The sequence below is a fragment of the Pseudomonas sp. NMS19W genome, from assembly GCF_051554255.1.
GTDB lineage: Bacteria > Pseudomonadota > Gammaproteobacteria > Pseudomonadales > Pseudomonadaceae > Aquipseudomonas > Aquipseudomonas kribbensis.
In genome coordinates this window covers 1,838,731-1,896,401 of record NZ_CP136718.1, presented here as the reverse complement: position 1 = coordinate 1,896,401, position 57,671 = coordinate 1,838,731, and the positions used below count along the sequence as shown (strand labels likewise).

At 61.5% G+C, this 57,671-nt stretch carries 38 protein-coding genes, 1 other RNA gene and 2 pseudogenes (2 of these 41 only partly in view); 18 read left to right on the top strand and 23 right to left on the bottom strand.

Translation table 11 applies throughout. The features are described 5' to 3' along the window. From ffs to R1A29_RS08635, 6 genes are all read right to left on the bottom strand, one after another. An RNA gene (gene ffs / locus R1A29_RS08660) (signal recognition particle sRNA small type) lies at nucleotides 1-31 on the bottom strand; it reaches 66 nt to the left of the window's first position. Nucleotides 32-142: 111 nt separating this feature from the next. Next, complete coding sequence (locus tag R1A29_RS08655) at nucleotides 143-1,309, bottom strand: zinc-binding metallopeptidase family protein (RefSeq protein ID WP_438301165.1); 1,167 nt, start codon at nucleotides 1,307-1,309, stop codon at nucleotides 143-145. Between the two features lie 67 nt (nucleotides 1,310-1,376). After that, the gene (gene ligA, locus R1A29_RS08650; protein WP_438301163.1) at nucleotides 1,377-3,734 is read right to left on the bottom strand and encodes an NAD-dependent DNA ligase LigA; all 2,358 of its coding nucleotides are present in this window, start codon (nucleotides 3,732-3,734) and stop codon (nucleotides 1,377-1,379) included. 87 nt (nucleotides 3,735-3,821) lie between these two features. Then, nucleotides 3,822-4,688, bottom strand: coding sequence for a cell division protein ZipA (zipA, locus tag R1A29_RS08645; RefSeq protein WP_134826014.1), 867 nt, complete (start codon nucleotides 4,686-4,688; stop codon nucleotides 3,822-3,824). A 313-nt stretch (nucleotides 4,689-5,001) separates the two neighbouring features. Continuing rightward, entirely contained in the window at nucleotides 5,002-8,490 is a 3,489-nt protein-coding gene (smc, locus tag R1A29_RS08640; RefSeq protein WP_438301162.1) for a chromosome segregation protein SMC, read from the bottom strand. 2 nt (nucleotides 8,491-8,492) lie between these two features. Beyond that, on the bottom strand, nucleotides 8,493-9,152 hold the full coding sequence (locus tag R1A29_RS08635) for a GntR family transcriptional regulator (protein WP_065259722.1): 660 nt from the start codon (nucleotides 9,150-9,152) through the stop codon (nucleotides 8,493-8,495). Nucleotides 9,153-9,418: 266 nt separating this feature from the next. On the opposite strand from R1A29_RS08635, the gene xdhA reads away from it, so the two are divergent. From xdhA to guaD, 4 genes and pseudogenes are all read left to right on the top strand, one after another. Continuing rightward, nucleotides 9,419-10,873 carry a xanthine dehydrogenase small subunit gene (gene xdhA / locus R1A29_RS08630; protein WP_438301161.1) on the top strand — a complete coding sequence of 485 codons (1,455 nt, stop codon included), beginning with the start codon at nucleotides 9,419-9,421 and terminating at the stop codon, nucleotides 10,871-10,873. Further along, nucleotides 10,866-13,264, top strand: a pseudogene (xdhB, locus tag R1A29_RS08625) (xanthine dehydrogenase molybdopterin binding subunit). The gene xdhA and the pseudogene xdhB overlap by 8 nt, the downstream one beginning before the upstream one ends. 116 nt (nucleotides 13,265-13,380) lie before the next feature. Continuing rightward, nucleotides 13,381-14,238 carry a xanthine dehydrogenase accessory protein XdhC gene (gene xdhC / locus R1A29_RS08620; protein ID WP_134826010.1) on the top strand — a complete coding sequence of 286 codons (858 nt, stop codon included), beginning with the start codon at nucleotides 13,381-13,383 and terminating at the stop codon, nucleotides 14,236-14,238. 13 nt (nucleotides 14,239-14,251) lie between these two features. Further along, nucleotides 14,252-15,556 (top strand): guanine deaminase, encoded by a 1,305-nt coding sequence (guaD, locus tag R1A29_RS08615; RefSeq protein WP_438301160.1) that lies wholly within the window; start codon nucleotides 14,252-14,254, stop codon nucleotides 15,554-15,556. Nucleotides 15,557-15,625: 69 nt separating this feature from the next. Here the strand turns inward: guaD and R1A29_RS08610 are convergent, their stop codons facing one another. Beyond that, nucleotides 15,626-16,390, bottom strand: coding sequence for a GntR family transcriptional regulator (locus R1A29_RS08610; protein ID WP_064378756.1), 765 nt, complete (start codon nucleotides 16,388-16,390; stop codon nucleotides 15,626-15,628). Nucleotides 16,391-16,614: 224 nt separating this feature from the next. Here R1A29_RS08610 and R1A29_RS08605 point away from each other — a divergent pair, with 224 nt between their 5' ends. Continuing rightward, complete coding sequence (locus R1A29_RS08605; protein ID WP_438301159.1) at nucleotides 16,615-17,805, top strand: benzoate/H(+) symporter BenE family transporter; 1,191 nt, start codon at nucleotides 16,615-16,617, stop codon at nucleotides 17,803-17,805. A gap of 58 nt (nucleotides 17,806-17,863) precedes the next feature. On the opposite strand, the gene R1A29_RS08600 is transcribed toward R1A29_RS08605, so the two are convergent. Next, on the bottom strand, nucleotides 17,864-18,208 hold the full coding sequence (locus R1A29_RS08600) for a YggL family protein (RefSeq protein WP_438301158.1): 345 nt from the start codon (nucleotides 18,206-18,208) through the stop codon (nucleotides 17,864-17,866). Between the two features lie 233 nt (nucleotides 18,209-18,441). Between R1A29_RS08600 and dacB the strand changes: the two genes are divergently transcribed. Beyond that, nucleotides 18,442-19,902 (top strand): D-alanyl-D-alanine carboxypeptidase/D-alanyl-D-alanine endopeptidase, encoded by a 1,461-nt coding sequence (dacB, locus tag R1A29_RS08595; protein WP_114882038.1) that lies wholly within the window; start codon nucleotides 18,442-18,444, stop codon nucleotides 19,900-19,902. A 54-nt stretch (nucleotides 19,903-19,956) separates the two neighbouring features. On the opposite strand, the gene R1A29_RS08590 is transcribed toward dacB, so the two are convergent. Both R1A29_RS08590 and rlmKL read right to left on the bottom strand, forming a co-directional pair. Then, nucleotides 19,957-22,341 carry a sensor domain-containing diguanylate cyclase gene (locus tag R1A29_RS08590; RefSeq protein WP_438301157.1) on the bottom strand — a complete coding sequence of 795 codons (2,385 nt, stop codon included), beginning with the start codon at nucleotides 22,339-22,341 and terminating at the stop codon, nucleotides 19,957-19,959. A gap of 144 nt (nucleotides 22,342-22,485) precedes the next feature. Further along, nucleotides 22,486-24,756, bottom strand: coding sequence for a bifunctional 23S rRNA (guanine(2069)-N(7))-methyltransferase RlmK/23S rRNA (guanine(2445)-N(2))-methyltransferase RlmL (gene rlmKL, locus R1A29_RS08585; protein ID WP_438301156.1), 2,271 nt, complete (start codon nucleotides 24,754-24,756; stop codon nucleotides 22,486-22,488). 530 nt (nucleotides 24,757-25,286) lie between these two features. Here rlmKL and rmf point away from each other — a divergent pair. Then, complete coding sequence (gene rmf, locus R1A29_RS08580; RefSeq protein ID WP_003223300.1) at nucleotides 25,287-25,502, top strand: ribosome modulation factor; 216 nt, start codon at nucleotides 25,287-25,289, stop codon at nucleotides 25,500-25,502. A gap of 138 nt (nucleotides 25,503-25,640) precedes the next feature. Here the strand turns inward: rmf and R1A29_RS08575 are convergent, their stop codons facing one another. Beyond that, complete coding sequence (locus R1A29_RS08575) at nucleotides 25,641-26,660, bottom strand: quinone-dependent dihydroorotate dehydrogenase (protein WP_011333259.1); 1,020 nt, start codon at nucleotides 26,658-26,660, stop codon at nucleotides 25,641-25,643. 221 nt (nucleotides 26,661-26,881) lie between these two features. Here R1A29_RS08575 and R1A29_RS08570 point away from each other — a divergent pair, with 221 nt between their 5' ends. The 8 genes from R1A29_RS08570 to cobA all read left to right on the top strand — a co-directional run bounded on the left by R1A29_RS08570 (nucleotide 26,882) and on the right by cobA (nucleotide 38,352). Then, nucleotides 26,882-28,093 (top strand): CmpA/NrtA family ABC transporter substrate-binding protein, encoded by a 1,212-nt coding sequence (locus R1A29_RS08570; protein ID WP_438301155.1) that lies wholly within the window; start codon nucleotides 26,882-26,884, stop codon nucleotides 28,091-28,093. Between the two features lie 15 nt (nucleotides 28,094-28,108). Then, entirely contained in the window at nucleotides 28,109-28,684 is a 576-nt protein-coding gene (locus R1A29_RS08565; RefSeq protein WP_134826004.1) for an ANTAR domain-containing response regulator, read from the top strand. A 220-nt stretch (nucleotides 28,685-28,904) separates the two neighbouring features. Then, nucleotides 28,905-30,116, top strand: coding sequence for a nitrate/nitrite transporter (locus R1A29_RS08560; protein WP_248741051.1), 1,212 nt, complete (start codon nucleotides 28,905-28,907; stop codon nucleotides 30,114-30,116). Nucleotides 30,117-30,123: 7 nt separating this feature from the next. Beyond that, nucleotides 30,124-31,794 (top strand): protein kinase domain-containing protein, encoded by a 1,671-nt coding sequence (locus R1A29_RS08555; RefSeq protein ID WP_438301154.1) that lies wholly within the window; start codon nucleotides 30,124-30,126, stop codon nucleotides 31,792-31,794. A 310-nt stretch (nucleotides 31,795-32,104) separates the two neighbouring features. Beyond that, entirely contained in the window at nucleotides 32,105-34,558 is a 2,454-nt protein-coding gene (nirB, locus tag R1A29_RS08550) for a nitrite reductase large subunit NirB (protein WP_438301153.1), read from the top strand. Further along, nucleotides 34,555-34,872 carry a nitrite reductase small subunit NirD gene (gene nirD / locus R1A29_RS08545; protein ID WP_007951992.1) on the top strand — a complete coding sequence of 106 codons (318 nt, stop codon included), beginning with the start codon at nucleotides 34,555-34,557 and terminating at the stop codon, nucleotides 34,870-34,872. Before nirB ends, nirD begins: the two co-directional genes overlap by 4 nt. Then, the gene (locus R1A29_RS08540; RefSeq protein ID WP_438301152.1) at nucleotides 34,872-37,586 is read left to right on the top strand and encodes a nitrate reductase; all 2,715 of its coding nucleotides are present in this window, start codon (nucleotides 34,872-34,874) and stop codon (nucleotides 37,584-37,586) included. Before nirD ends, R1A29_RS08540 begins: the two co-directional genes overlap by 1 nt. Before the next feature lie 13 nt (nucleotides 37,587-37,599). Next, nucleotides 37,600-38,352 carry a uroporphyrinogen-III C-methyltransferase gene (gene cobA / locus R1A29_RS08535; protein ID WP_438301151.1) on the top strand — a complete coding sequence of 251 codons (753 nt, stop codon included), beginning with the start codon at nucleotides 37,600-37,602 and terminating at the stop codon, nucleotides 38,350-38,352. A gap of 76 nt (nucleotides 38,353-38,428) precedes the next feature. On the opposite strand, the gene R1A29_RS08530 is transcribed toward cobA, so the two are convergent. The 8 genes and pseudogenes from R1A29_RS08530 to ppsA form a co-directional block, all read right to left on the bottom strand. Then, complete coding sequence (locus R1A29_RS08530; RefSeq protein ID WP_085711904.1) at nucleotides 38,429-39,478, bottom strand: OmpA family protein; 1,050 nt, start codon at nucleotides 39,476-39,478, stop codon at nucleotides 38,429-38,431. 107 nt (nucleotides 39,479-39,585) lie between these two features. Further along, nucleotides 39,586-40,176 carry an RNA polymerase sigma factor SigX gene (gene sigX, locus R1A29_RS08525; RefSeq protein WP_011333251.1) on the bottom strand — a complete coding sequence of 197 codons (591 nt, stop codon included), beginning with the start codon at nucleotides 40,174-40,176 and terminating at the stop codon, nucleotides 39,586-39,588. 90 nt (nucleotides 40,177-40,266) lie between these two features. Beyond that, nucleotides 40,267-41,091 (bottom strand): mechanosensitive ion channel family protein, encoded by an 825-nt coding sequence (locus R1A29_RS08520; RefSeq protein WP_065259736.1) that lies wholly within the window; start codon nucleotides 41,089-41,091, stop codon nucleotides 40,267-40,269. A 2-nt stretch (nucleotides 41,092-41,093) separates the two neighbouring features. Beyond that, nucleotides 41,094-41,342 (bottom strand): CrfX protein, encoded by a 249-nt coding sequence (locus tag R1A29_RS08515; protein WP_065259737.1) that lies wholly within the window; start codon nucleotides 41,340-41,342, stop codon nucleotides 41,094-41,096. Between the two features lie 63 nt (nucleotides 41,343-41,405). Beyond that, a complete protein-coding gene (locus tag R1A29_RS08510; RefSeq protein WP_438301150.1) occupies nucleotides 41,406-42,401 on the bottom strand; it encodes a zinc transporter ZntB in 996 nt (331 codons plus the stop codon). Between the two features lie 24 nt (nucleotides 42,402-42,425). After that, a complete protein-coding gene (gene rraA, locus R1A29_RS08505; RefSeq protein ID WP_085711902.1) occupies nucleotides 42,426-42,917 on the bottom strand; it encodes a ribonuclease E activity regulator RraA in 492 nt (163 codons plus the stop codon). 226 nt (nucleotides 42,918-43,143) lie between these two features. Beyond that, nucleotides 43,144-44,133 (bottom strand): alpha/beta fold hydrolase, encoded by a 990-nt coding sequence (locus R1A29_RS08500; RefSeq protein ID WP_438301149.1) that lies wholly within the window; start codon nucleotides 44,131-44,133, stop codon nucleotides 43,144-43,146. Nucleotides 44,134-44,231: 98 nt separating this feature from the next. Then, nucleotides 44,232-46,603 (bottom strand): annotated as a pseudogene (ppsA, locus tag R1A29_RS08495) (phosphoenolpyruvate synthase). A 174-nt stretch (nucleotides 46,604-46,777) separates the two neighbouring features. Between ppsA and ppsR the strand changes: the two are divergent. From ppsR to R1A29_RS08480, 3 genes are all read left to right on the top strand, one after another. Further along, entirely contained in the window at nucleotides 46,778-47,596 is an 819-nt protein-coding gene (gene ppsR, locus R1A29_RS08490; RefSeq protein WP_085711899.1) for a posphoenolpyruvate synthetase regulatory kinase/phosphorylase PpsR, read from the top strand. A gap of 296 nt (nucleotides 47,597-47,892) precedes the next feature. Further along, nucleotides 47,893-49,638, top strand: coding sequence for an ABC transporter permease (locus R1A29_RS08485; protein WP_438301148.1), 1,746 nt, complete (start codon nucleotides 47,893-47,895; stop codon nucleotides 49,636-49,638). Nucleotides 49,639-49,652: 14 nt separating this feature from the next. Then, nucleotides 49,653-50,975 carry an ABC transporter ATP-binding protein gene (locus R1A29_RS08480; protein WP_085711897.1) on the top strand — a complete coding sequence of 441 codons (1,323 nt, stop codon included), beginning with the start codon at nucleotides 49,653-49,655 and terminating at the stop codon, nucleotides 50,973-50,975. Nucleotides 50,976-50,995: 20 nt separating this feature from the next. On the opposite strand, the gene prpD is transcribed toward R1A29_RS08480, so the two are convergent. From prpD to prpC, 4 genes are all read right to left on the bottom strand, one after another. Then, nucleotides 50,996-52,480 carry a 2-methylcitrate dehydratase gene (gene prpD, locus R1A29_RS08475; protein WP_438301147.1) on the bottom strand — a complete coding sequence of 495 codons (1,485 nt, stop codon included), beginning with the start codon at nucleotides 52,478-52,480 and terminating at the stop codon, nucleotides 50,996-50,998. A gap of 322 nt (nucleotides 52,481-52,802) precedes the next feature. After that, nucleotides 52,803-53,993, bottom strand: coding sequence for a 2-methylaconitate cis-trans isomerase PrpF (gene prpF, locus R1A29_RS08470; protein WP_102622613.1), 1,191 nt, complete (start codon nucleotides 53,991-53,993; stop codon nucleotides 52,803-52,805). 54 nt (nucleotides 53,994-54,047) lie between these two features. Then, on the bottom strand, nucleotides 54,048-56,642 hold the full coding sequence (gene acnD, locus R1A29_RS08465; RefSeq protein WP_438301146.1) for a Fe/S-dependent 2-methylisocitrate dehydratase AcnD: 2,595 nt from the start codon (nucleotides 56,640-56,642) through the stop codon (nucleotides 54,048-54,050). Nucleotides 56,643-56,703: 61 nt separating this feature from the next. Then, nucleotides 56,704-57,671: the 3' portion of a bifunctional 2-methylcitrate synthase/citrate synthase gene (prpC, locus tag R1A29_RS08460; RefSeq protein ID WP_438301145.1), read on the bottom strand. Its footprint extends 160 nt past the window's final position; the window shows 968 of its 1,128 coding nt (coding positions 161-1,128); its start codon lies beyond the right edge, outside the window — the gene reads right to left on this strand; it ends in the stop codon at nucleotides 56,704-56,706.

The window sequence follows — 57,671 nt, the reverse complement described above, 5'->3', positions numbered from 1 at the left end:
TTCACGGGTAATCGTTGCGGGGGGACCGATAGGGTCACCATAACGACGCTCACCTGTCGGCGAGCCGCGCCATTGTACCTATCTGAGACGAAGTTACAACCGCTGGTTGCAGATTAAAAATATGAAGGGCTTCAAGCACTTGCTATTGCGCCTGAAGCACCTCGTCCGCGCGGCCGCCCTCTTGCTGGATCACCAGATGAATGAAGTGCAGCTTGGCGATTGCCGCCGGCGGCAGCACGAAGGGATAGAAATCCGGCTGGCCCATGCTGCGCGACAGTTCGTTGAGCATGCCGGCCAGTTCGATCCACGCGTTGACGAACGACAGGAACGCCGCGCCGCCGGGATGTTCGGGGTCGTACAGCGTGCTCGACGGAAACGGCTGGTAGTCGAGGTCCATCTCCCGGGCGCTCATGCCGAAGCCCAGCGCCGTGTCCACCGCATCCATCATGTGCAGGTAATGCGCCCAGGTTTCCGCCCAGTCTTCCCACGGGTGCATGGTGGCGTAGGCGCTGACGTAATGCTGCGACCAGTCGGCCGGCGCGCCCTGTTGATAATGCCGCTCCAGCGCCTCGGCATAACTGGCGCGTTCGTCGCCGAACAGGTTGCGAAATGAACCCAGCCAAGGGCCGTTGGCGATCAACCGATCCCAGTAGTAATGCCCGACCTCATGGCGAAAATGCCCGAGCAATGTGCGATAGGGTTCGTGCATCTGCGCCCGGACCTGTTCGCGGTGGGCGTCGTCGGCTTCTGCAATATCGAGGGTGATCAAGCCATTGGCGTGGCCGGTCATGGGAGCATTGCCCTCCAGATCGACGCCGATGAAATCGAACGCCAGGCCGGTGTCTTCATCGACGGTTTTCGGGATGACCGGCAGCCCGAGGCTGATCAGTTGCGCCACCAGTCGGCGCTTGGCGATTTCCACCTTTCGCCAGCGTTCGGGGTTCTCCGGGACGGACAGATCGGGAATGGTGCGATTCAGATCACAGGCCGCGCACAGGGTGTCGTGATCGTTGGCGGGCAGCAGCCAGTTGCAGGCCGCCGGGGTATCGAGATTGGCGCAACGCCGGAACAGGCCGGCTTCGGGATCGACATCCAGCGTCCAGGCGCCCTCTTGCGGCCCCGGTTGCAGCGAGGTCAGCCGACTGTGTTCCGGTTGATAACCCAGCGCCGCGTTACAGGCCAGGCACTGGCTGTTGCGAAAGAACAGCGACTGGCCGCAGCGGCACGGCCAGACTTTGCTGTTGCGCGAGGATTCGCCCATGAACGGCGCGACGATGCGGGAACTGAGCTGCTCGAAAAAGCGGTACATGGCGATCTCTCCTGGGGCTTGCCAAGACTAGATCATTCCCGCGAGTTGATCGTTCCCGCGCGTTGCGTCAGGCGGAAATACCGTGTCCTTTCAGGAACGCGATAAACGCCTCTTCGTCCATGACCTTCACGCCCAACTCGTTGGCCTTGGTCAGTTTCGACCCGGCGCCTGGCCCCGCGACCACACAATGGGTCTTGGCCGACACGGAACCGGCGACCTTGGCGCCGAGGCTTTCCAGGTGCTCCTTGGCGACGTCGCGGCTCATCAGCTCGACCTTGCCGGTCAGTACCCAGGTTTCGCCGGAAAGCGGCAGGCCTTCGACGACTTTCTTTTCGCTCTGCCAGTGCATGCCGAAATCGCGCAGTTGCTTCTCGGCACTTTCCGCCAATTGCCGATGCTCGGGCAATTCGAAAAACTCACGAACCGAGTTCGCCTGTTTCTCCGGCAATGCCTGGCGCATGTCCAGCCAGTCAGCGTTCATCACGCCTTCCAGCGTTTCGAACTTGTCCGCCAGTTTCTGCGCCCCGCCCGGCCCCACCGAAGGGATGTGCAGCTTGTCGAGGAAACCGCCCAGCGTGGTGCTCGCGGCAAACTCGGCGCCCAGCTCGCCCTGATCCTGAATCTGCAAACCGTGGCCCAGCAATTCGGTAATCACCTGCTGGTTGTGCGCATCTTCAAAGAAGCTGTGAATCTCGTGCGCCACTTCCAGGCCGATGTCCGGCAGGTACGTCAGCACTTGCGGCAAGGCTTGCTGGACGCGCTCCAGCGCCCCCAGCGAGCGGGCCAGCACCTTGGCGGTCTCCTCGCCGACATCCGGGATACCCAGCGCATAGATGAAGCGCGCCAGGCCCGGCTTCTTGCTGTCTTCGATGGCGGCCAGCAACTTGTTGCTCGACACCTCGGCAAAGCCTTCGAGGTCGACGATGTCATCGAACTTCAGCGCATAAAGATCGGCCGGCGAACTGACCAGACCTTCGTCAACCAGTTGCTCGACGCTCTTGTCACCGAGGCCTTCGATGTCCATCGCCCGACGGGAAACGAAGTGAATGATCGCCTGCTTGAGCTGCGCACCGCAGGCCAGACGACCGACGCAGCGATACACCGCGCCTTCGCTGATGGTTTCCTTGCCTTTGCTGCGTTTGACCAGTTGCGTGCGTTCGACGTGGGAGCCGCAGACCGGGCAGCTCTCGGGAATCTGCACCGGCCGCGCATCTTCCGGGCGGCGCTCGATGACCACTTGCACCACTTGCGGGATCACATCACCGGCACGGCGAATGATCACCGTGTCGCCGATCATCAGACCCAGCCGCGCAACTTCGTCCATGTTGTGCAGCGTGGCGTTGGCTACGGTGACGCCGGCGACCTTTACCGGTTTCAAGCGCGCCACGGGAGTGACGGCACCAGTGCGGCCAACCTGGAATTCCACGTCGAGCAGTTCGGTGAGCTCTTCCATGGCCGGGAATTTGTGCGCAATGGCCCAGCGCGGTTCGCGGGCGCGGAAGCCCAGTTCGCGCTGGTCGGCAATGCTGTTGACCTTGAATACGACACCGTCGATTTCATAGGCCAGCGAGTTACGGCGCTCACCGATATCGCGGTAGTAATCCAGGCATTCGCCGATGCCCTTGGCCAGTTTCAATTCGTGGCTGATCGGCATGCCCCAGGCTTGCAGCTGCTTGAGGTTGCCGATGTGAGTATCGGAGATGTCGTGGGACACCTGGCCGATGCCGTAGCAGCAGAATTCCAACGGGCGATTGGCGGTGATCTTCGAGTCCAGCTGACGCAGGCTGCCGGCCGCCGCGTTGCGCGGGTTGGCGAACGTCTTGCCGCCGACTTCCAGTTGCGAGGCGTTGAGACGCTCGAAACCGGCCTTGGACATGAACACTTCGCCGCGCACTTCCAGCGTCGCCGGCCAGCCTTCGCCGTGCAGCTTCAGCGGAATGTTGCGCACCGTGCGCACGTTGACGCTGATGTCTTCGCCGGTGGTGCCGTCGCCGCGCGTGGCACCGCGCACCAGCACGCCGTCCTGATACAGGAGGCTGACCGCCAGGCCATCGAGTTTCGGCTCGCAACTGTATTCCACCGCCGCACCACCGCCGAACAGATCACCGGCCGGCAGGTCCAGACCTTCGGTCACCCGGCGGTCGAACTCGCGCATGTCGGTTTCTTCGAAGGCGTTGCCGAGGCTGAGCATCGGCACTTCGTGACGCACCTGGGTAAATGCGGTCAGCGCCACGCTGCCGACGCGCTGGGTCGGCGAGTCGCTGGTGATCAGTTCCGGGTTGGCCGCTTCCAGCGCCTTGAGCTCGTGGAACAACCGGTCGTACTCGGCATCCGGAATGCTCGGCTCATCGAGGACGTGATAACGGTAGTTGTGCTGATCGAGTTCAGCGCGCAGCTCTAGAATGCGGTCTTTGGCGGCAGTCATGGGTGTTCTCTCATAAAGCAAAAGAGCAGCCGAGGCTGCTCAATCTATTTTGCCGATTGCCCCTTTATTGCGAGGCAACCTTTTCAATCAACGCTTCTGGGTCAGGGCGCGGCGTTCGAATTCGACGATGCGCTGACGGTAGTGCTCGATGGTCTGCGCGGTCAGGACGCTGCGCTGGTCATCTTTCAATTCGCCGTTCAGCTCCTGGGACAGCTTGCGGGCTGCCGCCACCATCACGTCGAAGGCCTGCTTCGGATGACGCGGACCTGGCAGGCCGAGGAAGAAGCTCACCGCCGGAGTGCTGAAATGGTCGATGTCGTCCAGATCGAAGATGCCCGGCTTGACTGCGTTGGCCATGGAGAACAGCACTTCGCCGTTGCCGGCCATGCTTTCGTGACGGTGGAAGATGTCCATCTCGCCGAAACGCAGACCGCTTTCCAGAATGTTCTGCAACAGTGCCGGGCCCTTGAAGCCGGCCGGGTCGCGGCAGATCACGCTGATCACCAGTACTTCTTCGGCTTGCGGCTGATCCTTGTCGGCAACGGCCGGCGAAGACTTGGCGACAGGCTCGATGAAGTCATCGTCACGACTGCTGAAGCTCGGGCCGCCGTCCAGGTCCAGATCGAGGTTCAGGTCGCCCTGGGCCGGACCGTTGTTGCCACGCTTGCCGCGCTTGGAACCGGATTCGCGAGGCTCGCGTGGTTCGCGGGCCGGCATGCTCACCGATGGCAGATCGTGTTCGTCCAGTTGCGGCTCTTTATGAGTATCCAGCACGCGGGCCGGGCCCAACAGCTCGGCGCTGGTGTCCTCGTCCGGCAGGTTGGACAGACTTCGGTCAAGACGGAATTTCAGTTTTCCCTTGCCGCCGCGCATACGGCGCCAGCCATCGAAAAGAATACCGGCTATCACAATGATGCCGATGACGATCAGCCACTCGCGCAGACCGATTTCCATGTAATCCCGTGCCTCTATAAAAAATGCTGAAAAATAAGGGGTTTACACTGTGCAAACCGCTTTAAAACGTGGCGCCAACTCTATGTTCTGACAGGCGTTTTGCCCACGTATACGAAAAATTGACATTAAACTAGCACGACCAAAGACAACTTTACACCGTCTGTCGAAATCGCCGCGCAAATTGTGTCGAATTGCCACTTTCATTCAAATAGCCCACCTGTCGTCAGCTTTGCGCAGCTCAGCTGCAAGTTGCGAGCTACAAGCCACAAGCTCTTCTCTTACAGCTCGCAGCTTATCGCTCGAAGCTGCGCCGCTAGGCGTCCACCATCGCCATCGCCTCCTCGACATCCACGGCTACCAGTCGCGAACATCCCGGCTCGTGCATCGTCACGCCCATCAACTGCTCGGCCATTTCCATGGCGATCTTGTTGTGGGTGATATAGATGAACTGCACGGTCTGCGACATCTCTTTGACCAAGCGTGCGTAGCGTCCAACGTTAGCGTCATCCAGTGGCGCGTCAACCTCATCGAGCATGCAGAACGGCGCCGGATTCAACTTGAAGATCGCAAAAACCAGTGCCAGTGCGGTCAGGGCTTTTTCGCCGCCGGAGAGCAAATGGATGGTGCTGTTCTTCTTTCCGGGCGGCTGCGCCATGATCGTCACCCCTGTATCGAGTAGATCTTCGCCCGTCAGTTCCAAATACGCGCGTCCGCCACCGAAAACTTTCGGGAAAAGCGCCTGTAAACCGCCATTGATCTGATCAAAGGTATCTTTGAAACGGTTACGGGTTTCCTTGTCGATCTTGCGGATGACGTTTTCCAGCGTCTCCAGGGCTTCCACCAGATCGGCGTCCTGAGCATCCAGATAACGTTTACGCTCGGATTGTTGCGTGTATTCGTCGATCGCCGCGAGGTTGATCGCGCCCAGTCGCTGAATGCGTGCGGCGATGCGTTCCAGTTCTTCTTCGGCTTCCTTCTCACTGGCCTCGGCGCTCAAGGTATCGAGTACGCCGTGCAAATCGTAGCCGTCTTCCAGCAGTTGATCCTGCAGCGCCTTGCGGCGCACGGTCAGGGCCTGCCATTCCATGCGTTGCTGTTCCAGCTGGCCACGGATCAATTGCGATTGCTGCTCGGCCTGGGTCCGGCGTTTTTCCGCGTCGCGCAGTTCGCGGTCGGCGTCTTCCAGGGCGATTTGAGCAGTCTTGAGTTCGTCGTCGACACTCATGCGCTTGTCGAGCAACTCTTCGAGCTTGAGGCGCAGCTCTTCCAGCGGCGCCTCGCCCTCCTCCAGATTCAGGCTGAGCTGTTCACGTTTTTCGGTGAGGCGCTCGGCCTGCATTTCCAGACGCTCCAGCGCCTGGCGGGTCGAATCATGCTGCGCCCGCAGCGAGCCAAGACGCACGGCCAATTGATGAGCGTGATCCTTGTGCTGGCGGGCTTCCTGACGCACCCGGTCGAGGCGTTCGCGCAGGCTGTCGCGCTGGGCCAGCAGCAATTCGCGCTGCTCGGTGTCGAGGGCCATGGCGTCGAGGGCGTCCTGCAACTGGATCCGCGCTTCGCCGATGTTTTCGTGTTCCAGTTCGCGTTGCTCGGCGAGTTCGACCAGTTCTTCGTCGAGGCGGGTACGGCGCAGGGTCAACTGTTCTGCCTTGGCTTTGCCGGCGGACAGTTGAGCTTTCAATTCACCCTGCTGACGAGCTTCGTCCTGCAGCAAACGACGCAGATGTTCGCGACCGTTTTCCTGCTGACGCTGTTGCGCACGCAGGGTTTGCAGACGGGTTTCCATGGCTTCGACCGTGGCTTCGCGCTCTTCGCGTTCCGCATGCAACGATTCGATTTCCTGGCCGCGCGCGAGCATGCCGCTTTCGGCCTCGCTGGCACGGCGTACCCGCAGGAAGTGCCGACCGACCCAGTAGCCGTCGCGACTGATCTGGCTCTGGCCGGCAGCCAGTTGGCCGCGCAATGCCAGTGCCTGCTCAAGGCTGTCGACCGGTTTGACCTGACCCAGCCATGGCGACAGATCAACCTGCGCCTCGACCTTGTCCAGCAGGCTGCCGGCCACGCGCACGCCGTCATTGCCGGGGCTGAGCAAACGCAGATCGCCCTGGGCAAAACCGGACAGATCGAAACCAGCGAAGTCATCCACCAGTACCGCTTGCAGGTCGGCGCCGAGCACGGTTTCCACCGCCAGCTCCCAACCGGCCTCGACCTTCAGGCCTTCGGCCAGACGCGGGCGCTCGGCGAGGTTGTGTTCCTTCAGCCATTCGGCGGTGCCGGTGCCCGGATCGAGCGCGGCCTGCTGCAAGGCTTCGAGGGACGCGAGGCGACCGTTGAGCCGCTGCAAATCGCCCTGCGCCTGTTGTTGCGCAGTCAACGCTTGCTGCAACTCCTGACGCAGTTGCTCGAGTTTTTCGACCTGGGCTTCTTCACTGGTCTGCAGATCTTCAAGGGTGGCCTCGGACTCGGCGAGCTGCTCGCTGAGTTCCATGATCGCCGCGTCTTCCGGATCGGCGGAGAGCAGCGCGCGCTCTTCGCCCAGACGTTTTTGCCGGTCGGCCAGACGCTCCATGCTGGTTTCCAGCTGCTGGATGCGCGACTGCTGCACTTCGGCCTGACGGCGCGGTTCGGCGGCGGTCAGGTTGAAGGCGTCCCACTGCTCCTGCCAGCCGTGCATGACGGTTTCGGAATCTTCCAGCGCCGCGGCGGCTTCTTCAGCAGCGGCGTTGGTGATTTCCTGCTCCGGGGTCAGTTGATCGAGCTCTTCGCCGAGGGTCAGCAGCAAGGTACGGTCGTGGCCCAGGTGCGATTCGGTTTCGAGGCGCGCGCGCTCGGCTTCCTTCAGGTCGTCCTGCAACTGGCGCAAGCGTTGCTGGCCGTGCTGGATGCTCTGCTCGACCCGGGCGATGTCACCGCCGACCGAATAGAAGCGCCCCTGCACCAGATTGAAGCGCTCGGACAGGTCATGGTGACCGTCGCGCAGGCGCTCAATGGCGGCATCGGCGTTACGTTGCTCGGCGACCAGCGCTTCGAAGCTGATTTCCTGGTTGCCGATGATCGATTCGCGCTGACCGACCTGATCGTTCAGATCCTGCCAGCGCAGGGCCGACAGTTGCGCCTTGAGCTGGCGCTCTTCGGCCTTGAATTCCTGATACTTCCTCGCGGCCTCGGCCTGGCGGTGCAGGCGCTCGAGCTGGCGCTCAAGCTCTTCACGCAGGTCGGTCAGGCGAGCGAGGTTTTCGTGGGTGCGGCGGATGCGGTTTTCAGTCTCGCGCCGGCGCTCCTTGTACTTGGAGATGCCGGCGGCTTCTTCGATGAAGTTGCGCAGGTCTTCCGGCTTGGACTCGATCAGCTTGGAGATCATCCCCTGTTCGATGATCGAGTAACTGCGCGGGCCGAGGCCGGTGCCAAGGAAAATGTCAGTGATGTCGCGGCGACGGCATTTGGCGCCGTTGAGGTAATAAGTCGTCTGGCTGTCGCGGGTCACTTTGCGGCGGATCGAAATTTCCGCGTACGCCGCCCACTCGCCCAGCAGCGTGCCGTCGGAGTTGTCGAACACCAGTTCGATGCTCGCCTGACTCACCGGTTTACGACTGGTCGAGCCGTTGAAGATGACGTCGGTCATCGACTCGCCGCGCAGGTTCTTGGCCGAGCTTTCGCCCATCACCCAGCGTACGGCGTCGATGATGTTCGACTTGCCGCAACCGTTCGGCCCGACGACCGCCGCCATGTTGCTGGGGAAGTTCACCGTGGTCGGGTCGACGAAGGATTTGAACCCCGCCAGTTTGATGCACTTGAGGCGCAAGGTCAGGCAACCGTCAGGGCGGACACCACCAGATCGCAGCTGCGCTGGGCGTAAGCCGTCAGCACGATGCGGATCTGCGGCAGGTCACGGGCGAGGACGGCGGCCAGCAAGCGCTCGAACAGTTCGAGGAACTCGCTCATTTCGGCCTTGCGCTGTTCCAGCGCGAGGAAGTACGCACGGCTCATGGCCGGTTGCAGGTTTTCGACGGTTTCCTGCAGATACGGGTTGTTGGCGAACGGGTACGCGGCACGCATCACGTTGAAGCTGTCGTCGACGAAGGTGCGGATGTCCTGACGCTCGTAGCTGGCGGTCAGGCGCTGCTGGATCTGTACGAACGGCGCCATGTCGGCCTGGACTTGCCAGCCGTTGGCCACTGCGTTGCCGAGCAGGATGTACAGCTCGCTCATCAACGTGCACAGGCTCTGCACCTTGTGCGCCGTCAGCTCGGTAACGTGGGCGCCGCGACGCGGCAGGATCGCGATCAGATGGCGGCGCTCGAGGATCAGCAAGGCTTCGCGGACCGAGCCGCGGCTGACGTTCAGCGCCAGCGTGACCTTCTGTTCCTGGATACGCTCTCCCGGCTTCATTTCGCCGCGAATGATCCGTTCGGCGAGGTGGTGAGCGATTTGCTCGGCGAGGCTGTCCGGCGCCTTGAACGTCATGGTTGTCCTTCAAACTCTTCGATCTGCACAAGCGGCGCAGTGTAGCGCAATGCGCGTACATGGCGGAGTGCCCGCACAGCGGTTTTTGGCACGAATCCCGCAAAAAAGCAGTTGATCCAATGAGGGTCAATACTGAAGAGACACGTTGCAAAGCGACAAAACGGTTTTTCCTGACCTTTAAGTCAGAAAACCATTGACCGAAAAGTCAGACCTGCTAAATTCGGCTCAAGTCGCTTAACAACAATAATGAGTCTGCGAGGCCTTCCGTGATCCAGTTTTTACTCAACCAGGAACTCCGTAGCGAGCACGCCCTGGACCCGAACCTGACTGTGCTCAACTACCTGCGTGAACACGTGGGCAAATCCGGCACCAAAGAAGGCTGCGCCAGCGGTGACTGCGGCGCGTGCACGGTGGTGGTCGGCGAGTTGCAGACGGATGACGACGGCCGCGAGCACATTCGCTATCGCAGCCTCAACTCGTGCCTGACGTTCGTTTCGTCGCTGCACGGCAAACAACTCATCAGCGTCGAAGACCTCAAGCACCAGGGCGAACTGCACAGCGTGCAGAAAGCCATGGTCGAGTGCCACGGTTCCCAGTGCGGTTTCTGTACCCCCGGTTTCGTGATGTCGCTGTTCGCCCTGCAAAAGAACAGTGATGCACCGGACCATGCCAAAGCCCACGAAGCGCTGGCCGGCAACCTCTGCCGCTGCACCGGCTACCGGCCGATCCTGGCCGCCGCCGAGCAATCCTGCTGCGGCAAGCAGCCGGACCAGTTCGACGCCCGTGAAGCGGAAACCATCGCCCGCCTCAAAGCCATTGCCCCGACATCGATCGGCGAACTCAACAGCGGCGACAAACGCTGCCTGGTGCCGCTGACCGTGGCCGATCTGGCCGACCTCTACGACGCGTATCCACAAGCCCGCCTGCTGGCCGGCGGCACCGATCTGGCGCTGGAAGTCACCCAGTTCCACCGCACCCTGCCGGTGATGATCTACGTCGGCAACGTCGCCGAAATGAAGCGCATCGAGCATTTCGAGGACCGCATTGAAATCGGCGCTGCCACTGCTCTCTCCGACTGCTACGAAGCGTTGAACGCCGAGTACCCGGACTTCGGCGAACTGCTGCACCGCTTCGCCTCTCTACAGATTCGCAACCAGGGCACCCTGGGCGGCAACATCGGCAACGCCTCGCCGATCGGTGACTCGCCACCCCTGCTGATCGCCCTCGGCGCAAAGATCGTGCTGTGCAAGGGCGAGACCCGCCGCACGCTGAACCTGGAAGATTACTTCATCGATTACCGGGTCACCGCGCGTCAGGAAAGCGAGTTCATCGAGAAAATCATCGTCCCTCGCGCCACCGCCGAGCAGCGTTTCCGCGCCTACAAAGTCTCCAAGCGTCTGGACGATGACATCTCCGCCGTCTGCGCCGCGTTCAATCTGCGCGTCGAAAACGGTGTGATCACCGACGCCCGCGTCGCCTTCGGCGGCATGGCCGCGATCCCGAAACGCGCCGCCCACTGCGAAGCCGTGCTGCTCGGTCAGCCGTTCAACAATGCTGTCGTCGAACGTGCCTGCACCGCGCTGGGCGAGGATTTCACCCCGCTCTCGGACTTCCGCGCCAGCAAGGAATACCGCCTGCTCAGCGCGCAGAACCTGCTGCGCAAATACTTCATCGAACTGCAAACACCGCACATCGAGACTCGGGTGACCGCTTATGTCTAACCATCACGGCGTAGAGAAAACACAAGCTGAACTGGCTGAATTGTTCGCCAAAGACCTGACCACCGGCGTCGGCCGCAGCGTCAAGCACGACAGCGCCGCCAAGCATGTGTCCGGCGAAGCGCAGTACATCGATGACCGCCTGGAATTCCCCAACCAGTTGCATGTTTACGCACGGCTGTCGGATCGCGCCCACGCGAAAATCATCAGCATCGACACCAAGCCCTGCTACGCCTTCGAAGGCGTGCGCATCGCCATCACCCACGAAGACGTGCCGGGCCTGAAAGACATCGGCCCGCTGCTGCCGGGCGATCCGCTGCTGGCCATCGATGATGTGCAGTTCGTCGGTCAACCGGTGCTGGCCGTGGCCGCCAGGGATCTTGAAACCGCACGCAAGGCCGCGATGGCCGCGATCATCGAATACGAAGATCTGGAACCGGTGCTGGACGTGGTCGAGGCCCTGCGCAAACGCCACTTCGTGCTCGACAGCCACACCCATCAGCGCGGCGATTCGGCCAACGCCCTGGCCACCGCTGAACATCGTATTCAGGGCACGCTGCACATTGGCGGTCAGGAACACTTCTATCTGGAAACCCAGATCTCCTCGGTGATGCCGACCGAAGACGGCGGCATGATCGTCTACTGCTCGACCCAGAACCCCACCGAAGTGCAGAAACTGGTGGCGGAAGTCCTCGACGTTTCCATGAACAAAATCGTCGTCGATATGCGCCGCATGGGCGGTGGGTTCGGTGGCAAGGAAACCCAGGCGGCCAGCCCGGCGTGCCTGTGCGCCGTGGTCGCGCACCTCACCGGCCAGCCGACCAAGATGCGTCTGCCACGGGTCGAAGACATGCTGATGACCGGCAAGCGTCACCCGTTCTACGTCGAGTACGACGTCGGCTTCGACAGCACCGGACGCCTGCACGGTATCGCCATGGACCTGGCCGGCAACTGCGGCTGTTCGCCTGACCTGTCGGCCTCGATTGTCGACCGGGCGATGTTCCACTCGGACAACTCGTACTACCTCGGTGACGCCACCATCAACGGTCACCGCTGCAAGACCAACACCGCGTCGAACACTGCGTACCGTGGTTTCGGCGGCCCGCAAGGGATGGTCGCGATCGAAGAAGTGATGGACGCCATCGCCCGTCACCTCAACCTCGATCCGCTGGCCGTGCGCAAGGCCAACTACTACGGCAAGACCGAACGCAACGTCACCCATTACTACCAGACCGTCGAGCACAACATGCTCGAGGAAATGACCGCCGAACTGGAAGAAAGCAGCCAGTACGCCGAGCGCCGCGAAGCGATCCGTCGCTACAACGCCAACAGCCCGATCCTGAAAAAAGGCCTGGCGCTGACCCCGGTGAAATTCGGCATTTCCTTCACTGCCAGCTTCCTCAACCAGGCCGGTGCGCTGGTGCACGTCTACACCGACGGCAGCATCCACTTGAACCACGGCGGCACAGAGATGGGCCAGGGTCTGAATACCAAAGTCGCGCAAGTCGTGGCCGAAGTGTTCCGGTGGAAATGGACCGCGTGCAGATCACCGCGACCAACACCGACAAGGTGCCGAACACCTCGCCGACTGCGGCCTCCAGCGGTGCCGACCTGAACGGTAAAGCCGCACAGAACGCGGCGGAAATCATCAAGCAACGCCTCGTTGAATTTGCGGCGCGGCACTACAAGGTCAGCGAAGAAGACGTGGAATTCCACAACGGTCACGTCCGTGTGCGCGACCACATCATGACCTTCGAAGCGCTGATCCAGCTGGCGTATTTCAATCAGGTGTCGCTGTCGAGCACCGGGTTCTACAAGACCCCGAAAATCTACTACGACCGCAGTCAGGCCCGTGGCCGGCCGTTCTACTACTTCGCCTTCGGCGCGGCGTGCTGCGAAGTGATCGTCGACACCCTGACCGGCGAGTACAAGATGCTGCGTACCGACATCCTCCACGACGTCGGCGCCTCGCTGAACCCGGCCATCGACATCGGCCAGGTCGAGGGCGGCTTCGTCCAGGGCATGGGCTGGCTGACCATGGAAGAGCTGGTGTGGAACAACAAAGGCAAGCTGATGACCAACGGCCCGGCCAGCTACAAGATCCCGGCCGTGGCGGACATGCCGCTGGATCTGCGAGTGAAGCTGGTGGAAAACCGCAAGAACCCGGAAGACACGGTGTTCCATTCCAAGGCTGTGGGTGAGCCACCGTTCATGCTCGGCATCGCCGCGTGGTGCGCGATCAAGGATGCGGTGGCAAGTCTGGGCGACTATAAGCACCAACCGAAGATCGACGCGCCGGCGACCCCGGAGCGGGTGTTGTGGGGTTGCGAGCAGATGCGTCAGCTCAAGGCGGTGAAGGCCGTCGAGGCTGAAACCGAGTTGGCTCCGCTTTAAGGACCGAGGCGCGGCCTTCGCGAGCAGGCTCGCTTCCACATTTGGAATGCATTCCCTTGTGGGAGCGGGCTGGCTCGCGAAGAGGCCCGACAGACAACGAAGATGTCGAGGTGAACATGTACAACTGGATCGACGCCCTCGCCGACCTGCAGAACCAGGGCGAGCCCTGCGTTCTGGTGACGATCATCGAAGAGCTCGGCTCGACGCCGCGCAATGCCGGCTCGAAAATGGTCGTCAGCGCCCGCCAGACATTCGACACCATCGGTGGCGGGCACCTGGAATACAAAGCCATGCAGATCGCCCGCGAAATGCTCGCCAGCGGCAGGCAGGACACCCATCTGGAGCGCTTCAGCCTCGGCGCCAGCCTCGGCCAGTGCTGCGGCGGCGCCACGGTATTGCTGTTCGAACCTATGGGCCAGGTGCAGGCGCAGATCGCCGTGTTCGGTGCCGGTCATGTCGGTCGCGCCCTGGTACCGCTGCTCGCCAGCCTGCCCTGCCGGGTGCGCTGGATCGATTCCCGGGAGGAGGAATTTCCCGAACAGATTCCTCACGGCGTGCGTAAAATCGTCGCCGAAGAGCCTGTGGATGAAATCGACGACCTGCCCGCCGGCAGCTACTGCATCGTCATGACCCACAACCATCAGCTGGATCTGGAACTCACCGCCGCGATCCTTAAGCGCAACGACTTCACCTGGTTCGGCCTGATCGGTTCGAAGACCAAACGCGCCAAGTTCGAACATCGCCTGCGTGACCGCGGTTTCGACGCCAGTGTCGTGCAACGCATGCGCTGCCCGATGGGCATCAGCGAAGTCAAAGGCAAATTGCCTGTGGAAATCGCCATCTCCATCGCCGGCGAAATCATCGCCACCTATAACGCCAATTTCGGCCAGCACACCGCCAGCGCCGAACCGATTGCCAAACTGCTGCCGGTTTCGCGCCGCAGTCAGGCCGCCACACTCAAAGCCTCAAACTGATTAGAGAACCCTCATGCCTCTGACTCGCAAAGCCTACCGCGCCGCCATCCTGCACAGCATCGCCGACCCCGCCGAGGTCGGCATCGAAGCCTCCTACGAGTATTTCGAGGACGGCCTGCTGGTGGTCGATGGCGGCAAGATCAGCGCCCTCGGCCACGCCAGCGAACTGCTGCCGACCCTGCCGGCGGACATCGAGATCACGCATCACAAGGATGCACTGATCACCCCGGGTTTCATCGACACCCACATCCACCTGCCGCAGACCGGCATGGTCGGCGCCTACGGCGAGCAATTGCTCGACTGGCTGAACACCTACACCTTCCCGTGCGAAAGCCAGTTCGGCGACAAGGCCCACGCCGATGAAGTGGCGGACATTTTCATCAAGGAGCTGCTGCGCAACGGCACCACCACCGCGCTGGTGTTCGGCAGCGTGCACCCGCAGTCGGTGAACTCGTTCTTCGAAGCGGCCGAGAAGCTTGATCTGCGGATGATCGCCGGCAAGGTGATGATGGACCGCAATGCGCCGGACTACCTGACCGACACCGCCGAATCCAGCTACGTCGACAGCAAGGCGCTGATCGAGCGCTGGCACGGCAAGGGTCGTCTGCACTATGCAGTCACCCCGCGTTTCGCCCCGACCAGCACCCCGGAACAGTTGACCCTCGCCGGCCAATTGCTGACTGAATACCCGGATCTGTACATGCAGACCCACATCAGCGAGAACCTCAAGGAAATCGAGTGGGTCAAGGAGCTGTTCCCTGAGCGCAAGGGCTACCTTGACGTCTACGACCACTACCAGTTGCTCGGCGAGCGTTCGGTGTTCGCCCACGGCGTGCATCTGTGCGACGACGAATGCGCGCGCCTGGCGGAAACCGGCTCGGCGATTTCGTTCTGCCCGACCTCGAACTTCTTCCTCGGCAGCGGCCTGTTCAACCTGCCGATGGCCGAGAAGCACAAACTGAACGTCGGTCTCGGCACTGACGTCGGCGGCGGCACCAGTTTCTCGCTGCTGCAGACCCTGAACGAAGCCTACAAAGTGATGCAGTTGCAAGGTGCGCGCCTGAGCCCGTTCAAATCGCTGTACCTCGCCACCCTCGGCGGCGCGCGGGCACTGCGCCTGGAAGACAAGATCGGCAACCTGCAACCGGGCTCCGACGCCGACTTCCTGGTGCTGGATTACAACGCCACGCCGCTGCTGAGCTACCGCCTGAAGCAGTCCAACAACATTGCCGAAACGTTGTTCGTGCTGATGACCCTGGGCGATGACCGCACCGTGACCCAGACCTACGCGGCGGGTGCGCTGGTGCACCAGCGCTAGTTTTCTGCAGACAAAAAAATCCCCCGGTGGTGTTCACCCCGGGGATTTTTTATTGCCTGTCGATTCGCTTCAGAGCTTGGCCGCAGGCCGTCCCGGCTTCTTGGTCTGCAACAGATGCGAGAACACCGCATGCAGATCGTCTGACGCACTTTCCTCGTCGAGGTTGAGCTTGCTGTCGATGTGATCCATGTGATGCATCATCAGGTCCACCGCCAGCTCGCCGTTGCGCGCTTCGATGGCGTCGATCAACTGGGTGTGTTCGTCGTAGGAGCAATGCGAACGGTTGCCGCTTTCATATTGGGCAATGATCAGCGACGTCTGCGAAACCAGGCTGCGCTGGAAGCTGATCAACGGCGCGTTCTTCGCCGCTTCGGCCAGTTTCAGGTGGAATTCGCCAGAGAGACGGATACCGGCGCCGCGATCGCCACGGGAGAAACTGTCGCGTTCGTCGTTGACCATCTGACGCAATTCGGCGATCTGCTCGGCGGTGGCGTGCTGCACCGCCAGTTCAGTGATCGCGCGCTCCACCAGGCGCCGGGCGAGGAACACCTGACGCGCCTCTTCGACGCTCGGGCTCGCCACCACCGCTCCACGGTTCGGCCGCAACAGCACCACACCTTCATGGGCCAGACGCGAGAGTGCGCGGCGAATGATGGTGCGGCTGACCCCGAAAATTTCCCCCAGCGCTTCTTCGCTCAACTTTGTACCGGGCGCCAGGCGCTGTTCGAGGATGGCCTCGAAGATATGCGCATAGACAATATCGTCCTGGGTTCCGCTGCGGCCGGCTTTGCCTGCTCGCGGTTGTTTCTTGAGGGGTTGCAACTGTTCGTTCATGGGCACTCGAGTCGGGAAGAACTGCGGCGAATTGACCGTGACTGTAATACGGCACAGTGGGTCGCTGGCAAGTATCGCGTAAAAAACAGCGCGATTGTACACAATGGAAGGTGGCAACACGACTGTACGGCTGTTTGTGACTTCGGCTGTATTGCAACGCATCGTTACGTTTGAGTTTAGGCTTAAACCCGAAATCCGTGGCTTGAACAAGGAACGCCGCTGTCATGAACGAAATCACCCACACCCGACTGCGCCCGCTGGCGGACACATCGCCCTCCGCCATCGTCGCCGGATTCATCGCGATGATGACCGGTTACACCAGTTCGCTGGTGCTGATGTTCCAGGCCGGGCAGGCCGCGGGCCTGAGCAGCGGGCAGATTTCCTCGTGGATCTGGGCAATTTCCATCGGCATGGCGGTGTGCTCGATCGGCCTCTCGCTGCGCTATCGCACGCCAATCACGATTGCCTGGTCGACCCCCGGCGCAGCCCTGTTGATCACCAGCCTTGGCGGCGTTACCTACGGCGAAGCCATCGGCGCCTACATTACCTGCGCGTTGCTGGTGACGATCTGCGGTTTGACCGGCAGCTTCGAACGCCTGGTGAAAAAGATCCCGGCCTCTCTGGCGGCCGCATTGCTGGCGGGGATTCTGTTCAAGATCGGCAGCGAAATCTTCGTCGCCGCGCAGCACCGCACCGGGCTGGTACTGGGGATGTTCTTCACTTACCTGCTGGTCAAGCGCCTGACGCCGCGTTATGCGGTGCTGGCCGCGCTGCTGATCGGCACCGCGCTTTCGGGCTTCATGGGGCTGCTGGATTTCAGCGGTTTTCACCTGGAAGTGGCGACGCCGGTCTGGACCACGCCGCACTTCTCCCTCGCCGCAACCATCAGCATCGGCATTCCGTTGTTTGTGGTGGCGATGACCTCGCAGAACATGCCCGGCGTCGCCGTGCTGCGCGCCGACGGCTACAACGTCCCGGCTTCGCCCTTGATCACCACCACCGGCATTGCGTCGCTGTTGCTGGCGCCGTTCGGCTCCCACGGCATCAACCTCGCAGCGATCAGCGCCGCGATCTGCACCGGCCCCCACGCCCACGAGGATCGCAATAAACGCTACACCGCAGCGGTGTGGTGCGGAATTTTCTACGGGATTGCCGGGGTGTTCGGCGCCACGCTGGCGGCGCTGTTTGCCGCGCTGCCCAAGGAGCTGGTGCTGTCGATTGCCGCGCTGGCGCTGTTTGGTTCGATTATCAATGGCTTGAGCATTGCCATGACCGAGGTGAAGGAACGGGAAGCGGCGCTGATCACCTTCATGGTCACGGCGTCGGGGCTGACGCTGTTTTCCATCGGTTCGGCGTTCTGGGGGATTGTTGCGGGGGTGCTGACCTTGCTGATTCTGAACTGGCGCAAGGCCTGACTCGTTAAAAAGCAGGCATAAAAAAACGGCGACCCGAGGGTCGCCGTTTTTTTCAGTATCACTTGGCCGCGTTGATCGGCTTTTCCGGATACCAGACGTCCAGCAGCGGGCTGATTTCAGTGGTGGTCAGCTCGGAGCGGGTTTTCAGCCAGGCTTCGACGGCAGCGCGCTGCTCTTCGGAGACCGAGCCACGCTTCTGCAGGCAAACCAGACCGAAGTCGTCGCCGCCGACATAACCCAGAGCATTCTTTTCCATGGCTTCTTTGATGAAGGCTTCGAGGAAAGCGTCAATGGCTTTTTCGGACAGGTCTTCTTTGAAGCCCAGGTTCAGTTCGAAACCCAGCTCTTGAAATTCATCGACGCACAGTTTTTTGCGCAGACGCCGGGAACGGTTAGTCGCCATTGGAACAATCCTCTAAATAAATAACGGCCGGCACTTTACCAGTTTAAGGCGGCGATTGCCCGCCTATCCGGGACGTGCGTACGACCGCCCGTAAAAAAATAACCAATTGGGCCCCTTGGGAAAGGCACAAGCTGTTACACCTTGGGGCATAATGCCGACACTTTCATGACCACTGAGGGCCTTTTCATCCATGTCCTCGTCTTTTTCCCCTCGGCTGTAGGGTTTTATTTCATATGATCAAATCGTTGCGTCCTCTGCTCCTGGCCGGCCTTCTTCTTCCCCTGGCCCTGCCCGTCTCCGCTGCCACCATCAACACGTCCCTGACCCCCAACGTCGAAAAAGCCCTCAAGGCCAGCAAGCTGCAGCCCACTGCCCTGTCGCTGGTGATGGTGCCGCTGGACGGCCCGGGCACGCCGACCGTGTACAACGCCGATGTGTCGGTCAACCCGGCCTCGACCATGAAACTGGTCACCACCTACGCGGCGCTGGAAATGCTCGGCCCCAACCATCAGTGGAAAACCGAGTTCTACACCGACGGCGACCTGAGCGGCGGTATCCTCAATGGCAACCTCTACCTCAAGGGTGGCGGCGATCCGAAGCTGAACATGGAAAAACTCTGGCTGCTGATGCGCGACCTGCGCGCCAACGGCGTGACCCAGATCACCGGCGACCTGGTGCTGGACCGCAGCTTCTTCATTCAGCCGCAACTGCCGGAATTCAACGATGACGGCAATGACGAGAACAAGCCGTTCCTGGTCAAGCCGGACTCATTGCTGGTCAACCTCAAGGCCCTGCGCTTCGTGGCCCGCAATGACGGCGGCCGGGTGCTGATCTCAGTAGAACCGCCGATTGCCAGCATCAAGATCGAGAACACCGTCAAGGCGCTCAACTCCAAGCAGTGCACCGGCGGCGTTCGCTACAACCCGGTGACGCAGGCTGATGGCAGCGTGACCGTGACCGTTGCCGGTCAACTGGGCGAAGGCTGCAGCTCGCAGACTTACCTGTCGCTGCTCGACCACGCGACCTACACCGCCGGCGCCGTGCGGGCGATCTGGAAGGAACTGGGCGGCAGCATCCAGGGCAAGGACCGTCTGGCCCCAACGCCGAGCAACGCCAAAGTGCTGGCCCGCGCCTTCTCCCCGGATCTGGCGGAAATCATCCGCGACATCAACAAATACAGTAACAACACCATGGCCCAGCAGCTGTTCCTGAGCCTGGGCCAGAAGTTCCGCAACGAAGCCGACGGCGATGACGCCAAGGCCGGGCAGCGCGTGGTCCGCCAGTGGCTGGCGAGAAAAGGCATCACCGCGCCGCATCTGGTGATGGAGAACGGTTCCGGCCTGTCCCGTGCCGAGCGGGTCAGCGCCCGGGAAATGGCCGCGATGCTGCAAGCTGCGTGGCACAGCCCTTACGCGGCCGAGTACATCAGCTCGCTGCCGATCGCCGGCATGGACGGCACCATGCGCAAGCGCCTGAAGACCACCGCGATGCGCGGCGAAGCCCACGTCAAGACCGGCACCCTGAACACCGTGCGCGCCATCGCCGGCTTCAGCCGCGACGTCAACGGCAACACCTGGGCCGTGGTGGCGATCCTCAACGACAAGGCGCCGTTCGGTGCGTCGTCGGTGCTGGATCAGGTGCTGCTGGATCTCTACAAACAGCCGCGAGCGCCGCAGACGGCTTCGGTTCTGTAAGCACACCAGAAAACACTGTGGGAGCCAGCCTGCTGGCTCCCACAAGTCCGATGCTTAACTCATCTGCCGCTCGACCCGATCCCGCCCGCCCTGTTTCGCCGCGTAAACCCCCGAATCCGCCCGCAACAACAGCGAATCAGCGCCCTCCCCCGGCCGCCAGCTGGCAATCCCGAAACTCGCGGTCACCACGCCGACCACATCCACCGGCGCCCCGCGCAAGCCTTGCCACAACTCCACGGCCAGCATGTACGCATGATCGCCGTCGATGTCCGGGCACAGCACCATGAACTCCTCACCACCCAGACGACAGAACACATCGGTACGCCGCAACCGGTGGCCGATGCGCTCGCACACCGCTTGCAACACCCGGTCGCCGACCGCGTGGCCGTACTGATCGTTGATCCGTTTGAAGTGGTCGATATCGAGCATGATCACCGACAATTCGCCGCCTCCACGCTCGACCCGGGCCATTTCGGTGGTCAGGCGCTCCTGGAAATAGCGCCGGTTGTGAATGCCGGTCAGCGCATCGGTCACCGACAGTGCGCGCAGTTCTTCCTCCACGCGCTTCAGGTCGGAGATGTCCGAAATGTAGCCATGCCAGAGCACGCCACCGCCCGGCAATTCCTCGGGCGTCGCTTCGCCACGCACCCAGCGCAAGCCGCGCTCGGGCAATTGCACGCGGTACTCTTCACGCCACGGACTGAGATTGTCCGCCGAGGCACGGATCGACTTGCGCACGCGGCTGACGTCTTGCGGATGAATCCGGGTAAAGATTGATTCGGCATTGAGCAGCAGAACGTCGGGCTCCAGCTCGTAGATCTCGCGGATGCCGTCGCTGGCGTAAATCACGCTGAAGCGCCCGTCGAATTCCATCTTGAACTGATAGATGCCGCCGGGAACGTGGGCACTGAGCTTCTTCAGCAGCACGTCCCGCGCCGCCAAGGCCTCGTGTACACGCTTGCGTTCGGTGATGTCGATGCAGATCGCCAGGTGCCCGACCCACAACCCCTGCTCGTCCAGCACCGGGGTGGCCAGCATGTTCACCGGCAGATGGCTGCCATCCTTGCGCACCAGCGTCCACTCCCGCGCCTCATGCCCGCCGACTTCGCCGCCCTCCACCAGCATCGCCTGGCAGGTCGGGATGGCCTTGCCATAGCGGGCGCTCAATTCTGCCGCACGGGTGATCAGCTCCCTTGGGAAATGCAGGTTTTCCAGGGTCATGTGGCCGACCACCTCGGCGCTGCGATAGCCGAGCATCTGCTCCGCGCCGGGGTTGAAGGTGTTGATCACGCCGCGCAGGTCGGTGGCGATGATTGCCACTTGCGTGGCCGCGTTTAGCACTCCGCGCAACTGGCCATGGGTGCCCCGCAGTTCCTGCTCGCGCTCATGCAGCTCCTGAGTGCGCAACTCAACCATGCGCAAGGCCCGCTGACGCTGACTGACCAGCACATACAGCAGCGCACTGAGCAACAGGCTGAGCAAACCGCCGAGGACCACCACGCTGCCAACCGACGAATGGTTGGCTTGCAGGAAGGCTTCGCTGGGCGAGATATCGACCTGATAGTCATGATCGGCCATGCGCACCAGCCGCGTGGTCGACAGATCGCTGGGCGCCGGGTCATTGGTCGACTCGAACAGCACCTCGTGCTGATCATTGGTCGACAGGTCGAGGATGCGCACCGAGAGGTAATCATGCAGGGCGTCCGGCAGCCCGTCGGCGAGCAACTGGCGCATGCTGATCACCGCCATCACATAACCGAAGGACTTGGGCTCACCCTCACGCCGCACCGGCGCCACCAGCAGCACGCCCCGCGCATAGGCCGGCTCGATACTGACCAGATGCATCGGCTGCGACACCGCCAGGCCGCCGAGCTGGTCGGCACGCTCCAGGGTCGAACGACGCAGCGGCTGGGCCAGCAAGTCATAACCCAGTGGGGAACCGAGGCGGCTCTGGGTCTGGCTGTACACCACGACGACGTATTCATCCCGGGCGGCGGCCAGTTGCAGTTCGCCGCGGGTATTGAGTTCGCGCACGCTGAAGGTGGTAATGCCTTCGTCACGCACCCGCTGCTCGAACGCGGCGCGCTCGGCACCGCTCACCCGCAAGGCGAACGAATAGGCCTGGGTGCGCAGTAATAAAGGTTGGGTGTAGCCATCGAATTCGGCACGGGACACCGATTCTGAGTTGGCGAAGAACCGGCGCAGGCCGTCGAGGCGCTGCTCCTGATCCTGAAAGCGTTCTTCGATACGGCTGTAACGCTCATTGGCCAGCAGTTGGAAACGCTGGCGCAACTGGCTGTGAAACTGATTGAGGGTGGCCCAGGCCAGCAGCCCCGTGAGAATACCGCCGGCGAGCAATACCAGCAGCGCGACCAGCCAGGCCGAGACTTCTTCGCTGATAAAACCCAGGATCTTGGGGCGCACGGGGTGCAACGACATATGGGCCACTCACTACGCCAGTACTTACGGGATAACCCCATTGGCCGTGAGTGAGTTATAGCTATTAGCCATTAATTTGGCTAGCTCTGATCGGATCCAAGAACCTTTAAAATCAAGGCTCTGTGGATCCAATTATGCAGAGCGTCAACGAGCCGTGATTTTCCAGGCGCGGTGGATCTTGCCGTTGCGGGCGAAATCCGGGTCGATGGTGCTGGCGGTGATTTCCTCGACCGCATAACGCTCGGCCAGGTTGTCTTCGAGCTGGAACTTGCGGAAGTTGTTGGAGAAGTACAACACACCGCCGGCTGCCAGACGCGCCATGGCCAGGTCGATCAACTGCACCTGGTCACGCTGCACGTCGAAGATCCCTTCCATGCGCTTGGAGTTGGAGAAGGTCGGCGGGTCGATGAAGATCAGGTCGTACTCGTCCCGGCTGCTTTCCAGCCACGCCATCACATCGCCCTGCTCCAGACGGTTCTTGTCGGAGAAACCGTTGAGCGACAGGTTGCGGCGCGCCCAGTCGAGGTAGGTTTTCGACAGGTCGACGCTGGTGGTGCTGCGAGCACCGCCCTTGGCCGCGTGCACACTGGCGGTCGCGGTGTAGCAGAACAGGTTGAGGAAGCGCTTGCCGGCCGCCTCTTTCTGGATCCGCATGCGCATCGGCCGGTGATCGAGGAACAGACCGGTGTCGAGGTAGTCGGTGAGGTTCACCAGCAACTTCACGCCGCCCTCGGTGACCTCGTTGAACTTGCCCTGGGCCGCCTGACGCTCGTACTGCTTGGTGCCGCTCTGACGCTCGCGGCGTTTGACCACCACGCGGCTCTTGTCGATGTTCAGTGCCTGCGGGATGGCCGCCAGCGCATCGAACATGCGGATCGAGGCCTTTTCCGGGTCGATCGACTTCGGCGCGGCGTATTCCTGAACATGCACCCAGTCGTGGTACAGGTCGATGGCCATGGCGTATTCCGGCATGTCCGCATCGTAGACGCGGTAGCAGTCGATGCCTTCGCGCTTGACCCACTTGCCCATGGCCTTGAGGTTCTTCTGCAGGCGGTTGGCAAACATCTGCCCGCCTTCGCTCAGGCGTGGTTGCTCGATCACCGGAGCCGGGGCCGGCGTCGGTTTGATCGGGTTGCCGTTCTTGTTGTACTTGCGCTCTTGCGGCTCGTCCGGCGTCTGATCGTAGGCGGCTTGCTCGCGCTCGGCCTGACGTTGCTCCGGGGTACGACGCTCGCCAGTGACGAACTGGTCCGGCAGCACTTTGATCAACAGCAGCTTGCACGGCAACGCGCCGTTCCAGAACGAATACTGTTTGTGGCTGCGGATGCCCATGCGCTTGCCCAGGTCCGGCGCGCCGGTGAACACCGCGGCCTCCCAGTTCAGGCACGCCTGACGCAGGCGCTCGCCAAGGTTCTGATAGAGGTACAACAGGCTGGCTTCGTCACCCAGACGCTCGCCGTACGGCGGGTTGCAGATCACCAGACCTTTCTGGTTCTGGTCCGGACGCGGTTCGAACGTCGCGACTTCGCCCTGATAGATCTTGATCCATTCGCTCAGGCCGGCGCGCTCGACGTTGTTGCGGCCCGGCTGGATCAGCCGTGGGTCGGCTTCATAACCACGGATCCACAGTGGCGGCTTGGCCAGACCGGCAGCGGCGCGCTCGACGGCTTCTTCGTGCAGTTTCTTCCACAGCGCCGGTACGTGCCCCAGCCACGCGGTGAAGCCCCACTGCTCGCGACGCAGGTTCGGCGCCATATCGGCGGCGATCATGCCGGCTTCCACCAGGAACGTGCCGACACCGCACATAGGGTCAGCCAGTGCGCCACCTTCGGCAGCAATGCGCGGCCAGCCGGAACGGATCAGGATCGCGGCTGCCAGGTTTTCCTTCAGCGGCGCAGCACCCTGCTGCAGACGGTAGCCGCGCTGGTGCAGGCTGTGGCCGGAGAGGTCGAGGGACAGGATCGCTTCGCCGCGATCCAGACGCAGGTGGATGCGCAGGTCCGGGTTGAGTTTGTCGATGCTTGGACGATCGCCCTGCGGGGTGCGCAATTTGTCGACGATGGCGTCCTTGACCTTCAAAGCGCCGAAATGGGTGTTGTCGATGCCCGAACCGTGGCCGCTGAATTCAACAGCCAGGGTGCCGTCGGCCAGCATGTGATCCTGCCAGTCGACGTCGAGCACGCCGTGGTACAGGTCTTCGGCGTTTTTCATCGGGAAGCGCTTGAGCACCAGCAACACCCGGTTGGCCAAGCGCGACCAGAGGCACAGGCGATAGGCGGTTTCCATGGTCGCCATGCCACGCACGGCGGAGGTGTGCTCGCGCGCTTCTTCAAGGCCAAGCCCGACGGCTTCCTCGATGAGCAGGCCTTCAAGGCCTTTGGGGCAAGTGAGGAAGAGTTCGAAACGGTCGGACATGGTTTTTCCAGAGCCTTTGGCTAATGAACCGGCAACGCATTGCCGGTCCGGTTTTCAATCAGGCGCTTTTCTACAAGAGCGCCCGCGTGGCACGAAGGTGTGCCGTTCCATCCCCGCTGCTCGGGTCAAAGGAGCTTAGATGCCGGGACAGATAAAAAAGTTGATGCAACAAAATGACTCAAAGCAACCCTTCGTCGAAAAGTACCCGACGGTAAACGTGGGTCATTCTCACTAAGGCATTAAACCTGTCATACAGCGCAGGGCCGATCATACCGGGGTTTGGTGAATAAACATTCATGAAACCTGCCGTTACTTATCGCCATAGCACCCTTTTCGTTACGTCCTTATGACAAAACGGTCATTCCCTCGATGTGACTCATTGGTTAGAACTGGACACAGGTTGACGTCGCAACGGCGTCAACACCTTGGCTCGCCACGCCGGCAGCGAGCCGCCAACGGCAGAGTTTTTCTGCCAGACCTCAATTGAGGTCGACGCGACAAAAACAGTCAACAAGTGAGGGAAACACCCTATGAGAAGACTTAAGCGTGATCCGTTGGAAAGAGCATTTTTGCGCGGATATCAATATGGCGTTGGTGGCAAATCCCGTGAGCTTTGCCCATTTACTCTACCGTCGGTACGTCAAGCCTGGATCAACGGCTGGCGAGAAGGACGCGGCGACAACTGGGACGGTATGACCGGCACTGCGGGAATCCACAGACTCAACGAACTTCACGCCGTCGGCTGACACAGGGCATTTATTCCGACACGACAATCTGATTTCGCAACACCCTGATCACCATGCACGTCCTTCCCGGACGGCGGGCTACGGCCCAAGGGCTCCTTCGAGGAGCCCTTTTTTATGCCTGCCTTTTTTGTCCGATGATCAGCGCTTGGCAGCGATGGCGTCCACGGATTCGCGGATCAGCGCCGGGCCCTTGTAGATGAAGCCCGAGTAGATCTGCACCAGGCTCGCGCCGGCAGCGATCTTCTCGGCCGCATGCTTGCCTTCGGTGATGCCGCCGGCCGCGATGATCGGCAGCTTGCCGCCCAGCTCGGACGCCAGCACTTTCACGGTATGGGTGCTCTTCTCACGCACCGGCGCACCGGACAGGCCGCCTGCCTCGTCACCGTGCTCCATGCCTTCGACGCCCACGCGGCTGAGGGTGGTGTTGGTCGCGATCACCGCGTCCATCCCGGTTTCGATCAGCGCTTGGGCGACTTGCGCGGTTTCTTCGTCGGTCATGTCAGGCGCGATCTTGATCGCCAGCGGAACATGTTTGCCGTGGCGCAGGGCCAGTTCGGCGCGACGTGTGGCCAGATCTGCCAGCAATTGCTTGAGCGAATCGCCGAATTGCAGGCTGCGCAGGCCCGGAGTGTTCGGCGAACTGACGTTGACCGTGACGTAACTGGCGTGAGCGTAAACCTTGTCCAGGCAGATCAGGTAGTCATCCACCGCACGCTCGACCGGGGTGTCGAAATTCTTGCCGATGTTGATCCCCAGCACGCCCTTGTATTTGGCCGCCGCCACCCGCGCCAGCAGGTTATCCACACCGAGGTTGTTGAAACCCATGCGGTTGATGATCGCCTCGGCTTCCGGCAGACGGAAAATCCGTGGTTTCGGGTTGCCCGGCTGCGGACGCGGAGTCACGGTGCCGATTTCGACAAAACCGAAACCCAGCTGCGCGAAGCCGTCGATGGCCGCGCCGTTCTTGTCCAGACCGGCCGCCAGACCTACCGGGTTCGGGAACTGCAGGCCCATAACGTTCACCGGCAGCGACGCCGGCGCCTTGCACAGCAAGCCGTTGAGGCCCAAACGCCCGCCCGCGCCGATCAGATCCAGCGACAGATCGTGGGAGGTTTCCGGGGAAAGTTTGAACAACAGCTGACGGGCCAGGGTGTACATGGGCGGCTATGACTCGGGCGGCGAAAAGAGGCGGCGATTATAGCCGGGCATCGCCCTGCCGCGCGAGGCGCATGCGCAAATCCGCTGCGCTGGCATATGCCTTGCACCTGCTCCTGCATCAGCCCGCAGGCCAATGACGGCAGGCGGGCAAGGACAATGACGTCGTCACCGGGATTTGCCTCGACAAAGTCCGGGACGGCGTTTTTTTTGAGGGTGGCTTCATGACTCAAACCTCCGTCGGGCCACTGGCCTGGGTCAACGGCAGCGATGCCCCGGAAAAAAGCGCGATCAACCTGGGTTTCATGGCCCTGAGCGACTGCGCTTCGGTGGTGGTCGCCGCCACCCAGGGCTTTGCCCAGCCTTACGGCTTGACCCTGAACCTCAAGCGCCAGAGTTCATGGGCCAACCTGCGGGACAATCTGGTCAGCGGTGAACTCGATGCCGCCCACAGCCTGTACGGCCTGATCTACGCGGTGCACCTGGGCATCGGCGGCGTTGCTTCCACCGACATGGCGGTGCTCATGGGGCTGAACCAGAACGGCCAGAGCCTCAACCTGTCTCACGGTTTGCTGAGCCTGGGCGTGACCGGTCCTGAGGCGCTGGACCGCCACGTGCACCAAACCCGCGCAAGGCTGACCTTCGCCCAGACCTTCCCCACCGGCACCCATGCCATGTGGCTGTATTACTGGCTGGCGAGCCAGGGCATCCATCCGTTGCAGGATGTCGACAGCGTGGTGGTGCCACCGCCGCAAATGGTCGCGCACCTGCAGGCCGGTCGCATCGACGGCTTCTGCGTCGGCGAACCGTGGGCCGCCAGCGCCGTACAGCAAAATCTCGGTTTCACCCTGGCGACCAGCCAGACCATCTGGCCCGATCACCCGGAAAAAGTCCTCGGCTGCACCCGCGCCTTTGTCGAGCAATACCCCAACACGGCCCGGGCGCTGGTGATGGCGATCCTCGAAGCCAGCCGTTTCATCGAAGAAAGCCAGGAAAACCGCCGCAGCACCGCGCACCTGCTCAGCGCCGCCGAGTACCTCGACGCCCCGGTGTCCTGCATCGAACCGCGCTTTCTCGGCGCCTACGACGATGGCTTAGGCAACCGCTGGCAAGACCCGCACGCCCTGCGCTTTCACGGCGATGGCGCAGTGAATCTGCCGTATCTGTCGGACGGCATGTGGTTCATGACCCAGTTCCGCCGTTGGGGTTTGCTGCGCGACGACCCGGACTACCTCGCCATCGCCCGTCAGGTGCAGCAACTGGCGCTGTACCGCGACGCCGCCAGCGCGGTCGGTGTGCAAGTCGGCACCGAGGACATGCGCAGCAGCCAGTTGATCGACGGCAAGGTCTGGGACGGCAGCGACCCGGCCGCCTATGCCCGAAGCTTTAAATTGCAAGCATTGAGCGACCTCGCTCCCCTTCTCGCCCACCGCTGACAGGAGACCGCGAATATGCTGCGCATTCTGCTGATCAACGACACGGCGAAGAAAGTCGGCCGCCTGAAAGCTGCGCTGACCGAGGCCGGTTTCGAGGTCATCGACGAGTCCGGCCTGACCATCGACCTGCCGGCGCGCGTCGAAACGGTGCGTCCGGACGTGATCCTGATCGATACCGAGTCACCGGGCCGCGATGTGATGGAACAAGTGGTGCTGGTCAGCCGCGACCAGCCCCGGCCGATCGTGATGTTCACCGACGAGCACGACCCCGGCGTGATGCGTCAGGCGATCAAGTCCGGGGTCAGTGCCTACATCGTCGAAGGCATCCACGCACAACGCCTGCAGCCGATTCTTGACGTGGCCATGGCCCGCTTCGAAAGCGACCAGGCCCTGCGCGCCCAGCTTCAGGCCCGCGACCAGCAACTGGCCGAGCGCAAGCGCATCGAACTGGCCAAGGGCCTGCTGATGAAAATGAAGGACTGCAACGAAGAAGAGGCCTACACCCTGATGCGCCGCCAGGCCATGAGCCGCCAGCAGAAACTGATTCAGGTGGCGGAGCAGATCATTGCCATGAGCGAGTTGCTTGGCTGAGCTGGCACAAATCTCGCTAAGCAATCCCTACAGGTAACCAACGGCGGTTGCCCCACCCACGACAAAGACGTCGCTCACCTTCTTCGCCCCTTTCGGCGATCCGGGTAGCGGCGTTTTTGCGTTTTGGCCCCACTGACCGGGGCCGGTGGTGCGGCCGTGGCGGCGCCCCACTGTGCTGGTTCTGACTCCTTCTCGAGATTCTCTACCGCTGAGGTGCGCGATGAATAAAAGCTTCTGGAAATCCGGCCACACCCCGACCCTGTTCGCGGCCTTCCTGTATTTCGACCTGAGCTTCATGGTCTGGTATCTGCTCGGCCCGTTGGCGGTGCAGATCGCCGCCGACTTGCACCTGACCACCCAACAGCGCGGCCTGGTGGTGGCCACACCGATTCTGGCCGGAGCCGTGCTGCGCTTTGCGATGGGCATGCTCGCCGATCGCCTGTCGCCGAAAACCGCCGGCCTGATCGGTCAGGTGATCGTGATTGGCGCGCTGTTCGGTGCCTGGAAACTCGGTATCCACAGCTACGAACAGGCGCTTCTGCTTGGCCTGTTCCTCGGCATGGCCGGCGCTTCGTTCGCCGTGGCGCTGCCGCTGGCCTCGCAATGGTATCCGCCGGAACATCAGGGCAAGGCGATGGGCATCGCCGGGGCCGGCAATTCCGGGACCGTGTTCGCGGCGCTGATCGCTCCGGTACTGGCAGCGGCGTTCGGCTGGAGCAATGTGTTCGGTTTCGCCCTGATTCCGCTGATCCTGACACTGGTGCTGTTTGCCTGGCTGGCGAAAAACGCGCCGGAGCGACCAAAAGCCAAATCCATGGCCGATTACTTCAAGGCCCTGGGCGACCGCGACAGTTGGTGGTTCATGTTTTTCTACAGCGTCACCTTCGGCGGCTTCATCGGCCTGGCCAGCGCCCTGCCCGGCTATTTCAACGATCAATATGGTTTGAGCCCGGTCACCGCCGGTTACTACACCGCCGCCTGCGTGTTCGGCGGTAGCCTGATGCGCCCGCTGGGCGGTGCGCTGGCCGACCGTTTCGGCGGGATTCGCACATTGCTGGCGATGTACACGGTGGCCGCAGTTTGTATCGCAGCGGTCGGGTTCAACCTGCCAAGTTCCTACGCGGCGCTGGCACTGTTCGTCTGCACCATGCTCGGTCTCGGCGCGGGTAACGGCGCGGTGTTCCAACTGGTGCCGCAGCGCTTTCGCCGGGAGATCGGCGTGATGACCGGGCTGATCGGCATGGCCGGCGGCATCGGCGGTTTTGCCCTCGCCGCCGGTATGGGCGCGATCAAACAGAGCACCGGCAGCTATCAACTGGCACTGTGGTTGTTTGCCAGCCTTGGCGTGTTGGCATGGTTCGGCCTGCATGGCGTCAAACGCCGCTGGAGAACCACCTGGGGTTCGGCGGCCGTGACCGCTGCCCGGGTCTGAGGCCCGCATGGCCCTACAACTGAGCTTCGCCGAAGCCAGCGCCACCGGACCGCGCACGGAGAATCAGGACGCTTTGCGCCTGGTCACGCCGGCCCCGGCGCTGGCCGCCAGCAAGGGGTTTCTGTTCGCCATCGCCGACGGCGTCAGCCTGTGCGCCGATGGTGGTCTGGCTGCGCGCTCGACCTTGCAGGCATTGGCGCTGGACTACTACGCCACCCCGCAGACCTGGAGCGTGGCTCAGGCGCTGGATCGCCTGTTGCTCGCGCAAAACCGCTGGTTACAGGCCAATGGCGGTGGGCAGCCGTTACTCACCACCGTCAGCGCCCTGGTCCTGCGCGGCAGACGCTTTACGCTGGCGCATGTGGGGGATTGCCGGGTCTATCGCTGGCACGCCGACACCCTGCAGCGGATCACCGAGGATCACGTCTGGGAGCAGCCGGGCATGCAGCACGTGCTCAAGCGTGCACTGGGCCTGGATCAGCATCTGGTGCTGGATTTTCTCGACGGCGAGCTGCGTGAGGGCGAAAGCTTCGTGCTGCTCAGCGACGGTGTCTGGGCCGTGCTTGGCGACACGGCCATCACCGGAATCCTGCGCGATCAACCGGATCTGCACAGTGCGGCACAAACACTGGTCAACGCCGCGCACCTGGCCGGCAGCCAGGACAATGCCAGCGCCTTGCTGGTGCGGGTGGATGCCGTGGGGGAAGCGAGCATCGGCGATGCGCTGATCCAGTTGCAGCAATGGCCCCTGCCCCCGACGCTCAAACCGGGCCAGACCTTCGAAGGCTGGCAGGTACAAGGCAACGTCGGCCAGAGCCAGCAATCGCTGCTGTATCGCGTCCTCGACAACCAAGGCCAGGCGTGGCTGTTGAAGACCTTGCCCACACGGTTGGCGGACGATGCCCACGCAGGCCAGGCCTTGCTGGCGGAGGAATGGTTTCTCAAACGCGTGGCCGGGCGACACTTCCCTGAAGTCCATGGCGCCAGTCAGCGTCAGCATTTGTACTACGTGATGCGTGAATATTCGGGGATCACCCTGGCGCGGCTGTTCGAGCAACGCGGGCCGCTACCGCTGGCTCAGTGGCAGGATGTGGCCGAACGCCTGCTACGTGCCGTCGGTCTGCTGCATCGGCGGCAGATTCTGCACCGCGACATCAAACCGGAAAACCTGCTGCTGGGGGACGACGGCGAGTTGCGCTTGCTGGATTTCGGTCTGGCGTATTGCCCCGGCCTGTCGCAGGACACGCCGTCAACGTTGCCCGGCACTCCTAGCTACATCGCCCCGGAGTCCTTTCGGGGAGATGCACCCGAGGCTCGTCAGGATCTGTATGCGGCGGGCGTGACGTTATATTTCCTGCTTACCGGGCACTTCCCCTACGGAGAGATCGAAGCCTTCCAGCGTCCGCGTTTCGGCGTGCCGGTGAGTGCGGCTCGATATCGGCCGGATCTGCCGGAATGGCTGGCGCAGTGTCTGGAACGTGGCGTCTCGGCCGATCCGTTGCAACGCTATGAAACCGCCGAGGAATGGCTGCTCACGCTGGAACAGGGTGAACGCCTCAGCCTGAATGTACGCCCTCGTCCTTTGCTCGAACGGGAACCGCTGAAGGTCTGGCGGACATTGGCGTTACTGGCGCTGCTGGGCAATCTGGTGCTGCTGTTCCTGTTGCTTCATGGCTGACTCGTCGCTCCATTAGCGGGCAAGCCGCATCCAATCGGTGCAAAAACCACAATGACTCTCCGGCCAATACCTGCGCCACCTCAATGAATTCGCGGCTCACCGCGACTTGGCACAACCACTGCATTAACGTGTTCAACTGACATAAAGCCCGACCTTCAACGACGAAGGCCAGGCTTCCCGAGAGAACGGGACAAGGACAAAGGCGTCCTCGCTAGGTAACTGGCGGGACGCCTTTTTTGTTTGCGCCATTTTTGTCGAGCAAGGCCTGACTGCCCATAAGAGGCAAGCCCGAAGCTCCCCGGAGAACCTGATGAAAAAACTCAAACTGGTGATGATCGGCAATGGCATGGCCGGGGTCCGTACCCTGGAGGAACTGCTCAAGTTGAGCAACGAACTGTACGACATCACGGTCTTCGGCGCCGAACCCCACACCAACTACAACCGCATCCTGCTGTCACCGGTACTGGCCGGCGAGCAGACCTTCGAAGAGATCGTGCTCAACGACCTCGACTGGTACCTGCAAAATAACATCAAACTGCTGCTCAACCGCAAAGTGGTAGAAATCGACCGGGTCAAGCGCCGGGTGATCGCCGAGGACGGCACCGAGGCCGAATACGATCGCCTGTTGATCGCCACCGGCTCGACCCCGTTCATCCTGCCGATCCCCGGCAATACCTTGCAGGGCGTGATCGGTTACCGCGACATCGCCGACACCCAGGCGATGATCGACACCGCCAAGACCCACAAGCACGCCGTGGTGATCGGCGGCGGCCTGCTCGGCCTCGAAGCGGCCAACGGCCTGATGCTGCGCGGCATGCACGTCACCGTAGTGCACCTCGGTGAATGGCTGCTGGAACGGCAACTGGACAAGACCAGCGGCCAGCTCCTGCAAACCGCCCTCGAATCCCGTGGCCTGCGCTTTCGCCTGTGCGAACAGACCCAGGCCCTGCACGACGCCGGCAACGGCCGCGTTGGCTCGGTGCAATTCAAGAACGGCGACATCATCCCTGCCGATCTGGTGGTGATGGCCGCCGGCATCCGCCCCAATACCGAGCTCGCGGAAAAGGCCGGCATCCCGTGCAATCGCGGGATTCTGGTCAACGACACCCTGCAGACCTACGACCCGCGCATCTATGCCATCGGCGAGTGTGCCAGCCACCGTGGCATCGCCTACGGCTTGGTTGCACCGCTGTTTGAACAGGCCAAGGTCTGCGCCAACCACCTGGCGCAACTGGGTTTCGCCCGCTATCAGGGTTCGGTGACGTCGACCAAATTGAAGGTCACCGGCATCGACCTGTTTTCCGCCGGCGACTTCATGGGTGGCGAAGGCACCGAGACCATCACCCTCTCCGACCCGATCGGCGGGGTGTACAAAAAACTGGTGATCAAGGATGACGTGCTGGTCGGTGCCTGTCTGTACGGCGATACGGCAGATGGCGGTTGGTATTTCCGGCAGATTCGTGAGAATCACGCCATCGGCGAGATCCGCGATCACCTGATGTTTGGCGAAAATGCCTTGGGCGATGTAGGACATCAGGGCCAGGACAAGGCCATGAGCATGGCCGACAACGCTGAAGTCTGCGGCTGCAACGGCGTGTGCAAGGGCACCATCGTCAAGGCGATTCAGGAACACGGTCTGTTCAGCGTCGACGAAGTGAAGAAACACACCAAGGCCGCCAGCTCCTGCGGCTCCTGCGCCGGGCTGGTCGAGCAGATCCTGATCAACACCGTCGGCGGCGCGGCGGACGTCAAACCAAAAAGCGAAAAAGCCATCTGCGGCTGCAGCGACCTCAATCACGGCCAGATCCGTCAGGCCATCCGCGAGCAGCACCTGCTGACCATCGCCGGCACCATGAGCTATCTCAACTGGCGCACCCCGAACGGCTGCGCCACCTGCCGCCCGGCCCTCAACTACTACCTGATTTCCACATGGCCCGGCGAGGCCAAGGACGATCCGCAGTCGCGGCTGATCAACGAGCGGGCCCACGCCAACATCCAGAAGGACGGCACCTACTCGGTGGTGCCACGGATGTGGGGCGGCGTGACCAACCCGTCGGAACTGCGGCGGATCGCCGACGTGGCGGACAAATACCAGGTGCCGATGGTCAAGGTTACCGGCGGCCAGCGCATCGACCTGCTGGGAATCAAGAAGCAGGACCTGCCCGGCGTGTGGAAAGACCTCGACATGCCGTCCGGCCACGCCTACGGCAAATCCATCCGCACCGTGAAAACCTGCGTCGGCAGCGAGTTCTGCCGCTTCGGCACGCAGAATTCGACCCAGTTGGGCATCGACCTCGAACATGACCTGTTCAACATGTGGTCGCCGCACAAAGTGAAGCTGGCGGTCTCCGGATGCCCGCGCAACTGCTCGGAAGCAGGGATCAAGGACGTAGGAATCATCGGCGTCGATTCCGGCTGGGAGATGTACATCGGTGGCAACGGCGGGATCAAGACCGAAGTCGCCGAGTTCTTCGTCAAGCTCAAGACCGCCGAAGAAGTGCGCGAATACAACGGCGCGTTCCTGCAGCTGTACCGCGAAGAAGCCTTCTACCTCGAACGCACCGTGCACTACTTGCAACGGGTCGGCATGGAGCACATCAAGAAAGCCGTGCTGGAAGATCCCGAGCGCCGCAAGGCCCTGAACGAGCGCCTGCAATTCTCCCTGTCGTTCGAACAGGACCCATGGAAAGAACGCCTCGCCCAGCCGCAACTGAAGAAAGAGTTCGACGTGATTCCCGTGAAAAACCTGGAGGTGCCGGCATGAACTGGCTCGATATCTGTGCCCTGGAAGAGATCAACGCCCTCGGTTCGCGGATCATCGCCGGGCCCAAAGGTGACATCGCGATCTTTCGCACAAGCGACGACGAAGTTTTCGCACTCGATGACCGCTGCCCGCACAAGGGTGGCCCGCTGTCCCAGGGCCTGATCTACGGCAAGCGCGTGGCCTGCCCGCTGCACAACTGGCAGATCGACCTGCAATCCGGCGAAGCCCAGGCACCGGACGTCGGTTGCGCACACCATCACCCGGCCCGGGTCGAAAACGGCCGCGTGCAACTGGCCCTGCGGGACGCCGTCTGATGAACCGCCAGACGACCGCCTCGACCTGCTGTTATTGCGGGGTCGGCTGCGGCGTGCTGATCGAGCATGACAGCGAGCGCATCCTCGGCGTCAGCGGCGATCCAGCGCATCCGGCCAACTTCGGCAAACTGTGCAGCAAAGGCTCGACCCTGCACCTGACCGGTGATCTGGCGGCCCGGGCGTTGTACCCGGAATTGCGCCTGGGCAAAGGTCTGGCGCGCAGCCGCTGCGACTGGGACACCGCGCTGGAACACGCCGCCAACGTGTTCGCCGAAACCATCGCCGAACACGGCCCGGACAGCGTGGCGTTCTACATCTCCGGGCAGTTGCTGACCGAGGACTACTACGCCTTCAACAAACTGGCGCGGGCGCTGGTCGGCACCAACAACATCGACAGTAATTCCCGGCTGTGCATGTCTTCGGCGGTGGTCGGCTACAAGCGCAGCCTCGGCGCCGACGCACCACCGTGCAGCTACGAGGACCTGGAGCTGAGCGATTGCGTGATGATCGTCGGCAGTAACATGGCCTACGCCCACCCGGTACTGTTTCGTCGGCTCGAAGAGGCCAAATCCCGCCGCCCGCAGATGAAGGTCATCGTCATCGACCCACGGCGCACCGATACCTGTGATTTGGCAGATCTGCATCTGGCGATTCTGCCGGGCACCGATGTCGCTTTGTTCCATGGGATTTTGCATCTGTTGTTGTGGGAAGACTGGATCGACCGCGACTTCATCAAGGCCCATACCGAAGGCCTTGCCGAGCTGAAAAGCCTGGTGCGCGATTACACCCCGGCCATGGTTTCGCAGTTGTGCGGGATCAGCGTCGAGCAGTTGCAGCAATGCGCCGAATGGGTCGGCACCGCGCCGAGCTTTCTGTCGCTGTGGTGCATGGGCCTGAATCAGTCCACCGCCGGCAGCGCGAAGAACAGCGCCCTGATCAACCTGCACCTGGCCACCGGGCAAATCGGCCGGCCCGGTGCAGGACCTTTCTCCCTGACCGGTCAGCCAAATGCCATGGGCGGACGGGAAACCGGCAGCCTCTCCAACCTGTTGCCCGGTCATCGTGAGGCCGCCAACCCGGAACACCGCGCAGAAGTGGCGGCGTATTGGGGCGTAGATTCGCTGCCGGAAAACACCGATCTAAGCGCCATCGAACTGTTTGAGCAAGTGCGCAACGGCAAGATCAAGGCGTTGTGGATTGCCTGCACCAACCCGGCGCAATCGATGCCGGACCAGAATACTGTGCGGGCTGCGCTGCAGGCTTGTCCGTTCGTGGTGTTGCAGGAAGCGTTTCGCACCACCGAAACCGCGGCGTTTGCCGACCTGCTGTTGCCGGCGGCCAGTTGGGGCGAGAAGGAAGGCTCGGTGACCAACTCCGAGCGGCGGATTTCCCACGTCCGCCAGGCCATTGCCGCACCGGGTGAAGCGCGACCGGACTGGGCGATCACGGTGGATTTCGCACAACGACTGGAGAAACGTCTGCGCCCGCAACAGCCGAGCCTGTTTGCGTTTGATCGCCCCGCGCAGTTGTTCGATGAATTCAAGGTACTGACCCGTGACCGCGATCTGGACTTGTCCGGCATCAGTCATGAATTGCTCGACGAAATCGGGCCGCAGCAATGGCCGTTTCCTCAGGGCGCCCGGCAAGGCACGCCACGGCTGTACCGCGACGGCATATTTCCTACAGCCAGTGGTCGCGCGCAGTTCGTTGCCGATCCTTATCGTGCGGCCAAGGAGCAACGGGACGCACGCTTTCCACTGACCCTGATCACCGGTCGCCTGCGCGATCAATGGCACGGTATGAGCCGCACCGGCACAGCGGCGCAGCTGTTCGGGCATGTCAGCGAAGCCGTGCTGAGTCTGCACCCGGACGAATTGCGCCGGCACCGTTTGCAACCGGGGGATCTGGTGAATCTGAAAAGTCGTCGTGGCGCAGTGGTTGTGGCGGTCGGCAGCGATGACAGTGTGCGTCCGGGCCAGGCCTTTCTGCCGATGCATTGGGGTGACCGCTTTCTCAAGGGCGGCGTGAATTGCCTGACCCTGCCCGCATTCGATCCCTTGTCCAAACAACCGGAACTCAAGCACAGCGGTGTACGCCTGGAGCCGGTGAATCTGCCCTGGCAGCTTTTCGCACTGATCGAGGGCGATGTTCAACGGCACTTCGAGGCGCTTCGACCGCTGTGTGAGGCGTTTTCCTACGTCAGCCTCAGCCTTGTCGGTCGCGAGCGTCCGGCGTTGCTGATACGCGCTGCCAGCGTCGCTGCGCCCGATCCGCAATTGCTGCGCGAAATCGACCAGTGTCTGGCCCTGATCGACGGTCCGGTACTGGCCTATGACGATCCGCGCCGGGCCATCGGCAAACGGGTACGCATCGAGAGCGGGCGAATCACGGCGATCCGCCTCGCTGGCGAGACCCTCGCCCGGCATTGGCTGCAAGGCCTGTGGCTGGAGGGCCGCGCAGATGAACAACTGCGGCGCTGGCTGCTGGCGCCGATGAGCGCGCCGCCAGGCAATGCCGGAGTGCAAAGCGTTGCCGACAAGACCTTGTGCAATTGCAGGAACGTCAGCCACAGCGCGGTCTGCGCCGGGATTCGTGAAGGTCTGGATTTGCAGGGTTTGAAAAACACACTGGGCTGCGGCACGCAATGCGGTTCCTGCGTCCCGGAAATCAAGCGTTTGCTGGCCGCCGAAGCACGGCCGGTCGCCGTTATCTGAAGAGGAAAACACCATGAACGCAAAAGTCTGGCTGGTGGGCGCAGGTCCTGGCGACCCTGAATTGCTGACGCTCAAAGCCGTGCGTGCCCTGCACGAAGCGGATGTGGTGCTGATCGACGATCTGGTCAATGACGCAGTGCTGGAGCACTGCCCTGGCGCGCGGATCATTCCGGTCGGCAAGCGCGGCGGCTGTCGCTCGACGCCTCAGGCATTCATTCATCGGCTGATGCTGCGTTATGCGCGCCAGAGCAAATGCGTGGTGCGCCTCAAGGGCGGCGATCCCTGCATCTTCGGCCGTGGCGGTGAGGAAGCGCAGTGGTTGCGTGAGCGCGGAGTTGAAGTGGAGTTGGTCAATGGCATCACTGCCGGGCTGGCCGGGGCGACGCAGTGTGATATTCCGCTGACTTTGCGCGGCGTGGCGCGGGGTGTGACGCTGGTCACCGCGCATACTCAGGACGACAGCCAATTGAACTGGCAGGCGTTGGCGCAAGGCGGAACGACCTTGGTGATCTACATGGGGGTAGCCAAACTCAGCGAGATTCGAGAGCAATTACTGGCAGGTGGGATGGCGATAGAGACGCCGGTGGCGATGATCGAGAACGCCTCCCTGCCGCAGCAGCGGGAATGCCGTAGTGATCTGACGGGGATGGAGGAAGCGGCCAGCAGGTTCCAGCTCAAAAGCCCGGCCATTCTGGTGATTGGTGCGGTGGCAGCTTCTGCGGCCCGAACCGATTTGCTCGCATGGTCAGCCAATCAGTCAGCCTGATCATTACGGCTTTCACCAAATCGCAGACAAAGAAAAGCCCGGCCTAAGCCGGGCTTTTCTCAAAGCAGCGAGCTAATTACTTAGCTTGAGCTTCAACCTGAGCTTCTACGCGACGGTTAACGGCGCGGCCAGCTTCGGTTTTGTTGTCAGCAACTGGACGGGTTTCGCCGTAGCCAATCGACTGAACGCGGGACGATTCAACACCGTACTGGTTAACCAGAACTTGCTTAACGGCGTTTGCACGACGCTCGGACAGTTTCTGGTTGTAAGCGTCAGGACCGACGGAGTCAGTGTGACCTTCAACAGTGGTGTGAGTCGATGGGTACTGCTTCATGAAGTCAGCCAGGTTCTTGATGTCAGCGTAGCTGTTTGGCTTGACGACCGACTTGTCGAAGTCGAACTTCACGTCCAGCTCTACACGAACAACTTCAGCAACTGCCGGGCAGCCATCAGCGTCAACAGTTACGTTGGCTGGGGTGTTCGGGCACTTGTCAACGTTGTCGCAAACGCCATCGTTGTCGCTGTCGGAGCAGACTTCAGCTGGAGCTGGAACTGGAGCAGCAGCAGGCTTGTTGCCGCCACCGAAGTTCACGCCCAGACCGATTACTGGAGCGTAGTTCCAGCGACCGTTGTCCAGTTTGTAGTCAGCGTCTACACCAGCACGGGCGTAGAAGTTTTCAGCGAAGTAGTACTTAACGCCAGCGCCAGCGTTCAGGTAGGTCGACTGGTCGCGACCGGTGTGGCCGTCAGCGGCTACGTTGGTCAGGCTGCCGTGCTTCACACCGCCAGCAACGTAAGGACGCAGAGCGTCACCAGCGTTGTTGAAGTGGTACTGAGCGATCAGGCCGAAGTTGTCGCCATCCAGCTTCTGGCTGCCAGTGCCGTCGTTCGAACGGGTGTGGTTGTTCTTGTCGTAGGTGAAGTTCAACGACACGTCGTCGGTCAAGAAGTAACCGATAGAGGCGCCTGGGTTGAAGCCGTCTTCGACATGGTTAACGCTGTCGTTGTACTGCTTCTTGTAGAACAGTTCGCCTTCAACTGCGCCTTGGCCTTGTGCCAGTGCGCCGAACGAAGTAGCGGCAATCAAAGAACCAATGGCCAAGCCCAAGGTGTTTTTCAGTTTCATCCGTTAAATCCCCATCTGGTGATTGTGAAGCAGTCCCGCAAACCGGGGGACAACTCGGCGGCAAGTCTATCAGAACTTGCCTACACGTAAGAGATATTTGCGCCGAACTAAGTTTCAGCAATGCCTGCAAATTTCTCACGCAATTTATCTAGAGCACGTTTGTACCGCATTTTTGTAGCACTCAAACCCATGTGCATGATGTCTGCGATCTCCTGAAATTCCAGCTCTGCGACAAAACGTAGCACCAGAATTTCACGGTCAATCGGGTTCACATACACCAGCCAGCGATCAAGTCCGCCCTTCTCCTCGGGTTTCGGCGCCTTTTCTTCGGACGCTTCCTCGAGGGGGTCAAGACTCAGTGCGTCCATCAAGCGACGCTTTCGCCGTTCCTTCCGATACTGCGTGATGCATTCGTTGTAAGTGATGCTATATAGCCATGTCTTGAACTTCGATTTCCCCTCGAAGTTCTTCAGGCCGTACAGCACCTTCAGCATCACTTCCTGACAGACATCGTCTGCGTCGCGATCGTTCCCAAGATACCGCGCACAAACGTTAAATAGTGTTCGCTGGTAACGCCGCATCAGTTCTTCATAGGCGCGCGTCACGTGAAACAGCTCGGTATGCGAGCGCGCGACCAACTCCTCGTCAGAGAGCTCGCGGGGGTCGTAGCGCGTGGATAGCGTTTGGGCTTTATTCAAAACAAGTCGTGCCGACAGTCAGGTCAATGTCCACCGCTGCCAGCATCAGCTGGCATTTTGCGGCGGCATACATTAGCAGGGTTTGCCGGATTAGCGGCTACTCACATGCTGTTCCAGCAGGATCCGATTGGAGAGAGAGACTAGCTCACCCTCATCGGTCAGCAATGTGGTCTTAACCGTGCCGATCTCTTCGATCTGGCCTTCGACCTCGCCAACACGCACTTGTTGCCCAACCTGATACAACTCACGCACATAGATTCCCGCAAGAATCTGACCGGCAATTTCCCGGCTTCCCAAACCCATGGCCAGCGCAACCGCCAGACCAACGGTAATCAATACAATGACGATCACATGGTTCAGCAGGTCGGTCTTGACCTCGAGCTGACTGATCGCGACCGAGATACTGATGATGATCACCAGGCCCTGGGCAATACGCCCAAGTCCTGAAGCGTAGTCCAGTCCGACGCCTTCTGCCGCACCGCGTACCAGACCGTTGGCCAGTTGCGCCAGCAATACACCCACCAGCAGCACCAACGCGGCGCCGAAAACTTTCGGCACATACAGCGCCAACATATCCAGCGTAGCTGAAACTCGCTCAAGTCCAAGGGATTCTGCCGCAGAAACCAGGAAAATCAGCAGAACGAACCAGTAGACGATTTTTCCGATCAGGGTCGAGATCGGCACTTGCAGTCCCGCACGGGACATCAATTTGGTCAGGCCGGTGCCGCCCATCAGGCGATCCAGACCGAGCTTGGCCAGCAGTTTGGACAGCAAGGTGTCCAGCAGCTTGGCCACGACGAAGCCCAACAGCAGCACCACCAGTGCGCCGAACAGGTTCGGGATGAAATTAGCGACTTTGGTCCACAACGCAGTCATTGCCGTGACGAGGCTCTGAGTCCAGAGATCAAGTTCCATATTCAATCAGCCTTATCAGCAGTGCGAGCGTTAGGTTTACGGAGACGGGAAACCGGCGCGACATGAGCCGAGCCGTTGTTCAGGGCGATCATCAGCGCGGGCAGCCAGCGGCCCAGCAGGCTGAACAGATCACCGGCGCCGACCTGGCGGTTGGCGGTTTTGAGTACGCGGCCCAGGCAGGCATCGTCGTCGCGGCCGGACGGCGAGGCGTTGAGCATGTCGCGCAAAGACTGTTCAAACGGATCGTGCATACGCACCTCTCGTGATGTCTGTGAAAGACGCGGGCAGATTTGGTCGGGTCACATGGCGCATCGTCATACCCAGCGCAATCGGCGGAACAACCACCATTGTCCAAGGGCCACCAGAACCATCAGCAGGCACGCCACCAGGAATCCGTAGGGGCTCCCGGAAAGAGGAATTCCGCCGACGTTGATCCCCAGCAGGCCGGTGAGAAAACTCATCGGCAGGAAGATCCCGGTGATGATCCCGAAGCGGTACATGGTGCGATTCATGCGCACGCTCAAACGCCGGTCTTCGGTGTCCAGCACAAGCCCCACGCGCTCTCGGGTCAATTCGAGCTCTTCGAGATAGCGGGTCAGGCTGTTGTTCAATTCATTCCAGTAGTCCGCGTCGTCATCGACGAACCATGGCAGTTTTATCCGCGTCAGCTGTCCGAAAATATCCCGTTGCGGTGCGAGAAAACGCTTCAGTCCGGCCGCCCGACGACGGATGTGCAAAACCGCTCCGTGCTCGGGGGTATACCGTTCGTCGGCATCCAGTTTTTCTTCCTCGTCATCGACCACTTCCGAGAGGCAAGTGACCAGATCCTGCACCTTGTTGGTGAGGTATTGGGCGAGATAGAGAATGAGCTCGGACGAGGTTTTCGGGCCCTTGCCCTCCCCCAGCATCGCCAGCAGTTCATCGGTGGCGCGCAAGGGGCGCAAACGCAGGGAAATCACACGCTGGGCCGACGCGAAAATCCGCACCGACACCATATCTTCCGGCTCGGCACCGGGATTGAGGTTGACCCCGCGCAAAAACAGCAGCAATTCGGAATCGGGCAACGGCAACAGACGTGGACGGGTGTTCTCTTCCAGCAGCAGATCGCAGGTGAATTCGTTGAGTCCGCTGGATTTGCGCAGCCAGGTCTGGGTCTGCGGATGACTGCGATCCCAGTGCAGCCACAGGCTTTCATGGGCCTGCAGCTGCAGATCGTCGAGTTCAGTCCGGGCTATCGAACGCGCACCGCCTTTACCGTCCAGCACCAGGGCATGCACCAGCCCCCATTGCGCGTTTTCTTCCTCGAACATCCTCACCCCGGTTCTTGCCGCGTTTTATTCAGGCATTTTCAGCGGGCTCGGCGAAATGATCACGCCGTTGTTGTCCGCATAAATGTATTGGCCCGGATGAAAGGTGACACCCGCGAAAGTCACCGGCACGTTGAGATCGCCGATACCGCGCTTGTCAGTCTTCATCGGGTGGCTGGCCAGTGCCTGCACGCCCAGATCGGTCTGGGCGATGACATCCACGTCACGGATGCAACCGTAGATCACCAGCCCTTCCCAACCGTTTTTCGAGGCCTTGTCGGCCAGCATGTCGCCCAGCAGCGCACGCCGTAGGGAACCGCCGCCATCGACCACCAGCACCTTGCCATTGCCCTTGAGTTCAACCTGTTCCTTGACCAGCGAGTTGTCTTCGAAGCACTTGATGGTCACGATTTCGCCGCCGAAGGAATCACGGCCGCCGAAATTGCTGAACATCGGTTCCAGCACCTGCACCAGCTCCGGATAGGCGTCGCACAGGTCAGGCGTGAGGTAATGGTTCATCGAATAACTCCTGTAACAAGGAAGACGATCAAGGATGTCGCACTCTTTTGAAACGAGATCCGGTGGTCGCTGTTTACCTTAGTTCATGCAATGGTCGCTGAGCGAACCTGAACACAAGCTGAAACGTAATAGCGAAACAGTCACCAAATGTGACCGGAACCGTCCAATGCGTCATATCTTAGCCGCAAGCCGACTCGAACGAAATGCCCTTTTCAGAGCCTTCCGCTCATCCTGCCGCCGCCAGGTCCACCTTTTCGCCGAGTAATGGTGTGTGCTGGTCAGTCAACCAGCGTGCCACCAGCGGCCAGACTTCAACCTGGGCAGCCTTGCTCACCAGCATCTCGACATGGCCGAAGTTTTCGCTGAAGCCCTGCTCGCGCCCCAGATTAATGAATTGCTTATGCTCGGAGCCAATCTGCTCGAACAGCTTGCGACAGGCCCAGGCCGGATCCTGATGATCGCCGGCCGCCGTCACCGCCAACACTGGCACCTGAACATCGGCAAGTCCTGCCCACCAATCCTTGTCCTTGTCGCCGAAACGCCCGAACAGGCCGTACCAGCGCATGCTTTCCAGCGCGAGGCCGATCGGTTCGTCCTCCGGGCCACGCTTGAGCCGCGAGCCGGACAACTGGGCAAAACGCTTGAGAATGAAGCGCCCGCTCCACTCCACCGGTGGAATCTTCAGCGGCCAGTAAGTACGACTGACCTGCGTGCCGAAAAACGCTGCCGACGCCACGGCCGGTTCGCCAAGGTATTCGCCGCCCAGCGCTGCCGCGAGCGTAATGCCGCCCAGCGAATGACCAATCCAGTGCGGAATCTGCCCGCTCTGCTCACGCACGAACGCGGCGATGGCCGGCAAATCGTAACGGGCGTAATCGGCGACGCGGTTGCGGCGATAGTCCTCGTTGCGCTGGGACATGCCGTGGCCACGCATTTCCGGGATCCACACGTCGAAGCCCAGGCGCGTGAGGTAAGCGCCCAGCCCCAGGCCTTTCGGGGAAAACCAGAAGCGCCGGTTGGAGAAGCTGCCGTGCAGCAAGATCACCGGCACACCGCGTGTCGCCGGTTCATCGGCCATGCCGAGACGGGTCACCGCGATTTCCACGGACCAGTCGGGGCTGTTGCCCGGTTTCAAACGGTAGATGTCTTCGCTCAGATCACCGCGACGTTCGGCGCTGATCAGAGCGACAGGAAAAAGGTTGCTGCTGCTTTGCATAATGCTCTTGCACAAAAAAGGGCGGCATCCGGAGAGCTCGCCCTACTTCAATCTTAAAGCCCCGGCCCGGTTCAGAGGGCCGGGGCTTCATTCACGACTTATTCCGCCTGACCTTCGGCCAGGAAGAACCAGGTTTCCAGCACGGTGTCCGGGTTCAGGGACACGCTTTCGATGCCCTGCTCCATCAGCCACTTGGCCAGGTCCGGGTGGTCCGAAGGGCCCTGACCGCAGATACCGATGTACTTGCCGGCCTTGTTGCACGCGGCAATCGCGTTGGCCAACAGCTTCTTGACCGCCGGATTACGCTCGTCGAACAGGTGCGCGATGATCCCGGAGTCACGGTCCAGGCCCAGTGTCAGCTGGGTCAGGTCGTTGGAACCGATCGAGAAACCGTCGAAGAATTCGAGGAATTCTTCAGCCAGGATCGCGTTGGACGGCAGTTCGCACATCATGATCACGCGCAGGCCGTTGTCGCCGCGCTTCAGGCCGTTTTCGGCCAGCAGATCGACCACCTGGCTCGCTTCGCCCAGGGTACGGACGAACGGCACCATGATTTCGACGTTGGTCAGGCCCATCTCGTTGCGCACGCGTTTCAGCGCACGGCACTCGAGTTCGAAGCAGTCACGGAACGATTCGCTGATGTAACGCGAAGCGCCACGGAAGCCCAGCATCGGGTTTTCTTCTTCCGGCTCGTACAGTTTGCCGCCGATCAGGTTGGCGTATTCGTTGGACTTGAAGTCCGACAGACGCACGATGACCTTCTTCGGTGCGAATGCAGCCGCCAGGGTGCTGATGCCTTCGACCAGCTTTTCGACATAGAAGCCGACCGGATCGTCGTAACCGGCGATGCGCTTGTCGACGCTTTCCTTGATGTCCTGCGGCAGGCCGTCGTAGTTCAACAGCGCTTTCGGGTGCACGCCGATCATGCGGTTGATGATGAATTCCAGACGGGCCAGGCCCACACCGGCGTTAGGCAGCTGCGCGAAGTCGAAGGCGCGGTCCGGGTTGCCGACGTTCATCATGATCTTGAACGGCAGCTCCGGCATGGCGTCCACGGAGTTCTTCTTGATGTCGAAGCCCAGTTCGCCTTCGAAGATGTAACCGGTGTCGCCTTCGGCGCAAGACACGGTCACACCCTGGCCGTCCTTCAGCAGTTGGGTGGCGTTGCCGCAACCGACAACAGCAGGAATACCCAGCTCACGGGCGATGATCGCCGCGTGGCAGGTACGGCCGCCACGGTTGGTGACGATGGCGCTGGCGCGCTTCATCACCGGTTCCCAGTCCGGGTCGGTCATGTCGGAGACCAGCACGTCGCCCGGCTGGACTTTGTCCATTTCGGACACGTCGCGGATGATCCGCACCTTGCCCGCGCCGATGCGCTGACCGATGGCACGGCCTTCCACCAGCACGGTGCCGGTTTCCTTCAACAGGTAACGTTCCATGACGTTGGCCTGGGTGCGGCTCTTCACGGTTTCCGGACGCGCCTGCACGATGTACAGCTTGCCGTCGTCACCGTCCTTGGCCCATTCGATGTCCATCGGGCAGCCGTAGTGCTTCTCGATGATCATCGCCTGCTTGGCCAGTTCGCTGACTTCGGCGTCGGTCAGGCAGAAACGTGCGCGGTCGGCCTTGTCGACATCGACGGTCTTCACGGAACGACCGGCCTTGGCCTCGTCGCCGTAGATCATCTTGATGGCCTTGCTGCCCAGGTTGCGACGCAGGATCGCCGGACGACCGGCCTCCAGCGTGCCCTTGTGGACATAGAATTCGTCCGGGTTCACCGCGCCCTGTACGACGGTTTCGCCCAAGCCGTAGGCGCCGGTGATGAACACCACGTCACGGAAGCCGGATTCGGTATCGAGGGTGAACATCACGCCGGCGGTGCCGGTTTCCGAACGCACCATGCGCTGCACGCCGGCAGACAGGGCAACCAGTTTGTGGTCGAAGCCCTGGTGCACACGGTAGGAAATGGCACGGTCGTTGAACAGGGAAGCGAACACTTCCTTGGCCGCGCGGATGACGTTTTCCACGCCACGGATGTTCAGGAAAGTTTCCTGCTGACCGGCGAACGAAGCGTCCGGCAGGTCTTCGGCGGTGGCGGAGGAACGCACGGCCACGGCCACATCGGGATTGCCGGCCGACAGCGCGGCGAACGCGGTGCGGATCTCGGTGTTCAGTTTTTCAGGGAATTCGGCTTCCATGATCCATTGGCGGATCTGGGCGCCGGTCTTGGCCAGCGCGTTGACGTCATCGACGTCCAGGGCGTCGAGAGCCTTGTGGATCTGGTCGTTGAGGCCGCTCAGCTCGAGAAAGTCGCGATAGGCCTGCGCGGTGGTGGCGAAGCCGCCGGGGACCGACACACCGGCACCGGCCAGGTTGCTGATCATCTCGCCCAGGGATGCGTTCTTGCCCCCACATGCTCAACATCGTGTTTGCCGAGCTTATCGAGGGAAACTACGTACTCTACCAAGGTGATCTCTCCACTAACTGTGTTGGAAAAGCTCAGAAACCGGCGGCTCGGGGGAGCATCGGCCGGTTGTATGGCCTGGACCTGGAAAATAAGTGAGAATGCGGGCCATTGGCGGCCGACAAATCGCGCCTATCATATCCAGAAATACTCATTAGCTTAAGGCCCAAGGTGCAAATGAAACGATCTGCTTTCTTTATCTCCGATGGCACCGGCATTACTGCCGAAACCCTGGGTCAAAGCCTTCTGGCGCAGTTCGAAAACATTACCTTCACCAAACTCACGCGGCCCTACATCGACAACGCGGACAAAGCGCGGGCCATGGTACAACAAATCAACAAAGCCGCTGAAACCGATGGTTTCCGGCCGATTATCTTCGACACCATCGTCAATCAGGACATCCGTGAGATTCTCGCAACCTCCAATGGTTTCATGATCGACATTTTCTCGACGTTCCTCGCCCCGCTCGAACAGGAACTGACCGAGCATTCTTCCTACACCGTCGGCAAATCCCACTCGATCGGCCACAACTCCAACTACATGGAACGGATCGAGGCGGTGAACTTCGCCCTCGACAACGATGACGGCGCCCGTACCCACTATTACGACAAGGCCGACCTGATACTAGTGGGCGTGTCGCGTTGTGGTAAGACGCCGACGTGTCTGTACATGGCGATGCAGTTCGGCATCCGCGCGGCCAACTACCCGCTGACCGAAGACGACATGGAACGCCTGCAACTGCCGGCCGCCCTGCGCGCCCACCAGCACAAGCTGTTCGGCCTGACCATCGATCCGGACCGCCTCACCGCGATCCGCAACGAACGCAAGCCGAACAGCCGCTATTCGAGCTACGCGCAGTGCGAGTTCGAAGTGCGCGAAGTGGAGAACCTGTTCCGCCGCGAAAACATCCCGCACATCAACTCCACGCATTTTTCCGTGGAAGAGATTTCGGCGAAAATCCTCGTGGAAAAAGGCGTGGAACGGCGGTTCAAGTAACACCGACCCGGCCAACCTGTCCGCAGGCTGAATGAAGTCTCACAAGCCCGGCCCAGGGCCGTGTTTTTTACGCCTCTGTAACATTCCGAAATATACAATCCGCGCAAGTTGCGTATCCGGCCGCCAACCGGATGCGCCAACCCTCTCGGCCCGTTGAATTCAGCGGGCCCGCAGCATCCAGCCTCCCCATTGAAGTCAAGGAATGAGCGTCCGTTCATTCCCGGGTGCGCCGTGCAGACTGAAGCTACGCTCAGACTGCCGCGCCTCCATTCAGAGCACTGCAGGAATCACTGCTTATGAATAAAGTGTTCCGTCACTACATACCGGCCTCGACCCGACGCCTGCTGCCCAATCGCTGGGACTTGATCGCCATGCCGCTGGTGATCGGCTTCCTGCTGTTTTTCTCCATCGGTGCCCGGGAAACCTGGGCCCCGATCGGCACGCTGCAAAGTGAAGTGGTTTCACTCGACCCGGCCAACCTGCCGGAATACGCCATGCGCACCACTTTGCGCATGCTCGCGGCGATGGTCGCAGCACTGGTGTTCACCCTGCTCTACGGCACACTGGCCGCGAAAAGTCGCCGGGCCGAAAAACTGCTGGTGCCGGTGCTGGACATTCTGCAATCGGTGCCCGTGCTGGGTTACATCTCCTTCACCGTGACCTTTTTTCTGTTGCTGTTTCCCGGCCGGGTTCTGGGCGCGGAATTCGCCGCGATTTTTGCCATTTTCACCAGTCAGGCGTGGAACATGACGTTCAGCTTCTATCAGTCGCTGCGCATGCTGCCGGGGGATCTGGTGGAAGTCTCGACCAACCTGCAACTGTCCGGCTGGCAGAAATTCTGGAAGCTCGACGTGCCCTTCGCGATGCCCGGACTGGTCTGGAACATGATGATGAGCATGTCCGGCGGCTGGTTTTTCGTGGTGGCCTCGGAAGCGATCACCGTGGGCGACCAGACCATCACCCTGCCCGGGATCGGCTCGTTCCTGGCCCTGGCCATCGCGCAAAAAGACATGCACGCCGTGGGCTACGTCATCCTGACGATGATCGTGGTCATCCTGATCTATGACCAGTTTCTGTTCCGCCCGCTGGTGGCCTGGGCCGACAAGTTCCGCATGGAAAACACCGCCTCGCAGACCGCTGCGCCGGAATCCTGGGTTCTGAATCTGATCCAGCGCACCCGGATGATCCAACGCATTCTGCGCCCCATCAGCCGCGCCATCAGCCGCCTCGGCAACATGCGCCTGAACCTGCCGCGTTCGGCGCGCAAGGTCATGGCCTCGGAAAGCCCCGCCACCACCAAGGCCATCGACTGGATCTGGGGCTCGTTTATCGCGCTGCTGACTGCGTACGCGCTGTACCACATCGTGCTGTATGTCGGCACGGAAGTGACGTTCGCCGAGGTCGGGCATGTGTTGTTGCTGGGGCTGTACACCCTGTTGCGGGTGGCCGGGCTGATCTTTATCGCCTCGCTGATCTGGGTGCCGCTGGGCGTGATGATCGGGCTGCGTCCGGCCCTGGCGGAAAAAATCCAGCCGCTGGCGCAGTTTCTCGCGGCGTTCCCGGCGAACCTGCTGTTCCCGGTGTTCGTCATCGTGATCCTGCGCTACCAGTTGAACCCGGATATCTGGCTGAGCCCGCTGATCGTGCTCGGGACACAGTGGTACATCCTGTTCAACGTGATCGCCGGGGCCAGTGCCTTCCCCAATGACTTCAAGGAAGCCGCCGCCAATTTCCGCATTCGCGGCTGGCTGTGGTGGCGCAAGGTCATGCTGCCGGGGATCTTCCCGTACTACGTGACCGGCGCCATCACTGCCTCGGGCGGCGCGTGGAACGCCAGCATCGTTTCCGAATTCGTTTCCTGGGGACAGGACAAGGTCGTCGCCCATGGCCTCGGCGCCTATATCGCGCAAACCACGGCCGCCGGCGACTTCCCGAAAATCACCCTCGGCGTGGTGGTCATGGCGTTCTTCGTCGTGGCCTTCAATCGCCTGGTCTGGCGACCGATGTACGCCATGGCCGAAAACAAACTTCGCCTGAACTGACGGGATTCGATGTGATGAATACCTATACCGAACACACTGGCGCCACACCCGAAATTTACTCGCTCACCGACGTGAACCGGGTGTTCGGCAAGGGCAAGGACGAGCTGCAAGTGCTCAGCGGGGTCAACCTGGCCCTGCACGAAGGCGAGATCGTCGGCATGCTCGGCCGCTCCGGCTCGGGCAAATCCACCCTGCTGCGGATCATCGCCGGCCTGATCGAGCCCTCATCCGGGGAAGTCCTGTACAACGGCAAACCGCTGGACGGCCCGGCCGAAGGCGTGGCCATGGTGTTCCAGACCTTTGCCCTGTTCCCGTGGCTGACGGTGCTGGAAAACGTCGAGGCCGGCCTGCAAGCCTTGCAGGTCGAGCGCAAGGAAGCGCGCAAGCGTGCGCTGGCGGCCATCGACCTGATCGGCCTGGACGGTTTCGAAAACGCCTACCCTCGTGAACTGTCCGGCGGCATGCGCCAGCGCGTGGGTTTCGCTCGCGGGCTGGTGGTCAACCCGACGCTGCTGTTGATGGACGAACCTTTCTCGGCGCTGGACGTGCTGACCGCCGAAACCCTGAGAAACGATCTGCTGGACCTGTGGAGCGGCAAGCAACTGCCGATCAAATCGATCCTGATCGTCACCCACAACATCGAAGAAGCGGTGCTGATGTGCGACCGCATTATGGTGCTGTCGTCCAACCCCGGACGGCTGGTGGCGGAAATCAAGGTGCCGTTCGCCCATCCGCGCAATCGTCTGGACCCGGCGTTCCGGCAGATGGTCGATGACATCTACGCACAGATGACCGACCGCCGCAGCGCCGACGCCAGCACCGGCAAACCCGAACTGAAAATCAGCAGCCCGCTGCAGGAAGTGTCCACCAACCTGATGGCGGGTCTGATCGAAACCCTGGCGGCCGAGCCCTACAACGGTCACGCCGGCCTGCCCACCGTGGCCGAGCGGCGCTTGCTGGAAGTGGACGACCTGTTTCCGGTGGCCGAGATGCTCGAATACCTGGGTTTCGCCGAACTCAAGGGCGCGGACATCACCCTGACCGACGCCGGCAAACTGTTCGCCGACTATGGCACTCAAGAGCGCAAGACCCTATTCGCCGAACATCTGATCCGCTACATACCGCTGGCCGCGCGGATCCGCCAGGTCCTGCTGGAACGCAATGGCCACCGGGCGCCACGGGTACGTTTCGAGCAGGAACTGGAAGACTCGCTGACCGAAGCCTTCGTCGAGAAAAACCTGGAAATCGTGATTGCCTGGGGTCGTTATGCGGAGATTTTCTCCTACGACGACCACACCGAAACGTTCAGCCTGGAGGATGTCGAGGGCAGCCTTTAGCCCTCGACGATCCCGGCGTTTCAGATCACGAACAAGTCGACAAAACGGTTCACCGGCGTCGCCGCAAGTCGCGCCTGATCCTTGCACAGCGCAAGGATCTCGGCGCTGCGCTGGCCGGTGAAACGCGTGGCCAGGTTCGCCCTGAACTTGTCCTCCAGCAACGGAATACCCTCGGCCCGGCGCCGGCGGTGACCGATCGGGTACTCCACCACCACGTTTTCGGTGCTGGAACCGTCCTTGAAAAACACCTGCACCGCGTTGGCAATCGAGCGTTTGTCGGCTTCGAGGTATTCGCGGGTGAAACGTGGCTCTTCGACGATGACCATTTTTTCGCGCAGCACATCGATGATCGGATGCGCCGCGTGGAAATCGTCTTCGTACTGCTCGGCCACCAGATTGCCGAACGCCAGCGGCACGGCGGTCATGTACTGGATGCAGTGATCGCGGTCGGCGGCGTTGGCCAACGGGCCGACCTTGGAAATGATGCGGATCGCCGATTCGTGGGTGGTGATGACGATACGGTCGATCTCATGCAGACGATTGCGCACCTGCGGGTGCAGAGTCACGGCGGCTTCGCAGGCAGTTTGCGCATGGAATTCGGCGGGGAAGCTGATTTTGAACAGCACGTTTTCCATCACGTAACTGCCAAACGGCCGCGAAAAGCTGAAGGTACGTTTGTCTTCAGGCTTGAGCGCCAGATCGTTGTTGGTGTGGCTGAACAGCACGTCGTAGAAACCCCACTGCTTTGCCGTCAGCACACCGGGAATGCCCATCTCGCCGCGCATCGCGATATCCGCCAGACGCACCCCGCGACTCGAAGCATCCCCCGCTGCCCAGGATTTACGTGAGCCGGCATTCGGCGCATGCCGGTAAGTGCGCAACGCCTGACCGTCGGCAAACGCATGGGACAACGCCGACAGCAATTGCTCGCGATTGGCGCCCATGAGCTTGGCGACAACGGCGGTCGAGGCGACTTTCACCAGAACCACATGGTCAAGGCCTACGCGATTGAAGGAGTTTTCCAGGGCGATCACGCCTTGAATCTCGTGGGCCATGATCATCGCTTCGAGCACATCGCGCACCGTCAGCGGCGCTTCGCCATTGGCCAGACGCTTTTGCGACAAATGATCGGCCACCGCGAGAATCCCGCCGAGGTTGTCCGACGGATGCCCCCATTCGGCGGCAAGCCAGGTGTCGTTGTAATCGAGCCAGCGCACGATGCAGCCGATGTCCCACGCGGCTTTTACTGGATCAAGCCGATAAGACGTCCCGGGGACTCGCGCGCCGAACGGTACGACGGTGCCTTCGACGATTGGGCCGAGGTGCTTGGTGCATTCGGGGAAACGCAGGGCCAGCAGGCCGCAGCCCAGGGTGTCCATCAGGCAGTTGCGGGCGGTGTCGAGGGCTTCGGTGGATTCGATTTTGTAAGTGAGGACGTAATCGGCGATGTCCTGCAGGACATGGTCGTAGTCGGGGCGGTTGTTCAGGTCGACGTTGGCGCTCATTGCGGTTCTCCTGGTGGGGAATGATGAGTGGTGGGGTCTTCCTCAGGGGCTGGTTGGTTTTTTGTTTAGAGCAGATCGTTGGTGTCTGCCTTAGTGTGTTTCGTCAGTTGGATTGTTTCCCTCACCCTAGCCCTCCCGAAACGTCGGACCGCCCGCAGGGAGAGGGGACCGGATGGGGGATATTCAAGCGTTACGCCGACCTGAAAGTCCTTCTGTGAATCCATAATCGACTAGATCTTTCAGGTCGATATCTGACGCCAGACACCTCGGTCGGCCCCCTCTCCCTCCGGGAGAGGGCTGGGGTGAGGGCATCGATTCCGGATCAGAAGGAATCTCCAGGTACACGGACAAAACCTTCCATGAGAACCCGCGCACTACGGCTCATGATCGCTTTCTTCACAACCCACTCACCGTTTTCCAGGCTGGCCTCAGCCCCGACGCGCAACGTCCCGGAAGGATGCCCGAAGCGCACGGCATTGCGTTCAACGCCACCGGCCGCGAGGTTGACCAAGGTGCCGGAAATCGCCGCCGCCGTACCAATCGCCACCGCCGCCGTGCCCATCATCGCGTGGTGCAACTTGCCCATCGACAACGCCCGTACCAGCAGATCAACATCCCCGGCGGCAATCGCCTTGCCACTGGACGCCACGTAATCCGCAGGTTTGGCCACGAAAGCCACTTTCGGCGTGTGCTGACGCTTGGCCGCTTCATCCAGATTGGAAATCAGGCCCATGCGCAGCGCACCGTAGGCGCGAATGGTCTCGAACATCTGCAGCGCTTTCGGATCGCTGTTGATCGCGCTCTGCAGTTCGGTGCCGGTGTAACCGATGTCTTCGGCGTTGACGAAGATCGTCGGGATACCCGCGTTGATCATGGTCGCCTTGAAGGTGCCGACGCCCGGCACTTCCAGTTCGTCGATCAGGTTGCCGGTGGGGAACATCGAGCCTCCGCCGCCCTCTTCTTCCGCCGCCGGGTCCATGAATTCGACCTGCACTTCGGCAGCCGGGAAGGTCACGCCGTCGAGTTCGAAATCACCGGTTTCCTGGACTTCGCCGTTGGTGATCGGCACGTGGGCAATGATCGTTTTACCGATGTTGGCCTGCCACACGCGCACCACCGCCACACCGTTGTGCGGAATGCGGCTGGCGTCCACCAGACCGTTGCTGATGGCGAACGAACCGACCGCCGCCGACAGGTTGCCGCAGTTGCCGCTCCAGTCCACGAACGGTTTATCGATGGACACCTGACCGAACAGGTAATCGACGTCGTGATCGGCCTTGATGCTTTTCGACAGGATCACGGTTTTGCTGGTGCTGGACGTGGCGCCGCCCATGCCGTCGATCTGTTTGTCGTAGGGATCGGGACTGCCGATTACCCGCAGCAACAGGGCATCGCGCGTAGGGCCGGGAATCTGCGCGGCTTCGGGCAAATCTTTCAGGCTGAAAAACACGCCTTTGCTGGTGCCGCCGCGCATGTAGGTGGCGGGGATTTTTATTTGCGGTGCGTGAGCCATGGTGCTCCTTAACGAAGGCATGGGACTTGAAGTCCCATGCCCACATCAGTTGATTTAAACGGCAACCGCCGACTCTTCGAGGAAGTCCTGAGCGAAGCGTTGCAGCACGCCGCCGGCCTCGTAGATCGACACTTCTTCGGCGGTGTCGAGGCGGCAGGTCACCGGCACTTCGACGCGTTCGCCGTTCTTGCGATGGATCACCAGCGTCAGGTCGGTGCGCGGCGTACGGGCGCCGATCACGTCGTAGGTTTCGCTGCCGTCGATGCCCAGGGTCTTGCGGTCGGTGCCCGGTTTGAACTCCAGCGGCAACACGCCCATGCCCACCAGGTTGGTGCGGTGAATGCGCTCGAAACCTTCGGCGGCAATCGCTTCCACCCCCGCCAGACGTACGCCTTTGGCCGCCCAGTCCCGGGACGAACCCTGGCCGTAGTCGGCGCCAGCGATGATGATCAGCGGCTGCTTGCGTTCCATGTAGGTTTCGATGGCTTCCCACATGCGCATCACTTGGCCTTCCGGCTCGACACGCGCCAGCGAGCCCTGCTTGACCTTGCCGTTTTCCACGACCATTTCGTTGAACAGTTTCGGGTTGGCAAACGTTGCGCGCTGCGCGGTCAGGTGGTCGCCACGGTGGGTCGCGTAAGAGTTGAAGTCCTCTTCCGGCAGGCCCATTTTCGCCAGGTATTCGCCGGCGGCGCTGTCGAGCATGATCGCGTTCGACGGCGACAGGTGATCGGTGGTGATGTTGTCCGGCAGCACCGCCAGCGGGCGCATGCCCTTGAGCGGCCGCGCCCCGGCCAGCGCGCCTTCCCAGTACGGCGGACGGCGGATGTAGGTGCTCATTTCGCGCCAGTCGTACAGCGGCGTGACTTTCGGGCCGGTGTCTTCATGGATGGCGAACATCGGAATGTAGACCTGACGGAACTGCTCCGGCTTCACCGACGACTTCACCACCGCGTCGATTTCTTCGTCGCTCGGCCAGATGTCCTTCAGGCGAATTTCCTTGCCGTCGACCACGCCGAGCACGTCTTTTTCGATGTCGAAACGGATAGTGCCGGCAATCGCGTAGGCCACCACCAGCGGCGGCGAAGCGAGGAATGCCTGCTTGGCGTACGGATGAATCCGGCCGTCGAAGTTGCGGTTGCCGGACAGCACAGCGGTGGCGTACAGATCACGGTCGATGATCTCTTGCTGAATCACCGGATCCAGCGCCCCGGACATACCGTTGCAGGTGGTGCAGGCAAACGCGACGACGCCGAAACCGAGTTGCTCCAGCTCCGTGGTCAGCCCCGCTTCATCGAGGTACAGCGCCACGGTTTTCGAGCCCGGCGCCAGCGACGACTTGACCCACGGCTTGCGGGTCAGGCCGAGCTTGTTGGCATTGCGCGCCAGCAGGCCGGCGGCGATCACGTTGCGCGGGTTGCTGGTGTTGGTGCAACTGGTGATGGCCGCGATGATCACCGCGCCGTCGGGCATCTGGCCGGGCACGTCTTCCCATTTCCCGGAGATGCCTTTAGCCGCCAGATCCGACACTGCCACGCGGGCGTGCGGGTTGCTCGGGCCGGCCATGTTGCGCACCACCGAAGACAGGTCGAAGGTCAGACCGCGCTCGTACTGCGCGCCTTTCAGGCTGTCGGCCCACAGGCCGATCTGCTTGGCGTATTGCTCGACCAGTTGTACCTGCTGGTCTTCACGACCGGTCAGTTTCAGGTAATCGATGGTCTGCTGATCGATGTAGAACATCGCGGCAGTAGCGCCGTATTCCGGGGCCATGTTGGAGATGGTCGCGCGGTCGCCGAGGGTCAACGCGGAAGCACCTTCGCCGAAGAATTCCAGCCACGCACCGACCACTTTCTGCTTGCGCAGGTACTCGGTCAGCGCCAGCACCATATCGGTAGCGGTGATGCCCGGTTGCAGCTTGCCGGTCAGTTCGACGCCGACGCTTTCCGGCAGGCGCATCCACGACGCGCGGCCGAGCATCACGCTCTCGGCTTCAAGGCCACCGACGCCGATGGCGATGACGCCCAGTGCATCGACGTGCGGGGTGTGACTGTCAGTGCCGACGCAGGTATCCGGGAATGCCACGCCGTCGCGCACCTGGATCACCGGAGACATTTTCTCCAGGTTGATCTGGTGCATGATGCCGTTGCCCGGCGGGATCACGTCGACGTTCTTGAACGCCTTCTTGGTCCAGTTGATGAAGTGGAACCGGTCTTCGTTGCGACGGTCTTCGATGGCGCGGTTCTTCTCGAACGCCTGCTGGTCAAAACCGCCCGCCTCGACTGCCAGCGAGTGGTCGACGATCAGTTGCGTCGGCACCACCGGGTTGACCTGCGCCGGGTCGCCGCCCTGCTGGGCAATAGCGTCGCGCAGGCCGGCCAGGTCCACCAGCGCGGTCTGGCCGAGAATGTCGTGGCACACCACACGGGCCGGGAACCACGGGAAGTCGAGGTCGCGTTTGCGCTCGATCAGTTGTTTCAGGGAATCGGTGAGCGTGGCCGGGTCGCAGCGACGCACGAGGTTTTCCGCCAGCACGCGAGAGGTGTACGGCAGGGTGTCGTAGCTGCCCGGCTGGATCGCATCGACAGCCGCGCGGACGTCGAAAAAGTCCAGCGGCGTGCCGGGCAGGTTCTTGCGAAATTCTGTGTTCATCGGTCAGGACTCGGTCACGGTAGTTTCAAAGAGGGGGCGCCTGTACCGGCGCCCTCCCCGGTCAGCGCTGTTCGATCGGCGCGAACTTGCGCTGTTCGACGCCGACGTACTCGGCGCTCGGACGGATGATGCGGTTGTTGGCGCGCTGCTCGAACACGTGCGCTGCCCAGCCAGTCAGGCGCGAGCAGACGAAGATCGGGGTGAACAGCTTGGTCGGGATGCCCATGAAGTGATACGCCGAGGCATGGTAGAAGTCGGCGTTGGGGAACAGTTTCTTCTGCTCCCACATGGTCTTGTCGATGGCTTCCGAGACCGCGAACAACACCTTGTCGCCCACTTCGTCGGCGAGTTTTTTCGACCAGCCCTTGATCACCTCGTTGCGCGGATCGCTGTCCTTATAGATCGCGTGGCCGAAGCCCATGATCTTGTCTTTGCGCTCGAGCATGCCGAGGGTGCCCTTGATCGCTTCTTCCGGCGACGAGAAGCGCTCGATCATTTCCATCGCCGCTTCGTTGGCGCCGCCGTGCAGCGGGCCGCGCAGCGAGCCGATGGCTGCCGTGACGCAGGAATAGAGGTCGGACAGGGTCGACGCACAGACGCGAGCGGTGAAAGTCGAGGCGTTGAATTCGTGCTCGGCGTAGAGAATCAGCGAGACGTTCATCACTTTGACGTGCAGTTCACTCGGCTTCTTGTCGTGCAACAGGTGCAGGAAATGGCCGCCGATGGACGGCTCGTCGCTCACGCAGTTGATGCGTTTGCCGTCGTGGCTGAAGCGATACCAGTAGCACATGATCGCCGGGAACGCGGCCAGCAGGCGGTCGGTCTTGTCGCGTTGCTCGGAGAAGTCTTTCTCCGGCTCGATGTTGCCCAGGAACGAGCAACCGGTGCGCATCACGTCCATCGGGTGGGCGTCGGCGGGGATGCGTTCCAGCACTTCTTTCAGCGCTTGCGGCAGGTCGCGCAGCTTGCTCAGCTTGCCTTGATACTCGGCGAGCTGGGCCTTGGTCGGCAGCTCTCCGTAGAGCAGCA

What these genes read in the sequence shown, in the direction of transcription:
- ppsR (WP_085711899.1), top strand. Translation starts at nt 46,778, where the DNA reads ATGAAACGATCTGCTTTCTTTATCTCCGATGGCACCGGCATTACTGCC.
- cobA (WP_438301151.1), top strand. Translation starts at nt 37,600, where the DNA reads ATGAACGCAAAAGTCTGGCTGGTGGGCGCAGGTCCTGGCGACCCTGAA.
- nirB (WP_438301153.1), top strand. Translation starts at nt 32,105, where the DNA reads ATGAAAAAACTCAAACTGGTGATGATCGGCAATGGCATGGCCGGGGTC.
- R1A29_RS08480 (WP_085711897.1), top strand. Translation starts at nt 49,653, where the DNA reads ATGAATACCTATACCGAACACACTGGCGCCACACCCGAAATTTACTCG.
- xdhC (WP_134826010.1), top strand. Translation starts at nt 13,381, where the DNA reads ATGTACAACTGGATCGACGCCCTCGCCGACCTGCAGAACCAGGGCGAG.
- R1A29_RS08485 (WP_438301148.1), top strand. Translation starts at nt 47,893, where the DNA reads ATGAATAAAGTGTTCCGTCACTACATACCGGCCTCGACCCGACGCCTG.
- R1A29_RS08655 (WP_438301165.1), bottom strand. Translation starts at nt 1,309, where the DNA reads ATGTACCGCTTTTTCGAGCAGCTCAGTTCCCGCATCGTCGCGCCGTTC.
- rmf (WP_003223300.1), top strand. Translation starts at nt 25,287, where the DNA reads ATGAGAAGACTTAAGCGTGATCCGTTGGAAAGAGCATTTTTGCGCGGA.
- R1A29_RS08570 (WP_438301155.1), top strand. Translation starts at nt 26,882, where the DNA reads ATGACTCAAACCTCCGTCGGGCCACTGGCCTGGGTCAACGGCAGCGAT.
- R1A29_RS08590 (WP_438301157.1), bottom strand. Translation starts at nt 22,341, where the DNA reads ATGTCGTTGCACCCCGTGCGCCCCAAGATCCTGGGTTTTATCAGCGAA.
- R1A29_RS08610 (WP_064378756.1), bottom strand. Translation starts at nt 16,390, where the DNA reads ATGAACGAACAGTTGCAACCCCTCAAGAAACAACCGCGAGCAGGCAAA.
- zipA (WP_134826014.1), bottom strand. Translation starts at nt 4,688, where the DNA reads ATGGAAATCGGTCTGCGCGAGTGGCTGATCGTCATCGGCATCATTGTG.
- dacB (WP_114882038.1), top strand. Translation starts at nt 18,442, where the DNA reads ATGATCAAATCGTTGCGTCCTCTGCTCCTGGCCGGCCTTCTTCTTCCC.
- prpF (WP_102622613.1), bottom strand. Translation starts at nt 53,993, where the DNA reads ATGGCTCACGCACCGCAAATAAAAATCCCCGCCACCTACATGCGCGGC.
- R1A29_RS08605 (WP_438301159.1), top strand. Translation starts at nt 16,615, where the DNA reads ATGAACGAAATCACCCACACCCGACTGCGCCCGCTGGCGGACACATCG.
- rraA (WP_085711902.1), bottom strand. Translation starts at nt 42,917, where the DNA reads ATGAACCATTACCTCACGCCTGACCTGTGCGACGCCTATCCGGAGCTG.
- R1A29_RS08510 (WP_438301150.1), bottom strand. Translation starts at nt 42,401, where the DNA reads ATGTTCGAGGAAGAAAACGCGCAATGGGGGCTGGTGCATGCCCTGGTG.
- R1A29_RS08575 (WP_011333259.1), bottom strand. Translation starts at nt 26,660, where the DNA reads ATGTACACCCTGGCCCGTCAGCTGTTGTTCAAACTTTCCCCGGAAACC.
- R1A29_RS08600 (WP_438301158.1), bottom strand. Translation starts at nt 18,208, where the DNA reads ATGGCGACTAACCGTTCCCGGCGTCTGCGCAAAAAACTGTGCGTCGAT.
- rlmKL (WP_438301156.1), bottom strand. Translation starts at nt 24,756, where the DNA reads ATGTCCGACCGTTTCGAACTCTTCCTCACTTGCCCCAAAGGCCTTGAA.
- R1A29_RS08565 (WP_134826004.1), top strand. Translation starts at nt 28,109, where the DNA reads ATGCTGCGCATTCTGCTGATCAACGACACGGCGAAGAAAGTCGGCCGC.
- nirD (WP_007951992.1), top strand. Translation starts at nt 34,555, where the DNA reads ATGAACTGGCTCGATATCTGTGCCCTGGAAGAGATCAACGCCCTCGGT.
- prpD (WP_438301147.1), bottom strand. Translation starts at nt 52,480, where the DNA reads ATGAGCGCCAACGTCGACCTGAACAACCGCCCCGACTACGACCATGTC.
- R1A29_RS08520 (WP_065259736.1), bottom strand. Translation starts at nt 41,091, where the DNA reads ATGGAACTTGATCTCTGGACTCAGAGCCTCGTCACGGCAATGACTGCG.
- R1A29_RS08635 (WP_065259722.1), bottom strand. Translation starts at nt 9,152, where the DNA reads ATGACGTTCAAGGCGCCGGACAGCCTCGCCGAGCAAATCGCTCACCAC.
- R1A29_RS08515 (WP_065259737.1), bottom strand. Translation starts at nt 41,342, where the DNA reads ATGCACGATCCGTTTGAACAGTCTTTGCGCGACATGCTCAACGCCTCG.
- ligA (WP_438301163.1), bottom strand. Translation starts at nt 3,734, where the DNA reads ATGACTGCCGCCAAAGACCGCATTCTAGAGCTGCGCGCTGAACTCGAT.
- R1A29_RS08540 (WP_438301152.1), top strand. Translation starts at nt 34,872, where the DNA reads ATGAACCGCCAGACGACCGCCTCGACCTGCTGTTATTGCGGGGTCGGC.
- guaD (WP_438301160.1), top strand. Translation starts at nt 14,252, where the DNA reads ATGCCTCTGACTCGCAAAGCCTACCGCGCCGCCATCCTGCACAGCATC.
- acnD (WP_438301146.1), bottom strand. Translation starts at nt 56,642, where the DNA reads ATGAACACAGAATTTCGCAAGAACCTGCCCGGCACGCCGCTGGACTTT.
- R1A29_RS08500 (WP_438301149.1), bottom strand. Translation starts at nt 44,133, where the DNA reads ATGCAAAGCAGCAGCAACCTTTTTCCTGTCGCTCTGATCAGCGCCGAA.
- R1A29_RS08530 (WP_085711904.1), bottom strand. Translation starts at nt 39,478, where the DNA reads ATGAAACTGAAAAACACCTTGGGCTTGGCCATTGGTTCTTTGATTGCC.
- R1A29_RS08555 (WP_438301154.1), top strand. Translation starts at nt 30,124, where the DNA reads ATGGCCCTACAACTGAGCTTCGCCGAAGCCAGCGCCACCGGACCGCGC.
- R1A29_RS08560 (WP_248741051.1), top strand. Translation starts at nt 28,905, where the DNA reads ATGAATAAAAGCTTCTGGAAATCCGGCCACACCCCGACCCTGTTCGCG.